Source organism: Mesorhizobium sp. M0244 (assembly GCF_040321795.1).
Lineage (GTDB): Bacteria > Pseudomonadota > Alphaproteobacteria > Rhizobiales > Rhizobiaceae > Mesorhizobium.
Genome location: NZ_JAMYSE010000006.1, coordinates 57672 through 113794, shown reverse-complemented (window position 1 = coordinate 113794; position 56123 = coordinate 57672). Strand labels below are relative to the sequence as shown.

The following is a 56123-nucleotide window of genomic DNA, read 5'->3' as shown; positions in this document are numbered from 1 at the left end:
TCGTCGGCGTCGCGGGAATGGATGACCAGCGGCAGACCGGTCTCGCGCGCGGCGGCGATGTGGGTGCGAAAGCCCTGCGCCTGTGCATTGCGCGGCGCGTGATCGTAGAAATAGTCGAGCCCGGCCTCGCCGATCGCCACCACTTTGCGATGAGCGGACAGCCGGACCAGATCCTCAACCGTGACATCAAGCTCTTCAGCCGCATTGTGCGGATGAGTGCCGACAGAGCAATAGACATCGTCGAAAGTCTCTGCAATATCAACTATTTGTTGAAAACGCTTCACCCGTGTCGAGATCGTCACCATACGTCCCACCCCGGCCGCGAGGGCGCGGGCGACGATAGCCGCCCGCTCCTCGGCGAAATCCGGAAAGTCGAGATGGCAATGGCTGTCGACCAGCATCAGGCGTTCGCGTCCGGCTGTTCGACATAACGTGGAAACACCGGTTCCGGCACCGGCAGCGCCGTGCCGGGTACCAGCGCATCGCCTTCCGCGACATGCTCAAAATTACGGCTGTCTGCCGGCACCGCCAAAAGATCGAGCAGCTTTGCCGCCGAGTCTGGAATGAAGGGCTGGCACAGCAACCCGACACGCCGGATCACCTCAGCCGTCGTCCACAGCACCGTTTCCATGCGTGCCGGATCGGTCTTCTTCAGCGCCCACGGCTCCTGCCCGGCGAAATAGCGGTTGGCTTCGGCCACCACGCCGAAGATCGCCGCCAGCGCCAGATGGATACCCTGGTCGGCCATCGTCCTGCGCGCCGTGACAAGGGCGACATCTGCCTGATCGAGGATCGCCTTGTCGGCGTCGCTCAATTGGCCACGCTTCGGCACCACGCCGCCGCAGTTCTTGGCGATCATCGACAGCGAGCGCTGTGCCAGATTGCCGAGATCGTTGGCAAGGTCGGCATTGGTGCGGTTGACGATCGCATCATGGCTGTAGCTGCCGTCCTGGCCGAACGGCACTTCGCGCAGGAAGAAATAGCGCACCTGGTCGAGCCCGTAATGCTCGATCATGGCGAACGGGTCGATGACGTTGCCGACCGACTTCGACATTTTCTCGCCGCGGTTGAACAAAAAACCATGCGCGAACACGCGCTTCGGCAATTCGATGCCAGCCGACATCAGGAAAGCCGGCCAGTAGACCGCGTGGAAGCGCACGATATCCTTGCCGATGACGTGGACGTTTGCCGGCCAGAAAGACCATCTCTCATTGGCCGGATCCGGATAACCGGCGGCGGTGATGTAGTTGGTCAAGGCGTCGACCCAGACATACATCACATGCTTGTCGTCTCCCGGCACCGGCACGCCCCATTTGAACGTGGTGCGCGAGATGGACAGATCCCTCAGGCCGGATTTGACGAAGCTGACGATCTCATTGCGCCGCTCCGCCGGTCCGACGAATTCGGGGCTGTTCTCGTACAGTGCGAGCAGCCTGTCCTGATAGGCGGAAAGCCGAAAGAAGTAGCTTTCTTCTTCGGTCCATTCGACGGGCGAGCCGAGCGGTTCACGGCGCACGCCGTCGTCGCCGACCTTGGTTTCGGCCTCGTCGAAATAGGCTTCCTGCCGCACCGAATACCAGCCGCTGTAGCGGTCGAGGTAAATGTCGCCATTCTCAGCCATGCGTGTCCAGATCGCCTGGCAGGCCTTGTAGTGCCGCTCCTCGGTAGTTCGGATAAAAACGTCGTTCGAGCAGCCGGTCGCTTCGAGCATCGAACGGAAGATCGCCGAATTGCGATCGGCAAGCACCTTCGGCGTCAGGCCTTCGGCGTCCGCCGTCTGCTGCATCTTCAAGCCGTGCTCGTCGGTCCCCGAGACGAAGAAGACGTCCTTGCCGTCGAGCCGCTGGAAGCGGGCAAGCGTGTCGCTGGCGATCACATTGTAGGCATGGCCGATATGCGGCTTGCCGTTCGGATAGAAAATCGGCGTCGTGACGTAGTATTTTTCGCGTGACATGGATGAGCCGTCATGAATGTCAGAATGAAAGATGTCGCGGTGAGATATCGCATCGAAACGGCAATTGCCATCCGACGCCAATGTGGTGGATTCGAAGTTCCTGCCATTGGTTGGGATCAACGCTCAGGGACATCAAAGCCACGCCAGCGGCCGTCACATTCGCATTGCAGAATTCAGGCGGTCGATCATGGTCAGGGCGTGCTGCTTCTTGTCGAGATTGTAGGTCTCGGTTTCAGATATAGCGTTCAAAGCCTCGTGCCAAGTATCCGACAGCGTTTTGGCCCGCGCGAGATCGCCGGCCAGCGCGGCCTGGCTGGCGCCGGCCGACAGCAGATCAAGCGCTCGGCGATTGAAGATGTCGAATGGGATCGCCTGGTCACGGGCGGCGACCGCCTCGGCAAGACGGTAGGCGCCGGCGACATCTATTTTTTGGACCATCACCAGGGCGTCGAGGGTGGAGGCGATTTCCAGCCCGCCATATTGCGTCAACAAAATCGCGTTGCGGGCGCTGCCCCCTGCCCGTTCCGCCAGCGCCGCGCGCGCTGCGGGATCCTCCGGCGGCGGCGGCTCGATGCCCTCCAGAACCGTCATCAGGCTATCGGCGTCGAGCGGCGTCAGCCGCACCATCTGGCAGCGTGACCGTATCGTCGGCAGCAGGCTGCCCGGCGCATGGACGATGAGGATGAACAATGTCCGCGCGGGCGGCTCTTCAAGATTCTTAAGCAAGGCATTGGCGGCATTGGTGTTCATGTCGTCGGCGGGATCGACGATGACCACCCGGTAGCTGCCGTCATGCGAGGTCAGCGACAGAAAGCGGCTGACTCTGCGGATCTCGTCGACGGTGACCACGGTCTTGAAGCTCTTGGTCTTGTCGTTCGCGGGGCGCGTCAGATGCAGCACCGAAGGATGCGCCCCGGTGGCGATCTGGCGAAACAGCGACGAAGCCGGATCGGGAACGGCAAGGCTTTCCGGTGCCTGCTCGAAGACCGGGTGCTTCAACAGGTGATGCGCCAGGTGAAAGGCCAGCGTCGCCTTGCCGATGCCGACCGGCCCGGCAAAGATCAGCGCGTGCGGCAGCTTTCCCGAGCGATAGGCGGCGGCAAGCATGTTGGCCGCCGGGAGATGTCCGACGAGGCGCGGCGTTTCGGATGGCTCCGGCACCCCGTCCAGCGTGTCGTGCTGTTCAGGAGCGATCCGTTCGAAAATCATGCCGGCGCCGCCTGTCTGTTTTGCGCCGGCATCATCCTCTCGAGGGCCGCGAAGACGGTGGCGGTAACGACATTCTCCACCATGTCTGGGTCGGCGGATGCATCGATGACGGTGCAGCGTTCGGGTTCAGCCGCGGCGATCGCCAGAAAAGCCTCGCGGCGGCGCTGGTGGATCGCCAATGTTTCCTTCTCGAAGCGGTCCGGGCCGTCACTGCTGCCTCGCCGGGCGGTAGCGCGCCTCAGGCCTTCGGCGGGATCGATGTCCAAGATCAGCGTCATGTCCGGCACCATGCCGTTGATGGCAACCTTCTCCAGGGCGTCCATGAATGCCAGGTCGAGGCCACCGGTGACGCCCTGGTAGACGCGCGAGGAATCCATGAAGCGGTCGCAAAGTACGATCGAGCCGCGCTCGACTGCCGGCCGGATGACCTGTTCGACGTGGTCCGAACGCGCGGCGGCGAAAAGCAGCGCTTCCATCTTGGGGCCGAACGGCTCGGCCGCGCCTGAAAGCAGGACATGTCTGACCGCCTCCGCACCCGGCGAGCCACCTGGTTCACGCGTCACCAGCACATCGTATTTCTTGGCGCGCATCTTCTTTGCCAGCCGCTCGATCTGCGTCGACTTGCCTGCTCCTTCGCCGCCTTCAAAAGTGATGAAAAATCCGCGCGCCAAAGCCTCTGTCCATGCTTCGGGGACCGTATAGTCCCAGCGGGAAAAAAGGTCCACCGCGACCGCACTAACGCAGCCAGCCGACGGCCAGTTCCTTGGCGGCATCGAGAGCGCGTTGCGGCAGCGAGCCGACACCGATCGACTCGGCGGCAAAAAGCGGCGTCTCCTGGCTCAGCGTGTCGCCGATCCACACGCGCAGCGCACCCACCGGCTGCCCCTCCTCCACGGGCGCTGCAATCGGTCCGTCATAGACGATCCTGGCCGTGAGCTTGTCGCGGTTGGTGATCGGCAGGAAGATCTCCACCGGTCCTTTTGCCTTTAACGCGACGCCGGATTTGGCGCCGCCAAAGACCTGGGCTTCGCCAACCACTTCGTCGTTGGCGAATACCTCAGTCTTCTCGAACGAGCGAACGCCCCAGTCGAGCAGCTTTCGCGCTTCCTCGGCGCGCTCGCGGTCGTTTGCCAGCCCGCTCATCGCCGCCATCACCCTTGTCCCATTGTGGCTGACCGAGCCGACGATGCCGAATCCGGATTGCTCGCTGGCGCCGACTGCAAGGCCGTCGGCGCCTATATCCATGGCCAGCAACGGGTTGCGGTTCCTCTGGGAGATCTTGTTCCAGGTAAAATCCTTCTGGCCATAATAGCGGTAGAGATCCGGGTAGTTCCGCCAGAGATGCAAGGCCAGAAGCGCAAGCTCGCGAACGCTAGTTTGCTGCCCATCGGCCGGCAGACCGGTCGAATTGACGAATGTCGATTTCTGCAAGCCGATCTGGCGGGCGCGCTCGGTCATCTGCGCCGCGAAATTCGCCTCGGACCCGGCCATTCCTTCAGCGATGACTATACAGCCGTCATTGGCCGCCTGCACGGTCACGCCCTGGATCAGGTCTTCGAGCCGGATCGTCGACTTGAGTTTCGCGAACATGGTCGATGTCCCCGAAGGAGCGCCGCCCTTGCGCCAGGCGTTCTCGCTCACCACGAAGGTGTCGTCGAGCGTCATGCGCCCCGACTTGATAGCGTCGAAGACCACTTCCATCGTCATCAGCTTGGCCAGCGAGGCCGGCGGGATCAACCTGTCGGCATCCTTGGAAAACAGCACGGTGCCGGTTTCGGCATCGATCATGAAGGCCTGCGCGGCCTTGGTCTCGAAAAGCTGTGCTGAGGCCGGCATAAGCGAGAGCAGCAGCAGGCCGAGCGCCATGAGCCCGGTGAAAGGGTGGAAAAATTTCATCAGTTCGACCAATCAGCCGGCGCTTTTGCAAGTTGGGCCGAAGCTATCAGGCTTTTGCCTGGCGGATCAATCGTGCACGGAAAAACCAGGCAGCCCGAGGTCAGTTGCGTACAACAAGCGCATCCGGCGCACCATGCGACCACGCGGCTTTCAGCATCTCGTCCAGGCTGCCACGGCCGTCGGCATAGAGGTTGACCGAGTACCAGTCCTTGCCGTCGAGATCGGAGCGCTGGATCTCGGTCTTGCCGAAGCTGGAAAGCTGCGCCGCCACCCGCTCGGCCTCGGCGGCGTTCTCGAACGAACCCGCCGCAACATAGTCCATAGGCGACCCGGCTGGAGGAGCTTGCTGTCTCCACGATTGAAGAATCTCGGCGGGCGACATGCCGGCGCCATCCAGTGCGACAAAGGCGTTGGAGGCGCGCTGCACACGCTCATCGGCATAAGACAGCGACGCCACGGTGAATGGCGATTGCGCCGGCAGGTTGATCTCCGGACGCTCCGGCACGATCGGCCCGTAATCAGGTAGCGTCACATCGCCGGAGGCTGGTGCCTGCGTCGCAATGACTGCTTCCGACGCCTGCACGGAATTCGTCAGCTGACCGGGGAACGGCACCGCCGCGGCGCTCACCGGCAGGCTCGGCGACGGCCCATTCATGGCGACCATGACACCGCTCGGCAGACCGTCCGACGCATCCGGTGCCCTGTTGCCGGGATGGTACGAAGCCATCAGATATTGGCCGTCATTGCCTTCGAGCGGCGCACGGCCGACATATTCGACCTTCACCTCGGCCGTACCGACATTGGCGTAATCGAGCATTTCAGCAGCGCGCTTCGACACATCGATGATGCGCCCATCATGATAGGGTCCGCGATCGTTGACGCGCACGATCACCGAGCTGCCCGTCTTGAGATTGGTTACCCGCGCATAGCTCGGCAGCGGCATGGTCGGATGCGCCGCCGTCAGATCGGCCATGTCGTAGACTTCGCCGTTGGCGGTCAACCGGCCGTGGAAGGCCTCACCATACCAGGATGCGAGGCCAACCTTGGCGTAACGCTTGTCTTCCTTCGGATAGTACCACTTGCCGCGTACCTGATAGGGTTTGCCGAGTTGGTCGCGTCCGCGAGACGTCTTGAACAGCACGCGCGGGCTGGCTTTCACACCGTATTCGGCTTCGGAAAAATATTCCTTGGAGCGAGGTTTCTTGTTGACCATCGCCTTTTGCTGCGGCCCGGCACATGCCGCAAGAAAGGCTGCCGACAAGGCAAACAGCGCGAAAGCGGAAGCGCGACGAAGACGCGGGCGCGCCGTGGTCTGCATTTTTCGATTGTCCCCTACAGTCTCGACAAAGGCACCGCAACGTGAACGTCAGCGGTGCCAAAGCACCCACTCCAGAAACGCCGGCGACGCCCTACCCCAATCCTTTTGTGCGCAGGAATTGTTTATCACCGTATTAACCGATTGTGGTCGGAACCGGGCGAGATTGTGGCACGGGACCGTCTCGCCGATCGGCATGAAAATCATCGCCTATCGATCAGCAGCGCCATTCGTGCCGCACGCGCCTTGCGGCTAAGCGTTGGCGTGTCTGCGAGCGCAAATTCAGGGACCGAATATCACAAGTTCGGTGAACGTTAGATCTCCAAGTGCGGGTGGTCTGGGACCCTTGAAGTATTTCAGCCCCTTGTTGGGGCGGTACCACCCCGACAAACCTGGAATCGGCTCCTTGGCGTCGACAAAGCAAACCAGGATTCCGCTTCGCAAGAGAAAGCGCCCCATGGCACCGGCGCACCGGCTCAAATCCGTGAGCGAGCGGCAATAGATGATCTGATGGCATCGGATAAGACCGTGCAACATTCGGCGCGGCATCAACACCAAGGGGAACGCTGCTCCGTCGCAAATGCAGATCAACGACAGGCAGCCCAGCGCCGAGTGTTCCGAGAGTATGTATCTCTCACTCTCGGACAACATCGCCAATTCCGGAAGATCAGGACGGAATTCGAGCACGCGACATGATCGCTGCGCCGAATTCAAAGCCGGCAGGAAGGTAAATTGTCCCTTGGAAAAGAGGCGAAAGCCGAGCGCCCGGTTGGCTTTTAATGTCGCTTGTGCCGGCGAAATGTTCGTGTAGGTCACATCCCTCCGCTTGAGAACCGCCGCGACCAACATGGCGCCATAGGGACGGAATTCTGCGTCGACTGACCAGCTTGAAAGGTTGCAGCGGATTTCGTCGCCCTCCGGCCCCTGGTAACGGGCATAAAGGGTGAGCACAACGCCGACGATCCGACCGGCGTGCTCCAAAGCAAAGCCATATTGTGGGAGCTCGGCAACCGCAGGCCGCTGCGACAAACGGGTCAGAGCCTGTATCCAGTAACTCCGGTTACGCTGCGGAAAGCCCCTGCACAGGCAGTCGACCACTCCCTCCCAGTCGGTTTCGCGAATTGGTCTACAGCGAAGACCGGGCGGGAGAGCGCCAAGTACGGCCAAAATCAACTCCAGAATACGATTTTACTTAGACGTGCTTAACGCTCCAACATATCGGCGCACAACGATTAATAGTCTGTGCGGCTTTTAAAAACGATTTTCCACACTCGGCATAAAACACAAGTCGGATTGGCCATGACGCATCGATGACCGCCCCCCGTTCTGGCCCGCACCGAAACTTGCCGCCGGCGTGGTTGACTTGGCATTGAATGCGGCTTTACAGGAATGAAGCGCGAACCGGTCGGGGAACGTCCTGGTGCCAATCCGGTACCGACTGCTCGAACCCGCCCCTCTCGCGATATCCTAAGTGGTTGAAAAATCACCTTGGAGGGATGGCCGAGCGGTTTAAGGCACCGGTCTTGAAAACCGGCGTGGGTGCAAGCCCACCGTGGGTTCGAATCCCACTCCCTCCGCCATTGTAGCACTTGCGTCGAGATGACCAGGAAGTGAGCCCACGATCGGGTTGATTTCTTCGCCCAAATATGGTGCTTCTCCCGCCCATGAATAAACTATTTTTTGCGGTCCTTGCATGGATGGCGCTGGCTTGGCCGGCCAGCGCGATGGACAGCGCATTGCGCACCGGCCTGCTCAAACTCGACCCGCAAACCCGGCTGGAGCAGCGATGCGACGCCGAAATTCTCGACCGGATTACCCGTGACGACCACAAATACAAAGCCGATCGCGTCGTCGCCTACGCCTTTGCGACGCCCGAAATGGGCGCCGATGCGATCAGGAGCCCGGGCGCTGCCTTTCGCAGCAAGGGACAATGGTACCGGCTGAAATTCAAATGCGAGACAGCGCCGGACCATATGCAAGTCCTGCAACTCCGCTACCGGATCGGCGAGGAAATTCCGGAAAGCGACTGGCCCAAATACAACCTCTACAACTAGACATCCGCGACCTCTGGCCCCATGTTTCGGGTCGATCGTCGCAAACTCCGTATGTTGCGGCCGCGACCGGCGGTTTACCGACCTTGTCTCAACCAGTCCCTTGACGCGCGGGAACCATACACGTTAGGGCGTCGAGGCACTCGACGCGAACGGTCGGCCAATCAGCAAGGGACTTCCAGTCGATGGAAATTTTCACCGCCGCAGGCCTCACGGCCCTGCTCCAGGTCATCGCCATCGACCTCGTGCTTGCGGGCGACAACGCCATAGTCATAGGCCTTGCCGCGGCCGGCCTGCCGATCGAGCAGCGCAAGAGAGCGATCCTTATCGGCGTGGTGGCGGCGACGGTGTTGCGCATCGGTTTTGCCGCGATCACTGTCACCCTGCTCCAGATTGTCGGCCTACTGCTGGCCGGCGGCATCCTGTTGCTGTGGGTGTGCTGGAAGATGTATCGCGAACTGCGCACCTCCCATGCCGACGAAGTGGAGGCGACGGAGGCGTTGTCCAATTCCGATATCAACAGCGATAATATGGTGGCCGGCAAGGCGCGTAAGAAGACCCTGGGCCAGGCGGCATTGCAGATCGTCATCGCCGACGTTTCGATGTCGCTCGACAACGTACTGGCGGTCGCCGGCGCGGCACGCGATCACTTCCAGGTGCTGGTGATCGGCCTCGTGCTGTCGATCGCGTTGATGGGCCTTGCCGCGACCTTCATCGCCAAGCTGCTGCACCGCCATCGCTGGATCGCCTATATCGGCCTTTTGATCATCTTCTATGTTGCACTCGACATGATCTATCGAGGCGCGGTCGAAGTGTTGCCGCATGTCAGCAATGCGGTGAGCTGACGCTTCGACAGGATTTTCGCATCGACGCCGGCCTTTGAATTCGAATCGACCAGCCTTTGGCGACGTCGGCGGTTGCGTTTCGCCGCAGCCGCTGCCCATACCAATGCCGCGACAAGTGTGGTAGTGCGCCGCCAATCCTGAAATCTGGAAAAGCTTTGATGTCCGCCCCTCGCGTCAGTTTCGTCAGTCTTGGATGCCCGAAGGCCCTCGTGGATTCCGAGCGCATCATCACGCGCCTGCGCGCCGAAGGCTACGAGATCGCGCGCAAGCATGACGGCGCCGACCTGGTCGTCGTCAACACCTGTGGCTTCCTCGATTCGGCCCGCGACGAATCGCTCAATGCCATCGGTTCCGCACTTTCGGAGAATGGCAAGGTCATCGTCACCGGCTGCCTCGGCGCCGAGCCGGACGTCATCCGCGAAAGACATCCCAACGTCCTCGCCATCACCGGCCCGCAAGCTTATGAAAGCGTGATGGCGGCAGTGCATGAGGCTGCTCCCCCGAGCCACGATCCCTACATCGACCTCTTGCCGCCGCAAGGCGTCAAGCTCACGCCGCGCCACTACGCCTACCTCAAGATTTCGGAAGGCTGCAACAACCGCTGTACCTTCTGCATCATCCCGGCGCTGCGCGGCGATCTCGTCTCGCGGCCGGTCGCCGACGTCCTGCGCGAAGCCGAGAAGCTGGCCAATGCCGGCGTCAAGGAGATCCTCGTCATCTCGCAGGATACCAGCGCCTACGGCATCGACATCAAATACCAGACCAGCATGTTCGGCGATCGCGAAGTGCGGGCGAAATTCCTCGATCTGTCGCAAGAGCTGGGCAAGCTCGGCGTCTGGGTGCGCATGCATTACGTCTATCCCTACCCGCATGTCGCGGACGTCATCCCGCTGATGGCCGAAGGAAAGATCCTTCCCTATCTCGACATTCCGTTCCAGCACGCCTCGCCGCAGGTGCTGAAGAACATGCGCCGGCCCGCCCATGGCGAAAAGACGCTCGAGCGCATTCGTGGCTGGCGCGAAGTTTGTCCGGACCTTGCCATCCGCTCCACCTTCATCGTCGGCTTCCCCGGCGAGACGGACGATGATTTCGAGATGCTGCTCGATTGGCTGGACGAGGCCAAGATCGACCGCGCCGGCTGTTTCAAATACGAGCCGGTCAGAGGTGCCCGCTCCAACGACCTCGGCCTCGAGCAGGTTTCGCAGGAGATCAAGGAGGCCCGCTGGCACCGCTTCATGCAGCGCCAGCAGAAGATTTCGGCAACGCAGCTCACCAAGAAAATCGGCAAGCGCCTGCCGGTCCTGATCGATGAGGCGCATGGCAATTCGGCCAAGGGTCGGACCAAATACGACGCGCCCGAAATCGACGGTTCGGTCCACATCCAGTCACGGCGGCCGCTGCGCGCCGGCGACATCGTCACGGTCAAGATCGATCGCGCCGACGCTTATGACCTCTACGGCTCGGCGGTCTGACGATCGACAGGTGCGAGGGCCTTTCTGCTAGGACGTGACTGTTTCGCTTACGCGGATAAGCATCCGCCGGAGCCAGGCGTGACCGGGATCGCTGTCGTTCTTCCGGTGCCAGAGCAGGGTTTCCTGATAGCCGGGGTAATCGAAGGGTAGCGGAAAGAGCGCACACGCGGCCAATCCGCAAGGCGAATCACGTTTGCCGACAACGTGCAGATCATGTCCGTATCGGCGATGATGGCCGGCACGGCGAGCGCATAAGGCAGGCTCATTGCAACGGTCCGCTTTAGGCCGCGGTCGTCCAGCAGGCGATCGATGTAGCCCTTCAGGTCGCCGACGTGAGTGACCAGCAAATGCGGATATTTCAGGAAGAGTTCGAGCGTCAGTCCGTCGCGGATTTCAGGATGTTCGGTCGAGACGATCGATATCCATTTCACGTGGAAGAGCGATGCACGTTTGATCGTCGTCGGCGCGTCTGGCAGGATAGTGATCGCAAGGTCGATCGAGCCCTTCTCGAGGCAATCGACGATCTCCTGGCGGTGCAAGCTGCGCAAGACAATCGAAATTGTCGGCGCCGCTGAACGGAGCATTGGAATCAGCCTAGGCATCAAGGTCGCCGCGATATGGTCAGTGGTCGCGATCCTGAAGACGCGCTCCGACCGCTCCGGCGAGAAATGGCCGAAACCTCCCAACGCATCCTGGATCTGACGCAGCGCGGCCCGGATCGGATCGGCGAGGTCGAGCGCCTTTTCGGTTGGCCGCACGCCCTCCGCGTGACGGATGAAGAGATCGTCGGCGAAAAACCGGCGTAGATTGGCGAGGCGCTTGCTCATCGCCGGCTGGCTGAGCCCGATGCGAGCCGCCGCGCCGCTCACGCTCCGTTCACTGAGCAGCGCGTCGAAGGCAACAAGCAGGTTCAGATCGACTGCAGCCAGATTCACACCGACCTCCGGTCGAAGCGTCATTACCAGCAGGAATATGGGGATACCAAATATCGATTGGACGACTGAAAGCAAACTTGGAAATTGGCGTATGACACAAATGGAGACAGTTCCGATGCGACGCCGGTTTCTCATAGCAATTGCTTTTTTTCTAATGCCGAGCTTTCCCGGCGCACAGCCGTCCGAAGATCGGGGCGGAACCGTGTTTGTACTCTCCGACATCGATATGGTGCCGACCGTGTACGAGACGGGGGAGCTCGGGCCTCCCGACCTGGACCATCGCGATACGCTCTCAGTCGTCACCTCGCCGGCGGAGAAATCCCGCTCTATCGCGATGATCGAAGTTTCGAATTCGACCTACGGGCCGCCGGGAGCACTCGACATCTCCTTGGGCGGCCAGTTCGCTTTCGTCGCCGAGACTTTCCGCCAACGGCCCGAAGGGGCCACCCGCCTCGATGAGCTGCAGCAAGGCGACACGATCCGATCGTTGCGGCTGGATGGCGGCCGCTCGGCGGTGGTCGACAGCGTTCGGATCGGAATACAACCGCAGGCGATACATCTCAATCCAGCAGGTGATCTCATCGTTGCAATCACCAGTGATGCCGACCGCGAACTCTCTTTTGTTCCGGTCAGGGAGGGCCGGTTCGGTCCTGTCTCCAGTTTCGGTCTGGACCTTGAGCCGTCAACGGGTTTCATTCCGTTGAAGGCGACCTGGGTGCAGTGGCATCCAAGCGGCCGGTATATTGCGGTCAATCTCGTCGACCGTGGCCAGGTTGCCTTCTACGAGGTCCTGCGCGCGCAGAACGGAGCGATTTCGGGCATTCGTCCCTGGGGCAATCGCGTCCAGACGAATAAGTTCCCCTTTGTTGGCCGCTTCTCGCCGGACGGCCGCCATTATATCACCTCCGATGTCCAATGGGGAATCGATACGGTCGGTTTCTATGGAGTTCAGGAGGGCGTTCTCACCACGGTCCGGCTCGCCGATGTCGGGGCGACGGGCGACGCTGCACGGCATACCGTGCCTCACATCGCACTTGGCGGCTGGGGCGCTGAGACGATCGCCTTCAGCCCTGATGGCCGCTTTCTCGTCACGTCCAATCTTCGCGGCACCGGCAAGCCGGACGGCTCGCGCGACCGGACCGAGCACGCGTCGCTCAGCCTCTATCAGCTGGACGCTGAAACAGGGCGGCTGATACCACACGGCGAATGGCCGCTCGCAGGCGTTCTGCCGCAAGGATTGGCTTTTGATCGGATGGGACAGAAGCTCTTCGTTGGCGTCAATCGTTACCGCAATGACGAAACGCCGTTGGGCGGTGCCGTCGAGATATGGGGGATCACTACGGAAGGGCGCCCTGCGCTCGCTCCCACGTCAGATCGCATCAGGCTGCCCGCGGGCGTCCACACCATAGTCGCCCGCTGATACCAGCAGGTAGTCCGCTTCCAGCTGACGCGTACGAAAAAAGGGCGCACAAAGGCGCCCTCTTGGTTCCGACGAAGCGGACCGGAACCAGGGTCGGCATAGCGCGGCTGCTTACTGCGGCAGCTTGTCGTCGACGCCCTTCACGTAGAAATTCATCCCGAGCAGCGTGCCGTCGTCGGCGACCTCGCCGTCCTTCAGCCACGGTGTGCCATCCTGCTTGGCGATCGGCCCGGTGAAGGGGTTCCAGCCGTCGGCGATCTTCTTAGTGGTGGCTTCGGCCATCGCCTTCACGTCGTCGGGCATGTTGGTGAACGGCGCCAGCTTGACGGCGCCGTCCTTGATGCCCAGCCAGACATTGTCGGGCTTCCAGGTGCCGTCGAGCGCCGCCTGGACCCGGCTGATATAGTACGGACCCCATTCGTCGGTGAGCGAGGTCAGTTGCGCGTGCGGTGCGAACTTGATCATGTCGGAGGACTGGCCGAAGCCGTGCAGCTTGCGCTCCTCCGCCACCTGCAAGGCAGCGGTCGAGTCGGTGTGCTGGACGATGATGTCGGCGCCCTGGTCGAACAATGCCTTGGCGGCGTCGGCTTCCTTGCCCGGATCGAACCAGGAGTTCACCCAGACGATCTTCGCCTTGAAGTTCGGGTTGATCGACTGCGCGCCGAGCATGAAGGAATTGATGCCCATCACCACTTCCGGGATCGGGAAGGAAACGATGTAGCCGGCGACGCCCGACTTCGATTGCTTGGCGGCGATCTGGCCAAGTACGTAGCGGCCTTCATAGAAACGCGCATTGTAGATGCCGAGATTTTCGGCCGTCTTGTAGCCGGTGGCGTGCTCGAACATCACCTTGGGGAATTTCTTGGCGATCTTCACTTCCGGGTCCATGAAGCCGAAGGACGTGCCGAAAATGATCTTGCATCCCTCGCGTGCCAGGCGTTCGAAGGCGCGGTCGGCATCGGGGCCTTCGGAGACATTCTCGAGATAGGCGGTCTCGACCTTGTCGCCGAGTGCCTTTTCCACCTCGAGCCGGCCCTGGTCGTGCTGGTAGGAGTAGCCGAAATCGCCGATCGGGCCGGTATAGACCCAGCAGGCCTTCAGCTTGTCCGCCGCCTCGGCTGAGGCCGCCAGCGACAATGCGGCCGTCGTCGCCATCAGGGCAATAAGTAGTCTTTTCATTGTGTTACCTCTCTGAGTTAAGCCTTGGAGCTTCCGTCTTTTTGTTTGTCAACGATCCGGAACGAATGGCTGCCCCAGGCAAGCCGGCGTGTTCATCATCGTCAAACGCTTGTTGCGCGAGATTAGAACGAGAACCACGATGGTTGCCAGATAGGGCAACGAAGAAAGCAGTTGCGAGGGGACCGGAATGCCAAAAGCCTGTGCATGAAGCTGGCCGATCCACACTGCACCGAAGATATAGGCGCCGGCCAGCACCCGCCATGGCCGCCAGGAGGCGAAGACGACCAGAGCCAGCGCGATCCAGCCACGACCGGCGGTCATATTCTCCACCCATTGCGGCGTGTACACCAGCGACAGGTGGCCGCCGGCAAGCCCTGCACAAGCGCCGCCAAAGATCACCGAAAGATAGCGGTAGCGGATGACGTGGATGCCGAGCGCATGGGCGGATGTGTGGCTGTCGCCGATCGAGCGCAGAGTGAGCCCGGTGCGGGTCTTGAACAGGAACCACATGACAACGGCAGTCAGCGCGATCGAGATGTAGAAGATCGGATCCTGGCCGAACAGCAGCCTGCCGACGATCGGGATTGCGGTGAGGCCGGGAATATCGAGGTTTGGCAGCCTCTGGCCGGGCTGGCCGACAAAATTCGTCCCCATCATGCCGGAGAGGCCGAGACCGAGCAGCGTCAGCGACAGGCCCGTCGCCACCTGGTTGGTGGCCAGCGACAGCGTCATGACGGCAAACAGCAGCGAGAACAGCGCGCCCATTGCGATCGCCGCCAACAGCCCGATCCACGGCGAGCCGGTGAGATAGCCGGCGCCGAAGCCGCCGACCGCGCCCATGATCATCATGCCTTCGACGCCGAGATTGAGCACGCCGGAGCGCTCGACCACCAGCTCGCCGATCGCCGCGATCAGCAGCGGCGTCGCCGCCGTCGCGATGGTCAAGAGGATGTTGACGGTAATGTCCATCAGCGGGCTTCCTCCATCTTCGGCGCTGCCTCGAGCTTCGGCGCGGAAAAGCCGGTCAGGCGAATGCGATAATGAATGAGCGTGTCGCAGCCGAGCACGAAGAACAAAAGCATGCCCTGGAACACCCGCGCCACCTTGTCGGAGATGCCGAGCGCGCTTTGCACCGCCTCGCCGCCGAGATAGGTCAGCGCCAGCACAAGGCCTGCGGCGACGATGCCGAGCGGATTGAGCCGGCCGAGGAATGCCACGATGATGGCGGTAAAGCCGTAGCCCGGCGAGATCACCGGCTGCAGCTGGCCGATGGCACCAGAGACCTCCGAAATGCCGGCAAGCCCAGCCAATGCCCCGGACAGCAGGAAGGCAAAGAAAACCATGCGTCTGAGGCCGAAACCGGCAAAGCGCCCTGCCCTTGGGCTCGAGCCGAGCACGCGGACCTCGAAGCCCTTCAGCATACGGCTCATCAGGATCCAGATCAGCACCGCCGCGACCAGCGCGAAGACAAATCCCCAGTTTGCCCTGCCGGAATCCGGGAGGATCTCCGGCAGTATGGCCGAGTCGTTGAACTGGATGGTCTGCGGGAAACCATGGCCCTGCGGATCGCGCCACGGCCCGCGCACCAGCCAGTCTAGGAAGAGCTGGGCGACATAGACCAGCATCAGGCTGGTCAGGATCTCGTTGGTATTGAAGCGCGTCTTGAGCAGTGCGGGGATTGCGGCATAGGCCGCCCCGCCGACCATGCCGAGCAGAAGCATCAGCGGCAACACCAATGGACCTTCGAACTGCGGAAACAGCACGGGGATGATCGAGCCGACAATACCGCCCAGTATGAACTGGCCTTCGGCGCCGATGTTCCAGATGTTGGCCTTGTAGCAGACCGACAGCCCGACCGCGATCAGGATCAGGGGGGCGGCCTTGATCGCCAGCTCATGCAGCTGCCAGACCTGGCTGATCGGTTCGATGAAGTAGATATGGAAGGCGGTCAACGGGTTGACGCCGAGCAGCGCGAACATGATGGCGCCGGCAATGATCGTCAAAACGAAAGCGATGAAAGGCGACAGTGCTGAAAACAGCATCGAGCGCTGCGGGCGTTTGACGAGTTCGAGGCGCATCAGGCCGTCTCCAGCGTGTGTTCGGCGTGGCCGGGCTCGGCGCCGCCCATCAGCAGCCCGATCTTCTCGAATGTCGCTTCGGCTATCGGCAGCGGCTTCGATAATTCGCCATTATGCATGACCGCGATTGCATCGGATATCTCGAACAGCTCGTCGAGATCCTGGCTGATCACCAGCACCGCCGAACCGCTGCGCGCCAGCTCGATCAGCGCCTGGCGGATGTGGGCCGCCGCACCCGCGTCGACCCCCCAGGTCGGCTGGTTGACGACCATGACGCTTGGTCGGCGGTCGAGTTCTCGGCCGACGATGAATTTCTGCAGATTGCCGCCCGAAAGAGCAGCAGCCTCCGGATCCGGCGCGCTCTTGCGCACGTCCATCGCCTTGATGATGCGCTGGGCAGCGGCATAGATCGCATCGCTCTTGACCATTCCACCGGCGCTGACAAACATTTTGCCGTCGGTGGCATGGCGCGACAGAAGCAGGTTTTCCGAAAGCTTCATGCGCGGCGCTGCGCCATGGCCGAGCCGCTCTTCCGGGACGAAGGCAGCGCCCATAAGGCGCCTACCGGTGATGGTGAGGCCGCCGGCATCCTTGCCGCGGATGCGGACCGAGCCGGCATCCTGCTGCAGCACCTCGCCGGAGACGGCTTCGAAGAATTCGCCCTGGCCGTTGCCGGCGACGCCGGCAATGCCGATCACCTCGCCGGCGCGGACCTTAAGGTTGATGTTCCTGAGCGGGATCGAGAACGGTGTCGCCGGCTTGCGGGTGAGTGCGCGGATTTCAAGCAAGGTCGAGGCGGTCTCGATATCTTCTGCCGGCGCGCGCACCACGGCCTGCACCTCGTTGCCGACCATCATCCGTGCCAACGAAGACGCGGTTTCCTGGCGCGGATTGCAATGGCCGACCACCTTGCCGTGACGCAGCACGGTGGCGCGGTCGCAAATGCGTTTGACCTCTTCCAGCCGGTGCGAAATGTAGAGAATGGATTTTCCTTCCGAGCGCAGCCGTTCGAGCGTCTCGAACAGCTTATCGGCTTCCTGCGGCGTCAGCACCGAAGTCGGCTCGTCGAGGATGATGAGCTGCGGCGTCTGCAACAGGCAGCGGATGATCTCGATACGCTGACGCTCGCCAACCGACAGATCGCCGACCAGCGATAGCGGGTCGAGCGGCAGTCCGTAACTGTAAGAGAGCGCCCTCGCCTTGGCCGCGATCGTGCTTATCGGCGAGCCGTCATCCAACGACAGCGCGATGTTCTCCGCCGCCGTCAGCGCCTCGAATAGTGAAAAATGCTGGAAAACCATGCCGATGCCGAGCTTTTTTGCGGCGCCGGGGCTGGTGATCCTGACCGCCTGGCCATTCCAGAAAATCTCGCCGGAATTCGGTTCCAGCGATCCAAACAGCATTTTCACCAGTGTCGACTTGCCAGCACCGTTCTCACCAAGCAACGCGTGGATCTCGCCCCTGGCGATGTTGAGGTCGACATGGTCGCACGCCGTCAGCGTGCCGAATATCTTGGTAAGGCCACGAACCTCCAGCAGGTTTGCGCCGTCCTGATCTGCACTCACAGTGCCTCCATCTGGTTTGCCAGACATGTTCTGTGTTCCCGCTAACATGGTATGCGCGGCCCGCTGTCGCCGGTAAGCGCCTCGCGACTTGAAAGAGCTTCAAGAATTTCAGCGGAAACTCAAGCGGTAAAGAGCAGTTCGCAAGAACCGCGGCGTCGGCGGGCCGAAAAACTGCGGGCGTTCAAGGGATAAGTATCGTTGTCCCGGTCGTCCTGCGTCCTTCGAGATCGGAATGCGCCTTGCCGGCATCACTGAGCGCGTAACGCTGATTGATCCTGATCTTGACGGCACCGCTGAGCACCACATCGAATAATGCGGCGGCGGAAGCCTCGAGGTCTTCGCGCTTGGCATTATAGACGAACAGCGTCGGCCGCGTTGCGAACAACGAGCCCTTCTGCGCCAGCAATGAGATGCTGAAGGGCGGGATCGGCCCAGACGATTGACCGAAGCTGACGAACGTGCCGAGCGGCCGCAGGCAATCGAGCGAGGCTGGAAATGTGTCGTTGCCGACCGAATCATAGACGACGTCGCATTTCTTGCCACCGGTGATGGCGGCAACGCCGGCGACGAAATCCTGCTCGCGATAGTTGATGACGTGGTCGAAGCCATGCGCCTTGGCGAGCTCGATCTTGTCGGTCGAACTTGCGGTGCCGATCACCGTCGCACCGAGATGCTTGGCCCATTGGCCGAGGATCAGCCCAACACCGCCGGCCGCCGCATGAAACAGGATCGTGTCGCCGGCTTTCACTTTGAAGGTACGGCGCAACAGATACTCGGCGGTCATGCCCTTCAGCATCATCGCCGCGGCCTGATCGTCGCCGATGCCGTCAGGCACTTTCACCACGCGATCGGCGGCGATCACGCGCCGCTCCGCATAGGCGCCGGTGGTCACGGCATAGGCGACGCGATCTCCGGGCTTCAGCCAGTCGATTTCTGCGCCGACCTCCAAAACCACGCCGGCCGCCTCGCCGCCGGGAATCAGCGGGAACCCACTGGGTAGCGGATAAAGGCCCGAGCGATAATAGACGTCGATGAAATTGAGACCGATGGCGGTGTGCTTGACCAGGATCTGTCCCGAGGCCGGCTGCCCGGGATCGGCATCCTCATAGGTCAGGACCTCCGGACCGCCATGGGCATGGATGCGGATCGCTTTGGACATTTTTTGGCTCTCTTGGGATCAGGCTTTTTTGTCATCCGGCTTGGCGCCGAGATTTGGAAAGAACTGCATGATAGCGCCGATGCAAGCGAGGTAAAGCCCGGTGACCGTAATCCCAATTTTGATGAAAACGCTCACCTGCTCGCCCAGCACGCCGATCTGGTCGTAGAAGGAGGCAAGGGCGGCCTGCGCCAGCGCCAGCGCGCCAAAAGCGCACCAAAGCAGTGTCATGCCGAGATTGATGCGCCGCAGCCGCTTTACCCGCACCGGATGGATGAAATGGATCGGCACGAAGGTGAGGATGCCCGCCACCACGACCACGGCGAAGGAAACCCATTGTCCCGGTTCGATGACGAACAGCGTGAACACCACCATGTTCCAGACGACAGGAAAGCCCTTGAAGAAATTCTCCTTCGTTTTCATGCCGGTATCGGCATAGTAGATGGCGCTGGACACCACGATGATCGCCGCCGACAGGAAAGAGAGGCGCTCGCCCATGAAGCCGCGCTGATAGAGCGCGAAGGCCGGGATCAGCACGTAGGTCACGTAGTCGATGATGTTGTCGAGGAGTTCGCCCGACCATGTCGGCAGGATTTCCTTGACATCGAGCTTCCTGGCGATCGGCCCGTCGATGCCGTCGACGAACAGCGCCAGGCCCAGCCACCAGAACATCGCCGTCCAGCGCTGCTCGCTCGCTGCCACCAGCGACAGGAACGCCAGGAACGAGCCCGACGCGGTCAAAAGATGGACCGAGAACGCCCGCGCCTGCGGCCATGTGACTTTCTTCTTCGGCCGCGGAATCCGGTCGGCGATTTTCCTGGCCGTCGTCTTCTTGCTCACGGGCCCCGCCAGTCCAGCTTGCAGATTTCGGCCGAACGGCCGGCAAAGTTCCAGTTGCGGCCAAAGGCCCGCATTTTGCTCTTTTCGGATTTGGCGACGATGATTTCCGGTGCGATCCAGTATTCCGAATTGCTGACGACCGTATCCTTGTCACGGTCCTTGCCGACGATCGGCGTCACCGCACCATCGATGATCCTCGGTATCTGGAAGATGCGCGTTTTCTCACGCATCTCGTAGGTGATCGGCACCTGCTCGACGCCGAGGAACTTTCCGACCAGGATGGAGAGCAGCGATGTGGTTCCGCTGGCCTTGCCGGTGAAGATCTTCGTCAGTGCCTTCACAGCGTAAACCGAAGCGCGCTTGTCGATGAACAAGCCGGCAGTCCAGTTGCCACGGCTCATATAGCCGGGGATTTCCATGACCAGCCCAAGATTGAGACCGGACAGGTCGACCTCGCCGAAATGGCCGGCATCGATGCGGAATCCGGCCCAGGTCTGGCAATAGCCTTCTGTTGGCGGATGACTGCCGAGCGACAGCACGCACGGGCAAAAAACCGTGCAATTGCAGGAGAGGACGAGCTCTCCCTTCATTGCCCAGCCTTCATCTGTCATCGAATTATCTCCCCCTCATGTCGAGACTACTAGCAGCGCGGCTGCCCAGACAAGCAGTATTGCACCGGCCAGCCGCGTGAGCAGATTGCCTGCCGTCTGTTTTTCGACCAGGGTGAACAGGCCGATCAGCGCCATCCAGAACACGTTCATCACACCGACGGCAAACATCACCAGCATCAGTGCCCAGCAGCATCCAAGGCACCATAGGCCCTGCTCCATGCCGAGCCGGAAAATGCGAATGGGCTTGGCGCTCCAGTTGGCGAACAGGACCGAGAACGGATTTCTGCACTTCTCCAGACAGGCTTCCTTCAACCAGCTGAACTGATAGAGACCGGCGATCGACAGCGCGGCTGCTCCGGCAATTCCAACCGCCGGATCGAGCATCTGCCCGGATGACGCGAATGCATGGACTGCCAGCGTCAGGGCTGCGAACGTTGCCGAGGCGGCAAGCCAGACGCTCAAATATCCAGCGACCAGGACCAGCGGATGGACGACCGGTTCCCTCTTGATCCGGGCGGTATCTGCGATCTCGCAATAGGTGCGGATCATCGGCGCCGCGGAGGGCAGCATGGTCGCGATGGCCATCAACAACCACATCGCGGTGAGTGCCCCGCCTTGCGCACCTATGCTTGCGCGAAGCGGCGCAGGCGCAAGGCAGAGGGCGGAGAAACGCGCAAGGAAATCCGGCAGCGGCAGTTGCGGCAGGTATTCCAGCATGGTGTCGCCGGGTGCATCGGCGCCCGGGAGCCGGCTTACGGCACCACGAATCGCCATCGCGCCGAGAAGGAGCCAGGCAAGGGCGATGCCCATGCCAGCAACAACGCTCACCATCAGTCGAGGGCTGCGCGCAACCCTCGCCATCGCGCGGCCGGTACGGTCGAGGTGGCTGAAATCGTCTTGTTGGCCGGTCATGGCAACCGAATGGGCCGAATCGCCGCGTTGATCAAGACGCATCACCTGACCTATATGGACCAACAGGTCGGATAGGCCTCACCTCGCAATCCGGAAGCCGAATTTGGACCATCGGGAAACAGCACGGATACTGGTTGCCGGCAGCGGCCCGGCGGGGCTGATCGCGGCGCTTGGCTTTGCCAACGCCGGCTTTCCCGTGACGCTGGTAGGGCCTGAGGCAGCCGGCCCCGATGGCCGGACGACAGCCTTGATGAACCCTGCCCTGAAGATGTTCGAGCGGCTTGGGGTCCTCGACGGCCTCAGGCCACACGCAGCGCCGCTCAAGGTGATGCGCATCGTCGATGCAACCAGCCGGCTGATCCGCAGCCCGACAGTGACCTTTCGCGCCAGCGAGATCGACGAAGAGCAATTCGGGCTGAACTCGCCCAACGGTGTCCTCAGCCGCATGCTAGCCGAGGCTGTCGGCGCGCATTCGGGCATCGAGTGGCGAAAGTCGATGGTGGAGGCATGGCGCCTCGATGCCGACCATGCCCATGCCTTTCTCGCCGACGGCAGCGAGGTTGAGGCGTCGTTGGCGGTTGCCGCCGATGGCCGCCAGTCGCCGGCCCGCGAGGCAGCCGGTATCCGGACATCGGTCCGATCCTATCCGCAAGCGGCGCTGGTGCTCAATTTCGGTCACCGCAGCGACCATGCCTTTACCTCGACCGAATTCCACACCGAGACCGGTCCGTTCACACAGGTTCCCCTGCCCGGCAACCGGTCCAGCCTTGTCTGGGTGCTCGAACCGGATATCGCCAAGGACCTTGCAGCACTCGACGACGCCGAGCTTTCGACGCGGGTCGAACAGCGGATGCAATCGATGCTGGGCCGTGTGTCGGTGGAACCCGGGCGGCAGGTCTATCCGCTTTCAGCGGTGAGCCCATGGCGATTTGCACAGCACCGCGTGGCCCTTGTCGGCGAAGCCGCCCATGTGTTTCCGCCGATCGGCGCGCAAGGCCTCAATCTCGGCATCAGGGATATCGAAGACCTGATTGGAATCGTTCGGGAAAATTCCTCCGATCCAGGCGCCGCGAAGGCACTTGCCGCCTATGATTTCAAGCGGCGGCCGGACATTCTGGCGCGCAGCAGCGCGGTCAAGCTGCTCAACATGTCGTTGCTTTCCGACATGCTGCCGGCCCAGCTGGCGCGTAGCGCCGGTCTTGGCGTGCTTGAGGGGTTTGCGCCGCTGCGCGCGTTTTTCATGCGCGAGGGTCTTCGACCTGGCAGCGGTTTTGCAGCATTTTTTGGTGGATTGCGAAACCCGGCTGGGCGATAGCGATCTTGGGCACCGCCCTTGATCCGCGTGCTGCAAGCTCAACCCGGCATCATGCGCTTCGGGATTGAATTGACGCGGCGTCTGCGCCAAATAACGAAGATGTCGACCGCAAGGTCTAGGCCAATCTTTGTCGGCCCGATGCGTAAGAGTCTAAAGTCTTGGAGCGTTCCTTGCGTGTTCCAGGATGCGTGGCGTTCAGGAAGTTAAAGTGGTGAGTGCGATGAAGACAGCCAAATTCTCGATCGGACAGGTGGTTCGCCACCGGCTGTTTCCGTTCCGCGGCGTCATTTTCGACGTCGATCCGCAATTCGCCAATACCGACGAATGGTACGAGGCGATCCCCGCTGACGTGCGGCCGCGCAAGGACCAGCCTTTCTATCATCTGCTCGCCGAGAATTCGGAAACGGAATACATCGCCTATGTGTCCGAGCAGAATTTGCTTGAGGACCGGTCGGGCGAACCGGTCCGGCATCCGCAGATCGGTGAGATGTTCGATAAGAAGTCGGACGGGCGCTACGAGCCGAAGCACCAATCGAGACATTGAGTTAGCTGGGACTGGGCTGGGACTTGGCCGGCTTGACACATGGCTGGACCCGACAATCGGCCGGTTCAAACGAAAAAAGCGGGGCATGAACCCCGCTTTTTGTTGGTTTGAAAACCCGTCGATCAGTTGGCGGCCTTCGCCTTGTCCTGCTCTTCCTTGAGCTTCTTGGCAAAATCCTGATTGTTCTTGGCGACGAACTCCTGGAGCTTCTTCTGCCGGTCCTCGATGTCCGACTGCTGCAGCGGCGGGCCGTCGAAGGCGCCGCTGAAGCCGGTCAGCGCAATCTTGATCGGGTTCGGCTGGTTCTGGAAATTGACCGAGGTGAGCGTCAGCGCCGATCCCTTCTTGAAGGATGCGACGAGTTGGTCGGTCAGCGGCACTTCCGCCACGCAGCGGTCCGGGAAGCAGATCACATAGTCGAGCTTCTGCGCCTTGCCGGCGTCGATCTGGAGGCCGATGCCGGGAGGAACCAGACGGCCGGTCGGAACCGTCACCTGGAACACTTTGCGGTTCACCTTGCCCTTCAATTCGATCAGGCTGACTCCGGTGATGAGCTGGCCGTTGCCGGCAGTAGTGATGTTCTGGACGTTGCAGATGTCGACGTCTTCCTGCTTGGTGCAGGCCTTGAACCAGCCTTGCGGAATCTGCTGTTGCTGCTGCGCGGAAGCAGCGGGGAGCCCGGCGCCGAGAAAGCCGACCACACCAGCGGCCATGACCGACAGGCGGTACGCGTTGCTGTTCAGGCTCGTCATGTCGTGCATTCCTCTCAAATGATCCCGGAACCGGCTTTTCGCGCCGTGTGGTCCAGCTACCTGTTGCCGAAATGAGGCAACAGAATGACTTCGGACGGCGTGTTACACTGCAAGCGATGCCGAATCCAGCCCGGGCCTTGCGAATCTTAGCCGAGGGATTGGGTCAAGGGGTTGGCCGGTGCACGACCGGCTCATGTATGCTGCGCGTCGAATCGGGAAGGAGACGGTCATGGGCCGCGTTGTCGTTTGGCTGATCGCCACAATGTTGTTTGTCGGCCTTTCCCTGCAGTCGGCCCTGTCGGAACCGAAGCACGCGCTTGCCATGCAGGACGGTCCGGCGCTGCCGGCCGACTATGATCATTTCAACTACGTCAATCCCGGCGCGCCGAAAGGCGGCAGCATTACCTATTGCGTCGTCGGGAGCTTCGACAATCTCAATCCGTTCATCCTGAGAAGTCTGCGCACCACCGCGCGCGGCATGATGGATCAAGCTTTTGGCAATCTTGTCTTCGAGCCGTTGATGCAGCGCAACTACGACGAGGCCTTCAGTCTCTACGGCCTGCTCGCCGATACCGCCGACATGGATCCCGAGCGCAAGAGCATCGAATTCCACCTCGATCCCAACGCCAAATGGTCGGACGGCGAGCCGGTGACGCCGGAAGACGTGTTGTTTACCTATGACGTCTTCACCGAGAAGGGCCGCCCACCTTACAGCCAGCGAATGAAAGCGATTGCCAAGCTCGAAAAGACCGGCGACCGCAGTGTGCGCTTCACCTTCAACGACAAGGCCGACCGCGAATTTCCTTTGATCATTGCGCTGACGCCGATCATCCCGAAACACGCCTTCAACAAGGACACCTTCGAAAGGACGACGCTAAAGCCGGTGATCGGCAGCGGGCCTTACACGGTGGCGCAAGTCGTGCCCGGTCAGCGCATCGTGTTCAAGCGCAATCCGGACTATTGGGGCAAGGACGTGCCGTCCAAGCGCGGCTTCGACAATTACGACCAGATCACCATCGAATATTTCCTCAACGCCAACGCCAAGCAGGAAGCGTTCAAGAAAGGCATCTGCGCCATCGACGACGACAGCGACCCGGTCAAACGCGAGCGCGATCTCGATTTTCCGGCCTTCCACAGGGGCGAGGTCATCGCCGAAACTTTCGATACCGGCATTCCGCCGGTGGTCAACGGTTTCCTGTTCAACACGCGGCTGCCGAAATTTTCCAATCCGGTCGTGCGGCGCGCGCTCGGCATGCTCTACGATTTCGAATGGGCCAACAAGAATCTGTTCGGCGGCAAATACACGCGCACGATGAGCTTTTGGCAGAATTCCGAGCTGTCCGCGCTCGGCCACCCGGCCAGCGAAAAGGAAAAGGCCCTGCTGGCCCCCTACCCCGGCCGCGTGCCCGCAGATGTCATGGACGGCACCTACAGGCCGCCCGTTACCGACGGCTCCGGCCAGGACCGCAAGGTGCTGAAGGCGGCATTCGAGCTGCTGAAGAGTGCGGGCTATACGGTGCAGGACGGCGCGATGCTCGATCCCGAGGGAAAGCCGTTCGGTTTCGAGATCCTGACCGCCTCGCAGGACGAAGAGCGACTTGCCGCTATCTATCAGCGCACCCTTGAGAAGCTCGGCATCGATGTCGGCATCCGCAGCCTCGATGGTGACCAGATCCAGTCGCGCAAGCAGCGTTTCGATTTCGAGGTGCTGGTCGGCTCGACCGGTTTCAACAACTCGCTGTCGCCCGGTATCGAGCAAACCGGGCGCTGGGGATCCGCTGCCGCCAAGGCCGAAGGATCGTTCAACCTCGCCGGCGTCGCCGATCCGGCGGTGGATGGGGCGATCGAGGCGATGCTGAGAGCTCGTTCGAAGGAGGACTATGTCGCCGCCGTCCGCGTTCTCGACCGGCTGCTGATCTCCGGCAACTACATGGTGCCGACGCAGCACAACAACCAGCAATGGCTCGCTTATTGGAACTATCTGGAACACCCGCAAAAGACGCCCATATACGGTTATCAGTTGCCGACCTGGTGGCGCAAACCGAAGTGACCTCTTCAGAACAGGAGATCAAGATGAACGACGAGAACTCGATTACCGTCGATGTGGTCTCCGACGTCGTGTGCCCCTGGTGCTTTATCGGCCAGAAACGGCTCGACAAGGCGATTGCCGCCGTCGATATCGACGTTCACATACGTTGGCGGCCCTTCCAGCTCGACCCGACGATTCCGCCCGAAGGCAAGAACCGCCGCGACTACATGGTGGCGAAATTCGGCAGCGAGCAACGCATCCGCGAAATCCATGCCCGGATCGAGCCGTTGGGCGAGGCTGAAGGGATTTCCTTTGCCTTTGACGCCATCAAGGTCGCGCCCAATACGCTGGATGCGCACCGGCTCATTCGCTGGGCCGGGACGGCCGGCGAGGCCATTCAGAACCGGGTGGTGCGCCGGCTGTTCCAGCTGAATTTCGAGGAAGGCGCCAATCTCGGCGATCATGCCGTGCTGATCGAAGCCGCCCGCGAGGCCGGCATGGATGCGTCCGTGGTCGAAACGCTTCTGCCGACCGACGCCGATGTCGAGGCGGTGCGCACCGAAATCGCCACCGCTTCGCGCATGGGCATATCGGGTGTGCCGTGCTTTCTGCTTGAAGGCAAATATGCGGTGATGGGAGCCCAGGACGCCGATACGCTTGCCGATGCGCTCCGCCAGGTCGCCGCGGCCAAGGCACGCGGCGAACTGGAAACGGCGAACTGAGCCGGACTATTTCACCGTCACCTTGGCCTTGCTGACGAAAAAGCCATGGCCATGCTTGCCGGTGCAGGTCAATCCCTTGGTGGATGACTGGCAGAAAAACGGCCCCTTGCTCCAGCTATTGCCATAAGCCAGTTTGGCGACGTCGCCGCAGCAGCCTTGCTCGCCAGGATTCTTGATCAGCGTCGCCGGACCTTTCGGGCCGAGGATGATGGTGACGTAGCTGGGCTCGACGCGCGAACAGCTCAGTTCCGGTCCGCCATCCTGCGGCTCGTAGGTGCTGGTGCCGCCCTTCGGCGTGTAGATGCAGCCGATATTGCCGGACGGCGTGTTGAACTCGACCTGCCCTTCAGCACTTGCCGGGATGGCCTGGCTGCCGGCATGTGTTTGCGGCAGCCAGGTAAATGTTGCGAGCGTCGCGGCTAGTAGTATTCGTGCAAGCATAAAGGACTCCCCCCAGTTCAAACCCGAACGCACCCGGCAGGTTCGATCCGCAGCACATCATTGTCAAACTCAGTTTGTGCGCGCTCTAAATAAGCACGATCTAATAGTTCTGGTTCGCGTCATGGACTGTGCCGGCAAGGCTTGGCCGCGGCAAGGTATCGACAAGACGGTTCAACCCACGAATCACAGTCACTTTCTGGCCGCCGACGAGGTTGGACATGGTCGTAAAATGCACGCTGAAGGCAGAACAGTTCGCGTACCCAGGCCGGTTCAAGGTGTGAAGATCGGCCGCTGGCCACGCCCTTGTGTTCACAAAGCTGTGCGAACGGCTTCCCTGAGGGAAGGTGTTTAATTCACCCGCGCAGGCTGGCAATCCTTTGAAATTGCGGACGTAATCCGCCTCTCGACATGTGATGGCATGGCGCCGTGATCATTCATTCTGTTGCTCGACGGCAACGGCCGGCGAGCCAATCCACCTGCGGCTGGAGAAAAGCTAATGGAAAATGATCAATTGGTGTTACTGTGCGTAACAAAAGAAAAATCGTTTGGGCGGGATAGTGATTCGGGTCGATAGACCAACGCGACATTCAATATCGGAAAAATGGCTCCGCGGTGCCGCAAGGCCGTCGCCCCTGACGCCCGTATCGTCGATGCGCAGCTTCTGGGGACTGATGCGAGCCTACTGGTTCTCGGACCGGTGGATGGAAGCGTGGACGCTGACCCTGGTGATCGCGCTGCTCACCGCGCTCTCCAGCAAGTCAGGCGTTTGGTTTGCCGTAGCGTCCGGAGAGCTGGTCAACTCGATCGCCTTTTTCCACGATGCCGCAAACACCACCCCGCTTCAGACACTGCTGACCAATGCCGGGATACTTGTCCTTCTGGTCGTGCTCAAGGATGCGGGTTTTACCGGTATCCGCAGCCTGGTATCCGCAACGTTGCATCGCAAATGGCGCGGCTGGCTGGACAGCCAGTTCAACGAAGCCCTGCTTGACGCCAATCACACGCATTTCCACGCTCAGCATGGCTCGTCAGGCGCCGCCGCTCCCGACAATATCGACCAGCGCATCCAAGAATCGATCAAGGATATGACGGGCGGAGCCATCGGCCTCGCCATGGGGGTTCTGGCCGTTGCCACTTCATTGTATTTCGTCGGCCAGCAACTGCTTGCACACTCCGCAGAGGTCAAAGGGCTGGAATTCCTTGGCAGCTATGGCAGCGCCGTCCTCGCCTTTCTGGCGGTCGCCACCTACGTGCCGTTGAACACCTGGATCGCGGTCAAGCTGGGCAGGCTGCTGGAACGGCTCAACGTTAGAATGCAGCAGGCCGAAGGCAGCTATCGCGGCGAGCTGATCACGTTCCTGCGCCGCAGTTTTCACGTCGCCGCATCGCAGGGCGAGGATGTGCAGAAGACAGTGCACAGCCAGCGCTATGTCGACATTGACCGCACATGGGCGCGGCTGAACATCGTCAACACCGGCTACAATTCGTTCGAGCTGATCTACAATTTCATCGGTGCCCGCATCGTGGCCTACGGGCCAGGCCTTGTTCCCTTCATCCACAACGGTTTCGATCTCAAGGGCTACATAACCGGCTCCGAGATGGTCAACTCGCTGATCAGCCAATGTTCATGGTTCATACATGTTATGCCTGCCATAGCCGCGGTGCGAGCCAACAGCCAGCGCGTCACAGAACTCGCAAACGCCATCGAAAACGTCCAGCACCCGCAGGAATTCTACAGCCTGACCGGCCGCTCCGAGTTTCGCTACGACCGCCAGAACCCGGTGTTCGGCCTGACCATCCAGAAGCTCGAGCTGGCGCATCAGGGCGAGGACGCATCACCGTTCCTGAGCGCCGCGAATTTGCGCTTCCGGCGCGGCGAGTGGACGTTCCTGAAGGGCGAATCAGGTTGCGGCAAGACCTCGCTGATCAAGGCGATCAACGGCCTGTGGCCCTATGGCCGCGGCACCATTGTCTTCCCGGAAGGGGTCAAGAGTTTCTACGCCGCCCAGGAAGTCAAGCTGCAGCAGGTCTCGCTGAAGCAACTGGTCTGCCTGCCCGGTTCCGAGCATGATTACGCCGACCTGCAGGTCGCATCCGCCCTGCACAAGGCCGGCCTCGGCGATTTCATCGAGCATTTGGCCGATGAGAGCCGTGAAGGAAAGATCTGGGATCAGGTTCTCTCGGGTGGGCAGAAACAGAAGCTGGTTGTCGCCCGCATCGTGCTGCAGCAGCCGGGATTGCTGTTCCTCGATGAAGCCACCGGCGCGCTCGACCCCGATGGAAAGATCGCCTTCCATCAGGCGATCAAGGACAATTGCCCCGACGCAACCGTGATCTCGATCATGCACGAGGCGGCGCCGCCGAGATCGCTCGCGGGCACCGAATTCTACCACAGCGTGGTTGCCATCGCCGACGGCGTCGCCACCAAGAAGCCGCTGGTTCCGAGCTTGCCGGTCGAGCTCACCACCATCCTCACGCAGCCAACGCGGCCGGCCGAGGACAAATGGCTGCGCTTTCCCCGCCGGCTGAAGCAGAGATAGCCGCGGCGCCACTGTCGTTGCCGGCATCCCCAGGCCAGCCTGCCACGTAGCCCGATCACAGTCTCGCGATCCAGCCGGTCTGCTGCTGTTTTCAGCTGCTCTTGCGATTGACTCGGCAAGGCGCGCTCCTATGTTCCGCCGGCTTGCAGAATCTCACCCGAACCCGCGAGCAGAAAGGTCACCGCGCCATGCTTGGCGACAGTCACAGTCGAACGCAACCGCCGTCCGCTTGACGTGACCTGACCGGCTCACGTCCTGCCGGACGGCAAGGAGTGAGCCATGAACGAATTTTCCCCTGTCGCGGGCGGCGATGCCATCGCCATCGCCCGCGTGCTTGCCAACGAACACGTCGCCGACATCGTCGAGGCCCTGAACCGGGAGCCCCGCGAGACGGCATCGGAGCTGCTCTGCGAAGTGCCGTTCGAGCGGCTGGTCGAGATCTTCGACCAGCCTGAACTCGACGGCGCATCCGAACTCGTCGAGGCGCTACCCCGCATCAAGGCAGGCAGACTGCTTGCCGCCATGTCGGTCGACCGCGCCGCCGACATACTGCGCGATCTGAACGAACCGGCTCGTTCCGAATTACTCGGCGGCCTCGCGCCGCCGTTGCGCGCGACGCTGCTTGCCATTCTCGGCTACCCCGAGGGCAGCGCCGCCTCGCTCATGACGACCGAATATGTCAGCGTGCCCTCGGACTGGAGCGTGGCCCGCACGCTGGATTACATCCGCAAGGTGGAGCGGACGCGCGAAACCGTCTACGCGATCTACATCGTCGATCCGCAAACGCATGTCCTGTTGCGCTCGACCAGCCTGCGCCGTCTGATCGCAGGTGAGCCCGACGAGTTGATCATGGCAATCGCGCCGGATCGCGCACCTGTCACCGTTTCGCCGCTGACCGACAGCGGGAAGGTCGCCCAACTGATCTCCAAATATGATTTGCTCGCCGTTCCGGTCGTGGACAACGGCAAACTCCTCGGCATCGTCACCATCGACGATATCATCGACACGATGATCGAAGAAACGACGGAGGACGTGCATCGTTTCGGCGGCATGGAAGCTCTGGACGAGCCCTACATGAAGATGAGCTTTCCGGCGATGATCCAGAAGCGCGCCGGTTGGCTATGCGCGCTGTTCGTCAGTGAGATGCTGACCGCCAATGCGATGCAGAGCTACGAGGGCGAGCTGGAAAAGGCGATCGTGCTGACCCTGTTCATTCCATTGATCATGAGCTCCGGCGGCAATTCCGGTTCGCAGGCGACCTCGCTCGTCATCCGGGCGCTGGCGCTGCGCGAGATCGGCCTTGGCGACTGGTGGCGGGTGGCCCTGCGCGAGCTGCCCACCGGCCTGGTGCTTGGCTCGATCCTTGGCGTAGTCGGCGTCTGCCGCATCGCGCTCTGGCAGTATCTCGGCTTCTACGACTACGGCCCGCACTGGCCGCTGATCGCCATGACGATCGGCGCCACGCTAGTCGGCATCGTCACCTTCGGCTCGCTGTCGGGATCGATGCTGCCGTTCGCCCTGAAGCGCATCGGCTTCGACCCGGCCAGCGCGTCGGCTCCGTTCGTCGCCACGCTGGTCGATGTCGCCGGGCTGGTGATTTATTTTTCGGTGGCGTTGGTGATCCTGCGCGGAACGCTGCTGTAAAAAAACTCACGCGCTTCCATCGCGGCAATCTCGTTGCCGCGATGGGTTCTTGTCGCGTCAGACGCGCTCACCATCTCTCACCCGGTAAGTCGGCTTGTACATGGTGACGAGTTCTTCCGCCGCGGTCGGATGCACCGCCATGGTACGATCGAAATCATCCTTGGTCAGCCCGGCCTTCAGCGGTATGCCGAGAAGCTGCGCCATTTCGCCGGCATCCGGCCCGAGGATATGGGCGCCGAGGACTCTTTTCGAGGCGCTGTCGACGACCAGCTTCATCAGCATCTTTTCGTCGCGGCCGGAAAGCGTATGCCGCATCGGCCGGAAGGTGGCGCGGTAGATTTCGAGATCCGAAAAGCGTTTTGCCGCCTCATCCTCCGACAGGCCGACCGTGCCGATCTCGGGCTGCGAAAAGACCGCGGTAGCGATCGTGTCGTGGTCGGGCGCCGTCGGATTGTCCTTGAAGGCGGTCTCGACGAAGCACATCGCCTCGTGGATTGCCACCGGCGTCAATTGCACGCGGTGGGTGACGTCACCGATCGCCCAGATGTTGTCGATATTGGTGCGGGAGTATTCGTTGACGTGGATTGCCCCGGTCTTGGTCATCTCGATGCCGACGCCCTCCAGGCCCATGTTCTCGGTGTTGGGAATGCGGCCGATGGCGAGCATGACCTGGTCGACCGTCAGCACGGTGCCGCCGGTGACAAGCGCGTCGAGCCGGCCGTCGGGCCGCTTCCTAACCCACTCAGACACCGCGTGGCAGAGGATTTTTATCCCCTTCTTTTCCATCGTTTCGTGCAGCATGCGTCTGAGGTCCATGTCGAAGCGGCTGAGGATCTCCTTGCCGCGGTAGACCAGCGTGGTGTCGACGCCAAGGCCATGAAAGATGTTGGCGAATTCGACCGCGATATAGCCGCCGCCCTCGATCATGATCGCCTTCGGCAGTTCCTTGAGGTCGAAGGCTTCGTTGGAGAAGATGCAGTGCTCATGGCCGGGCAATGCGGGATGCGGTGCCGGGCGCCCGCCGGTAGCGATCAGGATCTGGTCGGCGGTAACGGTGCGATCCTCACCGAGAAGATGCACCACATGCGGATCGACCAGCACGGCGCGCGAGTGAAAGACTTCGCCGCCGGCGCCCTGCACATTGTTCTGGTAGATGGCCTCCAGCCGGCTGATTTCGCGGTCCTTGTTGGCGACCAGCGTCGGCCAGTCGAAACGCGCCTCAGGCACCGTCCAGCCATAGCCGGCGGCGTCGGCGAAATGCTCGGGGAATTGCGAGGCGTAGACATAGAGCTTTTTCGGCACGCAGCCGCGGATCACGCAGGTGCCGCCATAGCGGTATTCCTCGGCGATGCCGACCCGCTTGCCGAGTGCTGCCGCGACGCGCGCCGCCCTCACCCCGCCGGAGCCGCCGCCGATGACGAAAAGATCGTAGTCGTAACCGGCCATGGCTGAGCTCCTGCCCCTCAAACAACGAGACAGGTAGGCTGCCAGCCACCAAAAGAAAAGCCCGGACTCACCGGGCTTTCTGGTCTAGTGGCGGTCAGGCCGCTCGGAAGTCCGCGATCAATTCGGTGTGGCGTCCGCGGGAGCTGCGCCATCGGCCGGAGCGGTACCGTCTGCAGGTGCAGCCGGCGCCTTGGCATTCGCCGCTGCACCCAGGGTCTCGCCGACCTGCTGGGCGAGATCGCGAGCCAGGCCGTTCTGCCAGATTTCGGCAGCCTTCACCAGCTCGCGCGTCACGATCGGGCCGTTGTCGAGCAGCTTCTTGCCGGCATCGGAATTGTAGAAGGCGGCGATTTCAGTGAGTTCCTTTTCCGAGAAGACTTTTGCATAGGCGAGCGCTGCTTCCTTTTCCAGGTCGGCGCGGCGCGATGCCAAGCCCATTGCCTTCTCGTTGATGGTCTTGGCGATCAGTTCCTGCATGTCCGGGTTCTTCTGGATCAGCTGCTGCTCGAGCGCCGCCGCCGCTTGCGGCAGGATGTTGTCGAACGTATCCGTCGCATGGATCGCCGCGACCGCGGCGCGCGCCGCCTTCAGATGGGCGTCGGTGACGTCCTGCGAGAATGCCGGCGACGAAAACGCGAAAACGGCCGAGGCCGCCAGAATGGCAAAAAAGCGGCCAACCCGGTTATGCAACATCATGATCGGTAAAACTCCCTGATTTTCGGGCGACATGGACGGTTTGGATGCCGTCGCCGCCGGCTATGATGGCCGTTGATGCCAGCCCGATGAAAAGACCATGCTCAACCACGCCCGGAATGGCGTGGAGAGCATTCGAAAGCGCTCTTGTATCCGGAATGCGGCCAAAAGATGCATCGAGGATAAAATGGCCGCCGTCTGTAACAAATGGCTGGCTCCCCGTCATCCTCAATGTAACAGGGCCGGAAAGGCCAAGGTTTGCAGCCGTCGCGCCAACCGCAATTTCGGTGGCGCGCAGGCCAAACCGGTTGACTTCGATGGGCAGCGGAAAACGGCCGATCATCTCGACCATCTTGGAGCTGTCGGCGATGACGATCATGCGGGCGGAGGCCGCCGCGACGATCTTTTCGCGCAGCAGCGCGCCGCCGCCGCCCTTGACCAACGTCAGAGCCGGATCGATCTCGTCGGCGCCGTCGATGGTGAGGTCGAGCTCCGGCGTTTCCTCGAGCGTCGACAGCGGCACACCAAGCTCGGTGCAAAGGACGGCGGTGCGCTCCGAGGTCGGCACGCCGATGACAGTCAGGCCGGTGGCGACCTTGTCGGCGAGCAGCCGCACGAACTCATCCGCTGTCGTGCCGGTGCCGATGCCGAGCCGCATGCCATCCGTGACATGGGCAAGCGCTGCCCGCGCGGCCTCAACCTTCAATTGCCTCGCATCCATGCCGGGTCCCGCGATTTGTTCCGGCGCTCGTAGCATTTTTGCCGGGCTGGTCAAAGGACCTTGCCCGCGGTGGATAAGCCGGCTTGCCTGAACGGGCCGCAGCAGTTATCGCCTGCCGGCAATCAAATCGTCACAGGACAGGCCATGACCCGACCGATCATCGTGTTCGACCTCGACGGGACGCTGATCGACACGGCGCCGGACCTGCTCGACAGTCTCAACCACAGCCTTGCCGCCAGTCAGCTCGCGGCCGTCGACGAAGCTGGCTTCAAGCGCTTCGTCGGCCATGGCGGCCGGGTGATGATCGAGCGCGCCCACGCAGCGCAGCACAGGTCGCTGGCAGTGGAGGAGCACGACCGCCTGCTAAAGCTGTTTCTGGACCATTACACCGTTAACATCCCCGGCAAATCGCGCCCCTACCCCGGCGTCCCCGAGGCGATCGCACGGTTCGAGGCGGCCGGTTACCTGCTGGCCATCTGCACCAATAAATACGAGGCCAATTCGGTGGCGCTGATCGAGGCACTCGGCATGACCAGGCATTTCGCGGCGATCTGCGGCCAGGACAGTTTTCCGTTCCGCAAGCCAGACCCGCGCCATCTCACTCTGACCATCGCGCGCGCCGGCGGCGACCCGCATCGCGCACTGATGGTCGGTGATTCGCAGACCGACATCGACACGGCAAAGGCCGCCGGGATTCCGGTGGTGGCAGTCGATTTCGGCTACACCGACCGTCATGTGCGAGAGTTCGAACCGTCGGCGGTGATCTCGCATTTCGATTCGCTGACGCTCGATCTGGTACAAAGGCTGATGGCCGCGGCAGAAGACTGAAGCCGGCCATGGTCCAGACCGCCAGATGCCGACCGACAAGTGGTTGACTTCGCAGGCCGGCCTCCCTTATATCGCGGCGCGCTTGGCCTTCGGGCAACGAGCGGGCGATTAGCTCAGCGGGAGAGCACACCCTTCACACGGGTGGGGTCGCAGGTTCAATCCCTGCATCGCCCACCATTCTCACTCCCCGCTATTTCTCTGTCTGACCGCAATACAGCGCATCGCCGCGATAGGGCGCCATTCCAGACCCTGGAACAAACCTGCCTGGAAACGAGTTTCTGCTCATCGAAATGTGAGGGAAAGCCATGTCCAGACTTGTTTTGGCGGCCGCCGTGCTGCTTGTCGGCGGATCGGCCTTTGCCGCGGACGAAAATCCGGTGCCGCCACAGAATGCCAAGAAGCTGTCGGAAATCATCGCCAAGGTCGAGCAGCGCGACGATTTCCGCTACATCAAGGAGGTCGATTGGGACAGCGGCGCCTACACCGTCATCTATTACACGAACGACAAGGCGAAGGTCGAAATCACCTACGATCCGGTGACAGCCCAGCCGGAATAGTGCTGTCCGCCAACGGTCCGCACCGAAGCACGGCGCCTTGAGCGCCGGCTTTCCACATCCTCTTGCGCCAAGGCATCTTTGATGGCTGACTGCGCTTCTGTCATGGGGGGATAGGCATGGCGACAGTAAAGCACGTATCGAAACGCGTTCTGATGATGCTCGCGGGTTATTTCATTGCGGTATTGGTCGGGCTGATCGCGGTGGCGGCGATCTATGGCGGGCTGATCTCGCTGCCGAATGCGCCGAATTATTTCGACGTCATGGGCGTCACACCCGTCGCGGTGCTGCTGTTGCCGCCGCTCGGCATGTTTATCTATTTTCTGACGATCGTGCTGACCGCCCTGCAGACGCTGATCTTCGCGCTAATTGCCGAGTTTTTCTCGCTGCGCAGTTTTTGGCTGCATATGATCTTCGGCGCCGCGGCTGCGGTGGCCGGTTTCGCCCTGATCTGGCCCAGTGTACCTGATGACACGAACCCGGAGCGCTGGGCCGATATCTGCATCATTGCCGCGGCAGGCGTTGTCGCCGGCCTAGTGTATTGGCTGATCGCCGGACGCGAAGCCGGCTTCCGTCGCCCGCTCTTTCAGCGCTAGAACCTTCTCTCAGCTAGCCGGCGAACGCACTGCTTCCGTGCTGTCGAGCGCCTGCTGCAGCCGTGTGTCACGGCCGTAGACGTCGTTGAAATATTCGACGTTGCCGGACAGGTCCGGCCATGCGGTGAAATAGGCGACATAGACCGGGATCTTGCGTGTCACGTCCTCGGTCGAATGTCCGTGCTTCAGTCGGTCCTCGATGTAGTCGACCGAGGTGCCGAGCACGGCAGCCGCCATGCCGCGCGGATCCTGCAAGCGCACGCACCCATGGCTGAGCGCGCGCATGTCGCGCTGGAAAAACGACTTCTGCGGCGTGTCGTGCATATAGATTGCGTGCTTGTTGGGGAACAATATCTTCAGCTCCCCCAGCGCATTGGCCTCGCTCGGCAGCTGGCGCACGCCGTAGGGTATCTTTGCGCCGTAGGCACCCCAATTGACCGAGGAGGAGGGAATGCGCTTGCCGCGCGCATTCACCACCTCATAGCCGGCGCGGTCGAGATAGCCCGGATCCCGGCGCAGCCGCGGCAGCATCTCGTTGACCAGGATCGACTGCGGCACGCCCCAATAGGGATGGAAGTCGACCTGCTCGATCTGATCATAGAAGAAAGCAGTCTGGTTGGTGGGCCTGCCTACGACGGCACGGGTCTTCAGCTTCTCCTCGCCATCGTCGATATAACTCGCGGTGAAAGCCGGCTGGTTGATGAAGACGCGCGGGCTGCCGAGGTCGGAAGGCAGCCAGCGCAACTCTTCGAGCGCAACCCGAACCTTCTGAATCTTGTCGGCTTTGGACGTTCCAGCCAACGATGCAACCGTACGCGGCCCGATGACACCGTCGCCTTTCATGCCGGCCCGTTTCTGCACCGCCTTGATCACCGGCACCAGCTCCGGATCGTAGACCTCGCTGGTGGCGAGCCTTGCCAGCACCTCGCCATAGGCGCCGCCCATCTCGTCATCGAGATTGCGCGCGATCTTTGTCAAAAGCTTCGGCAGCTCGGGGCTGGTCTGCCCCGGCTTCAACAGCAGATTGGGATCGACGACAACTTCATTTTCGGCGCTGGCCTGGAGCGCTTCCAGTTCGACCCGCAGCGCCTGATACTCGGCATTCTGTGGATGCCGCGATTCGAGGTAGGTGCGCACTTGCTGGGTATGGGCCAGCGTCTTCAACACCCCTTCCATGTCGAGCGGCTTCGGCGGAAAATCATAGTAGCCGGTCATGCGGTTGGGATCGACGCGGCCGCTTTGTGCGTCACGGGCGTAGCGCAGAACGCGCGCCGACAGCGCCATCTCGAAGCGGACCAGCTCTTTCAGGCGTTCATCGGCAGTGCCCGATGTGCCTGCTGCCGGAACTTCGACGGTGTAGTCGGCAGGCGTCAGGCCGTAGCTCGCGGCCTCGCCCAGCACCCGCACGGCATCCTGGGCGCGGCTGTTGGGACTGGTTCCCGTCACCCATATGAAATCCGGATTGGCTGAGTAATAGGCGATCAGCGCCTTGGCGATGTCCTTCTCGGCGTAGAGGTCATAGCCGTCGAGCCCGGCAATGGCTTCGCAGAATGCAGCCCCGGTGGCCGCCGGCTCAAACGCGGCATCCTGCGGCGTTGCCGGTTCAGGCGCTGCCGCCAGTGCCGAAAAATCGACGCGCACCAGCGGATCGCTCTTGTAGGTGTAATAGGACGGGCTGCTGATTTGCGCCGCACCACCACCGCTACCGGCCGGCACCTTTGGCTTCGGTTTGTACTTTGACGGTGGCGGCGGAAAATCACCTTTCGGCCGCCCGTGCTTGACGCTGCCGCCGAAAAGCATGTCGAAGAACCCTTGCGCTTCAGCCTGCGGCGCACCGAAGGCCAGCATTGCCGCGGCCATCGCAAATGGCAGCACGGTTGCTTTGTTTCCAAGGAGTTTCATGGATCACCCGCTCCGGTTGAACCGGATCCCGTTCCGCACCACTTCGACGGTCTCGCCCACCGCATGGCGGATGTAAGGCGTGACTATACTGATTCATACCGATTTCGTTAAGCTTCCATGAATTTCGGAACGTCTGTTGCAGAACAGTTTCACAACGTCGTAGGGCCGAAGCGGTTGCATTTCCGCTTCGGCCCCATGAAACGACGAAGAACGCGCGGCGCAGGCGTCAGGCGTTGGCGCCACCATCGATGGTGAGTGCCGCGCCGGTCACGAAGCGCCCTTCGGGGCCGGCAAGCCACGCGACCATGCCGGCGATCTCATCGGCCGTGCCGAAGCGAGGCATCGCCATCTTCTGGCGCTGATGCTCGGCGTGCGGGCCGACTGCCGGATTCATGTCGGTATCGGTCGACCCCGGATGGACGACATTGGCGGTGATGCCGCGCGGACCGAGATCGCGTGCAAAGGCCTTGGTCAGGCCAACCAAGGCAGCCTTGCTGGCCGAATAGGCGCTCAGGCCGGCATCGGTGGCACGCTCGGCCAGATTGCTGCCGATCGAGATGATCCGGCCACCCTCGCCCATATGCGCTGCTGCCGCCTTGGTGGCGACGAACGGGGCTCTGAGGTTGACCTCCATCGTCTCATCGAAGTCGGCTAGCGACAGGGCATCGACCGGAGCAGCGCGCCAGATGCCGGCGCTGTTGACGAGGATGTCGAGCCGTCCGAAGGCTTTTACTGCCTCATTGACTGCTGCCTCGATCGCGGCAGCATCGCGATTGTCGGCCTTGATGGCAAAGGCCCGACCGCCGGCCGCCTCGATTTCCCCGACCACCGCGAGCGCCCTTTTCTCGCCATTCACATAGGTGATCGCCACGCCTGCGCCGTCGGCCGCGAGCCTTCGTGCGATCGCCGCGCCGATACCGCGGCTGCCGCCGGTGACCAGGGCGGCCTTGCCGTTCAAACTCCTGGATGACATTTGCTTCTCCATTTTGTAGTGATTGATACATAAATATCTGCCAGCCTTGCTGAACCACGTCAACTGAATTATGTATCGATCAACACAGAAAGAATGCCATGCCGGAACGAGGCCGTCCCCGCACCTTCGATCGAACCGCCGCCTTGCGGCGTGCAATGGAAGTGTTTTGGGCCAAGGGTTATGAGGGCGCGTCGATAAGCGACCTGACCGCTGCAATGGGCATCAACTCACCCAGCCTCTATGCCGCCTTCGGCAGCAAGGAAGCGCTGTTCCTCGAGGCAACCGAGTTTTACACGCGGGTCGAGGGAACCGAGATCTGGTCCGCGCTGGACAAGGCGCCGACGGCGCGCCAGGCGGTCGAGCGATTCCTGCGCCAGACGGCCAAGGCCTATTCGCAGACCGGTCGTCCGCAAGGCTGCCTGATCGCGCTCGGCGCTTTGCACCAGGATTCAAGCCGCGGCGCCATCTGCGATGATCTGCGCCGTCGCCGCGCCGAAAACCGCGAAGCCTTGCTGAGACGGCTCGAGCGTGGCGTGCTCGAGGGAGAATTGCCGGTCGATTTCGACTTCCGCACGGCCGCGACCTTCTACGCGACTGTGCAGCACGGCATGTCGATCCAGGCGCGCGACGGTGCGTCGCGTGCAGCTCTTCTGGCGACCGTGGCCGGGGCAATGGCGGCTTGGAAGGCGATGGCCGGAACCGGGGCGGCGTGACGGTCGAACCCGGCAGACAAGAACAGATATTCAGGTCACTGCAGAGACGGCTCCCGCCGCCCTGCAACGAAGCCAACGGCGCGCTCCACCACACCCTTGTCGGCGAGAATGCGGCGGTGGCCGAGCCCGTCGGCCCAGTGAAGCCGCACATGCTCACCGGCGTGCGCGTAGAGCATTGCATGATCGGCGGACACTTCGCGGTCGTCCGGCGCGTGGATCACCAGCGTCGGCAGCGGCGTGCTTGCGAGCTGGCGGTCACCGGTGAATTCGTGCAGCGGCCGGCCGGCGATGCGCTCGACCCGGTCGGCCATGGCGACCTGCGAGCGCGAGCCGACATTCAGCATGCGGCTGAAATCAGCAAAGATCGCAGGCAGGGAGCTCGGCGCGGCGATAAGCACCAGCCGCCCGGCCGCCAGTGGCGGGATGTTTCTGATCGAACCGGCGACGGCATTGGCGGCGACGGCACCACCAAAGGAATGGCCGACGATGGCGGTAAACGGGCCGAACCATTCGCCGGCAACCCGTGCCGCATCGACCGCACTGACCAGGGTAAGCCGGCGGCCCTGCGACTGGCCGTGGCCCGGCAGATCGAGCGAGACCACCTTGTAGCCGGCATCGCGATAGGCTTCGATCAGCGTGCGCATGTATTCGGTGCGCGAACGCCAGCCGTGGATGACGAGCACGGTGCCGGCAGCCGCCCTGCCCGGCTCGGGCCGGAATTCATGCACCATGACGCAGCCGGTTCTGGTCTTCAGCCGATGATGGCGCGCTTCGGTCATGAAATCGGCGGCGCGATCGATTGCGCGGCGCTCGCCTTCGCTCAGGCTCTTCTCGTGCGGCGTGCGGCAGAACAGCTCGAATGCGGCGCGCCCGGTGAGTCGCGGCGCCACATGCTCGGCCACGCCGAACGTGCCGCGGATGACCTTCAGTCCAAATGATGCCATAGTGGCGATCCATCCATTGGTTCAAGCATGAACATAATAGTTCAAACATGAACATTAAGCAAGACCTGCCCTGGGATAACCCGCGTTTTCGCAACTGGGTCGCGGTGGCGCGCGCCTGCCACGTGCTGGAACGCACCCTGGCGGTGAAGCTCGCGCCGCTCGACTTGAAGCCGGCGCAGCTCGATGTGCTGATGAACCTTTACCGCCATCCCGGCATGTCGCAGCACGATCTCGCCCGCCGCCTGCTGGTCGGCCGCTCCAATGTCACCATGCTTTTGCCGCAACTGGAGACCCGCGGCCTGCTGCGCCGCGAAGGCGACGAGAAGGACAAGCGCGTGCTGCGACTGACGCTGACCGGGGCCGGCGAGGCATTGCTGATGCAAGCGCTGAAGGTCCATATGGCGCTGATCGAGAAGGCGATGAGCCAGTCGACGCTGGAACAATGCGACATGATCGGCGAACAGATGCGTAGAGTTGCCGAGGTGTTGAAGACGGCCTGACGGCCCAGTGCTTCACCACCAAATTCCCTTACCACCAAATTCCTTCACCACATCGATTTTTTCGCGCGCTCCGGCCATTCCTTGTCGTAGACCTCGCCGTCGATGTTCTTGCGGCTGGTGATCTCGAGGATCTGTCCGGGGGTCGGCAGCGATCTCGGGTCGACATGCCTTGCCGGATTCCACAGTTCCGACCGGTGGATGGCGCGGGCGCATTGGAAATAAACCGCATCGATCTCGACGACCGCCACCGAGCGCGCCGGCTTGCCCTCGACTGCGAACGAGGCGCAGAGTTCGGGATCTATGGTGATGCGGGCGCGGCCATTGACGCGCAGCGTCGTGCCGGAACCCGGTACCAGGAACAGAAGCGCGACGCGCGGATCGCGAAGGATGTTCCTCAGCGAATCGGCACGGTTGTTGCCGCGCCGGTCCGGCATCATCAGCGTTTTCGGATCGTGGATGCGGACGAAGCCGGCGAGATCGCCGCGCGGCGAGCAGTCCAGCCCTTCCGGCCCGCAGGTTGCGAGCGCAGCAAACGGCGAAGCTTCGATGAAGGCGGCGTATTCGGGAATCAGCTGGTCGAGTTCCTTGACCACCGACGCCTCGCCGGGCAGGCCATAGAGCGCTTCGAGCTGTTCGACGCTGGTGATCATAGACATGTTTTCGTCTCCAAACCTTTGCCGGCGCTACTCCAGATGCATGACGTTTTCACGACACGATGCCCGTTTGTCGTCATCAGGAAACGGGTGTCGAGGGAACGCGAACAAGAGCAAACCGCTTACCTGCACGATCGTGCTGACGGATACGGAGAACCGAAAATGGATAAACCGCTCGACCGGCGACGCACCGCCATGGGACTTATTGAAAACATGTTCAATGTTGAAATGCGTTTCCTGCAATCAGGGTCGGAGAGCCTCGATATGCTTGCCAGCGCATTCCATGCCGAGATTGTCGTGCATGAGCCGCAGTCCCTGCCCTATGCCGGTGACTGGAACGGCCTCGACGGCATTGGCGCCCTTTTCCGCAAGATGCGGGAAATCTGGAGCGACGTGGCGGTGGAGGACCTTCAGACCGCCCAAAACGATGACATGGTGTTCATGAGTTGCACGCTTTCGCTGACATCGCGGGCCAATGGTGCAACCATCAAACAGCCGTTTGCCGAAGTCTTGCGCTTCAAGGATGACCGGCTGATCGAAGGCACGCCGTTTTATCACGACACCGGCGAGATACTGGCGATCCTGCGTTGACCGGAAGCGTCCGCGGGAACCATTCAACGATCGCGGCTCAGCCCCTTCTCTTCCAGCTCGGCGAGATAGGCGGCCCAGCGTGCGTCCTTCTCATGACCCAGCGTATGCAGGTAATTCCAGGTGAAGATGCCGGTGTCGTGGAAATCGTCGAAGGTGATGCGCACGGCATAATTGCCGACCGGCTCGATCTTCAGGATCGTGACGTTGCGCTTGCCGGGAACGGTGACGCGCTGTTCGGGCGAATGGCCCTGCACCTCGGCCGATGGCGAAGCGACGCGCAGAAGCTCGGCCGGCAATTCGAACGGCTGATGGCCCGGAAAGGTCACAGAAAGCAGCTTGCGGTCCTTCGAGACCCTGAGTTCCTTTGGCGCTGTCATGGTGGTGGATCCTGCGGAGAACCGTCCTTCCCTACGCCGCTTCGCGTCGAGGGAAAAGGCCGCATGGAAACTTCCGACATGATCTGTCGGCTGGGGAATGTTGCCGAAGATTGCGAGCTTCTATCTTGAATGGCAAGTTGGCTCGTATCACATAGCCATATATAACGAAGCCGTTCACGGCCACGGGAAGCGCATAAGCATGGATATGATCGATCCTTTCGGTCGCACGATCACCTACCTGCGCGTGTCGGTCACCGACCGCTGCGATTTTCGCTGCACCTATTGCATGGCAGAGGACATGACCTTCCTGCCAAAGAAGGACCTGCTGTCGCTGGAAGAGCTCGACCGGCTTTGCACGGTCTTCATCGAAAAGGGCGTGCGCAAGCTCCGCCTCACCGGTGGTGAGCCGCTGGTGCGCAAGAACATCATGCATCTGTTGCGCCAGCTTTCCCGGCATCTCGAGAGCGGTGCGCTGGAAGAGCTGACGCTGACCACCAACGGATCGCAGCTTTCGCGCTTTGCCGCCGAGCTCGCCGACTGCGGCGTCAAGCGCATTAACGTTTCGCTCGATATCCTCGATGCCGACAAATTCCGCCAGATCACCCGATGGGGCAATCTGGACAAGGTCATGGACGGCATCGACGCCGCGCAGGCGGCGGGGCTGAAGGTAAAACTCAACGCGGTGGCCTTGAAGGACTTCAATGACGCCGAATTGCCGGAAATGCTGCGCTGGGCGCATGGCCGTGGCATGGATCTGACGGTCATCGAAACCATGCCGATGGGCGAGATTGATGCCGATCGCACCGACCAGTATTTGCCGCTGTCGCTACTGCGTGCAGCACTCGAGCGCCAGTTCACGCTGAGCGATATTCCCTACAAGACCGGTGGCCCGGCCCGCTACGTCCATGTCGCCGAAACCGGCGGGCGGCTGGGCTTCATCACACCGATGACACATAATTTCTGCGAAAGCTGCAATCGGGTCCGGCTGACCTGTACCGGCACGCTTTATATGTGCCTCGGCCAGGAAGATGCCGCAGACCTGCGCGCACCGCTGCGTGCGTCCGAAGGCAACGAGCTGGTCGCCGACGCCATCGACGAGGCAATCGGCCGCAAGCCGAAAGGCCATGATTTCATCATCGATCGCCGCACCAACCGCCCGTCGGTGTCGCGGCACATGAGCGTCACCGGCGGCTGATTTTTCGCCGATTTCGTGCAAGATCGCCCTCGGTCATCGACTAACGTGGCATCGCATGAAGCTTTTTTCTTCTCTATCCTTGGCGTCTTTGATGGCTGTTGCGGTGACGGAAGTAGTTGCCGCGCCATTCACCTATACGAACGAGCGCTTCGGTACTGTCTGCACCTTTCCGGATGAAATCTTCACTCTTCGCCAGCCTGAGCCGGACAATGGCGATGGACAACAGTGGCTCACCGCCGATGGCGCCAGCCTGATCTGTTCGGGCATGTTCAATATCGATGATGACACCCCGAAAGCTTTCGTCTCCGCCGAGCAAGCCAGCAGGGAACCTGGCTACAAGATCACCTACAGCAAGACCAGCAAGGACTGGGCGGTGCTGTCGGGCATCAAAGGCGAGAACATCTTCTACGAACGCCGCCTGTTCGGAAAAGATGGTGTCATCCGCACGGTCTGGATCGAATACCCGCCAGCCCTGAAATCGAAATACGACCCGCTCGTCGGTGCTATCGCCGGCAGCCTCAGGGGACCGTGAGCATCCGGCCCCGTCTCGACGTGTTCGCAGCCTATTGTTTTTGCTGATGAATTACGGCTGACGTGTGTAATTGTACTGCACGGCGAGCCATTTCTTGCCGCTACCATTGGCCTGGAGGAAGTGCTGCTCGGCCACCTCGTGGTTGTCGCCATCCCTGGAAATGATGAAATCGGAGGCCGTGAACCGCCCTTCGACCTCGGGCCCGAACCCGACGAAACCAAGCGGCTCGAACAGCAGTGAAATCTTGCCGTCCTGCTCACCACCAAAACTCCAGGCGGGCATGATCCCCGCCGGGAAACGCGTGTCCATGGAAACATATTTCCAGCGGCCCTCCACCCGGTCATAGCTCAAATAAGCTATCCGCTGGAAGTCTGGGATTTTCGAGCCAGGCCCCGGACGCATCACCTCTTGCATGAAGGGGCCGATCATCGTGCGCTCGGCCACCAGCCCGGTCATCACGATCGGCTGGGCGCCGGGCGTTGGCCAGATCGTGTTGACGACGTTCCATTTGCCGACGCGGCGAGAGAGCTCATCCGCTTCGGGACCCGGCGTGGACATCCGTTCGACTGCCGACGCCGAAGCGCCGTTCTCGGCGAACGCAGGTGCAGTCGCCATGAGGATAACCGCCAGCGCAGAAGAGCATCGGAATAGCGACGAAACATGCCGCCTGCTGCCCGCGCCAAGCCTGCCTGCATTGCCTCGTGCATTCATCATGGACCACCTCCCAGATAAGATCAGAAGCCTACAATGACTAATTTGGTGAATCTTGCCGAGCAAATTTGATCTCGTCGAAAAATTTCCTGGAGCCGCAGCGTGATCGATTTGCCCTCCAAAGCCGCCCTTTTAAAACGGCACCTTTCGGCGGCACACCCAGAAAAAGTCTTGTCCGCAAACGGTTGCCGGATTAACCGCGCGCCTGTTCAGGCCTAGCCTCTGTTCTGGAGCGGTTCTTCGCTCAAGTGGGGGAATACGACATGCGCAAACTCATTCTTTCTCTCGCATTGCTCAGCCTCGCGGCTCTGCCCGCGGCGGCCCAGTCGATCGGCGGCACCTATGCCGTTGCCGGCACCAACTTCGATGGATCGTCCTATGGCGGCGACGCAACCATCACGCTGACCAGCGAGACGACCTGCACAATCCATTGGGAGACAGGCGGCTCTTCCTCGGACGGCATCTGCATGCGCAACGACGATGCGTTCTCCGCCGGCTATGTCATGGGCAAGGCGGTTGGCCTTGTCGTCTACAAGGTGCAGGAAGACGGCTCGCTGCAGGGCCTGTGGACGATTGCCGGCAAGGAAGGCAACGGCACCGAGGTACTGACGCCCAAATAAGCCCTGCCGCTCTTGCGAGGGGGATGTCACGGGCCACAGAAAGGCTGTGGCCCAGCCCTTTGACGTTGCTGTTTTGCGGGTGCCTGCTAGACGCTTGCTGCAGGACTCACCCGGTAATCGCCTTGCCTCTTTCGCCAAACCTGCGCGGCGCGTTGTTCATGATGGTGGCCATGATTGGTTTCACCCTCAACGACGCGATCACCAAATTCTCGTCGGAATCGATGAACATGGCGCAGGTCATGCTGATCCGCGGCGCCTTCGCTTCGCTTTTCGTTGGCCTGCTTGCGTGGCAACGAGGCGCGCTTGCCCGGCCAAGCTCGAGGCTGCAGCCGACAGTTGCGCTGCGCGTCGTCAGCGAGGCCGGCGCCACGGTGTCGTTCCTGGTTGCTCTGGCACATCTTCCGATCGCCAATGTCTCCGCCGTGCTGCAGGCCCTGCCGCTGGCGGTGACGATGGGTGCCGCACTTGTGTTCAACGAGGGCGTCGGCTGGCGGCGCTGGCTGGCCATTGCCGTCGGTTTTGCCGGCGTGCTGATCATCGTGCGGCCGGGCTTCGAAGGGTTCAGCGTGTTTTCTCTGCTGGCGCTGGCCAGCGTCGCATGCTGCGCGGTGCGCGACCTCGCCACCAAGCGGATCCCGCAGGCAATTCCGACGTTGCTGGTGTCGACCGCCACCGCTCTTGCCATGACGGTTCTGGGCGCGGCACTGCTTTCGCCGATGGGCGGTTGGACGCCCATGACGGGGAAAAGCACGGCGTTCCTGGCGCTGGCGGCGGTGCTCGTGCTCATCGGCTACCAGTTCATCATCATGGCCATGCGGGTGGGCGATATCTCCTTCATCGCGCCGTTCCGCTACACTGCCCTGCTCTGGTCAATCCTGCTTGGCTTCACAATCTTCGGCGATATCCCCGATCTGCCGATGATCCTCGGTGCCACGATCATCATCGCCTCAGGCCTCTATGCACTCTACCGCGAACGGATCGTCGGCCGGCGAAAGACAGCCGCCGAAAGCGCTGGACCGGACATGGCGCCGGACGGCATATAGGCGACCGTGGACGACCGTCTGATTTGAAAACTTGATTTTGGTCATTGGATCTAGGCAGCAAACGATGGGCCGACCTATCGCAGGGATCATTCTGGCCGGCGGCCGGTCGAGCCGGATGGGCGGCGGCGACAAGACGCTGCTTGCGCTTGGCGACGGCACCCTGCTCGATCGTGTCGTTTCGCGCCTTGGCCCGCAGGTCGGACCGCTGGCGCTCAGCGCCAATGGCGATCCGGCACGGTTTGCCGCCACGGGGCTTCCCGTGCTTGCTGACACCGTCACGGGTTTTGCCGGGCCGCTTGCCGGGATCCTGACCGGCCTCGAATGGGCTTCCGACACGACTTGTCAGGCGCTGGTCACGGCTGCCGGCGACACGCCTTTCCTGCCCACGGATATGGTCGAGCGGCTGCTCGCGGCAGCCGATGAACGCCCCGATTCGATCGCGGTCGCCTGTTCCGGCGGCAAACGGCATCCGACGTTTGCGCTCTGGCCGCTGGGGCTCGACCAGGCCTTGCGACAATTTCTCGTAGAGGAAGACAACCGGCGCGTTTCGGCGTTCATCGACCGGCACGGTTTTGTCGAGGTGGAATTTCCCATCCTGAAATCCGGCGGGTCCGAAATCGATCCGTTCTTCAACATCAACACTCTCGACGACCTTGCCCAGGCCGCCCATCTGTTGCAGAGCATCGAGCCATGAACAGACGTATCTTCGGCATCACCGGCTGGAAGAACTCCGGCAAGACGACATTGACCGAAAAGCTGGTAGCCGAACTCGTTCGGCGCGGCTGGAAAGTGTCGACGGTAAAACACGCCCATCATGATTTCGACATCGACAAACCTGGAGCGGACAGCTTTCGCCACCGGCAGGCGGGAGCGATGGAGGTCGCGATCGTGTCGGGCAGGCGCTGGGCACTGATGCACGAATTGCGCGGCGAGGACGAGCCGACGCTGGACGCGATTCTGTCACGGCTGGCACCCTCCGACATCGTGCTGGTAGAGGGTTACAAGCGCGAGGCGCACAAGAAAATCGAGACGCGACGGCTTGAGGCCAAGGACCGGACACCGCTCTCGGCAACCGATCCACACATCGTCGCCATCGCCTCCGACTTCGCCGTTGTGGGCGAAGACCTGCCGGTCTTCGATCTCGACGACACGAATTCGATAGCCGACTTCATCGAACGCGCCACCGACCTGACGCGCTGAGAATACGGCCGAAGACAGCTTCCGGTCACTTTTTTCCCCATTCAGGCGTCTGACCCTGCGTCACTGTTTTCTGAACGCGACCTTCCCTCAAGCGACGGTTTTTGCAGTTGCTTTTTCTTGGGAAAGAATGGGAGTATCGCATCAGCGGGCGGTCAAAAGCACCGCCCACAGAGCTGTTCGGGAACGACGGCCGGGACCAACAGAGAGGACCATCATGCGTATTACACTGCGTATCGCGCTCGCCGCATCGGCTGCGCTACTGACGCTTGGCGTTGCCCAGGCCCAGGAAAAGACCTTGCGGATCGGAACGGAGGGAGCCTATCCGCCATTCAACAATCTCACCGCCGACGGCCAGCTCGTGGGCTTCGACATCGACATCGCCAAGGCGCTTTGCGACGAGATGAAGGTGAAGTGCACCTTCGTCGCGCAGGACTGGGACGGCATCATCCCGGCGCTCCAGGCTGGCAAGTTCGACGCCATCGTCGCGTCGATGTCGATCACGCCCGAGCGTGCCGAGAAGGTCGATTTCACCCACAAATATTACAATACGCCGCCGGCGATCGCCGCGCCCAAGGACACTGACATCAAGGGTGTCAGCAAGGAAGATTTGGCCGGCAAGACGATCGGTGTGCAGGCGTCCACCACGCATTTCAACTATTCGACCAAGACTTATACAGACAGCACCGTCAAGCCGTACCCGACCGCGCAGGAATACCAGCTCGATCTGGCCAATGGCCGACTCGATGCCGCCAATGACGACATTGTCGTGCTGCAGCAATGGCTGGATTCGCCGGACGGAGCCTGCTGCAAGCTGGTCGGCACAATCAAGCCGGTCATCGAAATCCACGGTCCGGGCGCCGGCATTGCCGTGCGCAAGGGCGAGACCGACCTGGTCAACCAGTTCAATGCGGCGATCGACGCCATTCGCGCAAACGGAAAGTACAAGGAAATCAACGACAAATACTTTAAATATGACGTCTATGGCGGCGAGTCCTGATTTGAAATGACAATATGAACGGCGGGAATTTCCCGCCGTTCCCATAAAGAACGCCGTATGAGGGGTGCGGCGCGGCTCTCAAAAGAGCCCCTGAAGGAGAACAGGCAGCCGGATGCAGAGCGCATTGACGCTTCTCAGTTGGGGGCCTGAAGGATGGCTCGACGATATCGCCTCCGGTGTGCTTGTCACCGTATGTCTTGCTCTGGCCACGCTGCCCTTCGGGCTGACGCTCGGCTTTTTCGTGGCGTTGGCCAAACAGTCGGAAGAGCCGTCGCTGAGACTGGCCGGGAACATCTACACCACAATTTTTCGCGGAATACCCGAGCTGCTCACCCTGTTTCTGATCTTCTTTGGCATCCCATTGATCCTGCAGTACATTGTCCGGCTGGTGAGCCCCGGCACGTCCGCCGACGTCAACAGCTTCGTCGCCGGCATGATCGCGCTGTGCTTCATTTTTTCCTCTTATTCCAGCGAGGTGTTTTTATCCGCCTTCCGCGCGATTCCAAATGGGCAATATGAGGGAGGCTATTCGGTTGGCCTGTCCAGCGGCCAGACGATGCGGCTGATCGTGCTGCCGCAGTTGATCCGCATCGCGTTGCCCGGACTTGCCAATCTCTGGCTTATCCTGCTCAAGGACACCGCCCTCGTCTCGGCGGTAGGCCTCAACGAGATCCTCCGGCAGAGCGGGGTTGCCGCTCGCGTCACCAAGCATGCCTTCCTGTTTTATGGTTTTGCCGGCCTGATTTATCTCCTGCTGGCGATCGTCTCCTCCTTCGGCATCAATGCGATCGAACGCGCCGTTGGCCGCAGCGAGGTCAAGAGATGAGCCTGGCAAGCGAAACCCTGAAGGTTGACCGGCCACCGCCGCCAGCACGCGGCTGGCCACGTCAACGCATCCTCGGCCATGTCCTGGTCGGCCTGTGGGTCGCTCTCGGCATTGGCATGATCGTCTACCTAGTCAGTGCGTGGAACCCGGAGTTCTTCCAGAAATATGCACCCGGCTACATATCCGGTCTTGGCATAACTCTGTTGCTGGTTGCCATTTCGATTGTGCTTGGTGCGATCCTGTCGGTGCCCATCGCCTATGCACGCATGTCGAAGAACCGGATTCTGTCTGGGCTCGCCTATGCCTATGTCTATTTTTTTCGCGGCACGCCGCTGTTGGCGCAGACCTTCCTGGTCTACTACGGGGTCGGCTCCTTCAGGCCGGAGCTCGAGTTGGTCGGCCTGTGGGGCTTCTTCCGCGAAGCGTTTAATTGCGCGATCTTCGCCTTTTCGCTGAATACGGCCGCCTACCAGGCCGAGATTTTGCGTGGCGCGATCCAGAGCGTACCCAGGGGCCAATGGGAAGGTGCCGCCTCGCTCGGCCTGCACAAATTGCAAATCTTGTGGAAAATTATCCTGCCGCAGGCCCTGATCGTGGCGCTTCGGCCATATGGCAACGAGATCATCCTGATGATCAAGGGCTCTGCAATCGTCGCCATCATCACGGTCTACGATTTGATGGGCATCACCCGGCTCACTTATGCGCGCACCTTCGATTTTCAGTCGTATATCTGGGCGGCGATCATCTATCTGATCATCGTCGAAACACTGCGCCACGGGGTCGAGTGGATCGAACGGCGCATCACAATCCATCTGCATCGCTGACTCCCATCGCCTTGCCTGATCCGGTAAGAAGGCCGCAAAGCAGGCTTCCAAGGGATTCGAAAACATGGCTTCGGTGGCATTTCTCGGTCTTGGCGTCATGGGTTATCCGATGGCCGGGCATCTCAAGAACAAGGGCGGTCATGATGTCACCGTCTACAATCGCACCAGGGCGAAGGCCGAGCAGTGGGTTGCCCAACATGGCGGCAGCCTTGCTGCGACGCCAGCAGAGGCGGCCGAGGGCAAGGATTTTATCTTTTCCTGCGTCGGCAATGATGACGACCTTCGCTCGGTGACGACCGGCGCCGGAGGCGCCTTCAATTCCATGAAGAAAGGCGCCATCTTCATCGACAACACCACCGCATCGGCCGAAGTCGCGCGTGAACTGGCGCAGCAGGCGCAAGCGCTCGGGTTTTCGTTCCTCGACGCCCCGGTCTCCGGCGGTCAGGCAGGCGCCGAGAATGGCGTGCTGACCGTGATGGTCGGCAGCGAGCCAGACGCCTTCGACAGGGCGAAGCCGGTCATAGATGCTTATGCCCGCATGGTCGGGTTGATGGGACCAGCAGGGGCTGGCCAGCTCACCAAGATAATCAACCAGATCTGCATCGCCGGCCTCGTTCAGGGACTGGCCGAAGGCATCCATTTCGGCAAGCAGGCCGGGCTCGACATCGAAAAGGTCATCGAGGTGATTTCCAAGGGCGCGGCCGGTTCCTGGCAGATGGAGAACCGACACAAGACGATGAATGCCGGCAAATATGATTTCGGCTTCGCCGTCGACTGGATGCGCAAGGATCTTGGCATCTGCCTCGCCGAGGCCGACCGCAACGGCGCCAAACTCCCGGTGACGGCACTTGTCGACCAGTTCTACAAGGACGTGCAGGCCATGGGCGGCAAGCGCTGGGACACATCCTCGCTGCTGGCAAGGCTGGAGAAATAGGGTTTCGCCGTGGTCGAGCTCTCGCCGCAATCCAGCGCCGACGAAATTGTCGCTCATCTGCGCTCGATCGCCTCGGAGGAGAATCGCCTTGGCATGCTGCGCTACGGCATCAAGATCGAACGTGCGCTCGGTATCTCGCATGGCGTGCAGCGGCAGATTGCCAAGAAAAATCAAGCGCAACCATGAGCGTGCCTTCGAGCTTTGGCAGACGGGCATCATGGAGGCGCAGTTCATCGCTTCCGTCACGGCCGATCCGGAGCGGTTCTCCGCCGCGAATGCAAGACGATGGGCGGCGACTTTCGACTCATGGGATATCGTCGACGGGGTCTCCGATCTCTTTGTCGATACGGATTGCTGGAGGGAACTGATCGCCGAATTCGCGGTCGACGAACGGGAATTCGTTCGACGCACGGCTTTTGCGATGATGGCTTGGTCGGTAGTCCACCGGAAGAAGGAACCCGAGGCGACCTTCCTCGAATTCCTGTCGATCATCGAAGCGCATGCGACCGACGGCCGCAATTTTGTGAAGAAGGCCGTGAACTGGGCGCTTCGTTCGATCGGCAAGCGATCGATGAATTTGCACGGCCCTGCCCTTGCCCTGGCGCAAAAACTGGCGGCCTCGACGGACAAGACTGCGCGCTGGATCGGCAAGGACGCCGTGAAGGAACTTTCCGATGCCAAGACGCTCGGACGGCTCGCTGCCAGAAAAGCTTGAGTTCACTGAAATCCGCTTTGCCGAGGTGACGCAATCGACGCGCGCCGATTTCGAAAACCTGTTCGAGGAACCCGGTGCGCCGAAATATTGCTGGTGTATGGCTTGGCGCCATCTCGACCGCCGCGAGCATGTCGAGAACGACGAGAAGAAACGCGCGGTGATGGCGCTGATCGACGCCGGCACGCCGGTCGGCATTGTCGCCCAGATCGATGGCAGAACCGTCGGCTGGTGCTCGGTCGCGCCGCGCGAGACCTACCGCAAGCTGTCGCGGCAGCAGGACGACCACGAGACGGGGATCTGGTCGATCGTCTGCTTCTTTGTGCCGGGAGCGCTGCGCGGTGGCGGTCTGGCAAGCGCATTGCTCGACGCGGCCATCGATCACGCTTTCACCAAAGGCGCCAGGACGATCGAAGCCTATCCGGTCGACCAGGCTTCGCCGAGCTACAGCTTCATGGGTTTTCGCGACATGTTCGTCGCCCGCGGCTTTCGCGAGATCGGCATGACCGGCTCGCGCCGGCATGTGATGCGGCTTGAGCGTTGACCTGTGGGCAGCGGCAGCTTTACTTGATGTCACAAGCCGCAAGGTCAAGGCTCAAACAGTGGAGCAGCGATGAACAACCGTTTTAAATCAGGCGCGATCGTGGCAGCCGCCTTGTTGGCGTCCGCCATCGCGGCAAGCGCTTCCGGCGGGACCACGCACATTTTCTGGAAGGATCTGCGTCCGGCGACCCAGGCAGCCGCCGAAAGCGTCGGACTGCCGATGATCGCGGCCAAAATGCCCGACCATGGCGAGACGCTGTCTCTCAACTTGCAGGACAAGACCGTGCAGCTCGCAGGCTACGCACTGCCGGTCGATCGCGACGGCGATCTCATCTATCAATTCCTGCTGGTGCCGTGGACGGGGGCCTGCAGCCACATGCCGACGCCGCCGCCCAACCAGATCGTCCTCGTTACGCCGGCCCGCCCTTACAGGATGTCTGAGGCCTACCAGTCGGTTTCGGTGACCGGCGCATTGCAACCGGGCATGGAGAAGAGCCAGCTTTTCATCCTCGACGGGGTCAGTGTCATCCAGTCGGGCTACGCCGTGCGCAAGGCCGAGGTGGTCAACGTCGACACCGTGCCGGACACGATCACGCTGCCGGTCAACTCGCCCTGGACTTTCCTGAACAAAAAGAAGAACTAAGCAGAAGAACCTCAGGCGGCGTTGGCGCCGGACTCCTTGTCGAGCATCATGTAATCCAGCGGCATCTCGGTCGTGTATTTGATCTGCTCCATGGCGAAGGAAGACGACACGTCGCGGATCTCGATCTTGGCGATCAGCCGCTTGTAGAAGGCATCGTAGGCGGCGATATCGGGCACCACGACGCGCAACAGATAGTCCACATCGCCGCTCATGCGGTAGAATTCGACCACTTCGGGAAATTCCTGGATGACCTCCGAAAAGCGCCGCAGCCATTCATGGCTGTGCGAATTGGTGCGGATTGACACGAATACGGTGACCCGCACATTGACCTTTTCATGGTCGAGGATGGCAACACGCCGCTTGATGACGCCCTCTTCCTCGAGCTTCTGGATACGCCGCCAGCACGGCGTCGTCGACAGGCCGACCTTCTTGGCGACGTCGGCGACCGCAAGCGTTGCATCCTCCTGCAGGAGGCGGAGAATTTTTCTATCGAGGCGGTCCATTGGGTGCTCCCCTGATGCAAGTCGCCCAAAGTGCGCAGCGGCTTTGGCACAACGACATGCATAAAAACAAGAATTTAACGCGCGTCCCCTCATGCGCGACGCGCTTCAAGGAATAGATTACCATATTCCCTCTTGTTCAAGTCTATTACAAGAAAGAAATTCTGTCGGATAGCGCGAAAGCGAGTGATTTCTTGCTGAAAGCCTAGCCCAGGCGATAGCGGATTTCCGATCTCAGAAATGGCAGCAAATCCATTTCAAACCATGGATTGCGCTTCAGCCAGCCGGTGTTGCGCCACGACGGGTGCGGCAATGGCAGCACTTTCGGGCTGGCCGGCGCTGCCCAGATGGCACGCCAGTCCATAACTGTTTCCGTCAGTGAGGGACGGCGCGCCGTGCCCATATGCCAGCTTTGCGCGTAGATGCCGATCGTCAGCACCAGATCGATTTGCGGCATCAGCGCCATCAGCGATGCTCGCCAGGCCGGCGCACATTCGCGGCGCGGCGGCAGGTCGGCGCCCTTGGCGTCCTGGCCGGGAAAGCAAAAGCCCATCGGCACGATGGCGAATTTGTCCGTGTCGTAAAATTCTTCGCTGCCGACACCCAGCCAGCTTCGCAGCCGGTCGCCGGAGGTGTCGGTGAACGGCATGCCTGACACGTGGACCTTGGTGCCCGGCGCCTGGCTGGCGATCAGGATGCGGGCGCTCGACGATGGCCTGAGTACCGGACGCGGCTGGTGCGGCAGCGGCCTGCCTGCCGGCTTGTCGACGCAGATGCGGCAGGCGCGTACCCTCGCCGTCACGGCTTCCAATTCTTCGCTCATTCAGGGCTCATTGTCAGGCGGCGGCGCTCGGCCGGCCGGAGATTGCCCGATGCCAGCGCAGCACGTTGGTGCACTCTTCCGGCACCTTGATGCGTGCAGGCTTCATGAAATCGATGGCGACCAGCCCGGTGATGTCGGCGATCGAATAGACATCGCCGGCGACGAATTCCCTGCCGGCGAGTTCTGTGTCGAGGAACTTCAGGAACTCGACGGCTTTCGGTTTGTTGGCCTCTCCCCATTCGGGGATTTGCGGGATCTCCCATTCCCTCATCGCGGGGTGGATATGCCGGAACGCCGCGGCGACACAGCCGAACAGATTGAACTCCACACGCCTTTGCCACATCTCGACAATTGCCTTGCCGAGCGCGCCACGCCCGAACAAAGCCGGCTCGGGATGCAATTCCTCGAAGTAACGGCAGATGGCAACGGACTCGGTAATGATGGTGCCATCGTCGAGCTCGAGCACCGGCAGACGCTTCAGCGGATTGCGCGAGCTGACCGGCTGTTCTCTGTGCTCCAATGCTCCCATGTCTATGGGCACCAGCGGAACCCGGAGTCCCTTCTCGGCCAGGAAAACCCGAACCCGCCGTGGATTGGGCGCGCGCCCGCCATCGAACAGCTTCATCTCTATCCTTCCTCGTCCATCCCGACCAATTATAGGCACAGCTCACCAGAAGCGAAAAATTTCCCGCAAGGCGTCGCCGATCGACGCCAAGGTGCTGTGCTTTCTTTCGACCAGCTCGTGGCCGTGGCTCTCGCGCCAGTTCTTCGGCTCGTCGAAAGTTCCGGCCCAGATGCCGGCTCTGCCCGCACGCGCGGCGGCTTCCTCGGTCTCGAAATCGCCAAAGGCGACCGCCCAGCCGGCCTCGACCTGGGCGCGGTTGAGATCCTTGCCGTCGGCCTTGCAGTCGCCGAGCAGCCTGCCGTAGCGGTCGCGCTGCCAGCCGCTGCAGGAGACGGCTTTGCCGGCGATCAACCGCACCAGCGACTGGCGCGCGAGCTTGCCGCAGGGATAGTCGGCACCGTACTTGCGGCAGATCTGCGAATATTCCGGCGCATCGATGCCGCGCATGCGAATACGCTCGCTGCCGAGCGTGATCGTAT

At 61.5% G+C, this 56123-nt stretch carries 57 protein-coding genes, 2 tRNA genes and 3 pseudogenes (2 of these 62 cut by a window edge); 31 read left to right on the top strand and 31 right to left on the bottom strand.

The genetic code is table 11. The features are described 5' to 3' along the window. The 7 genes from NKJ08_RS07435 to NKJ08_RS07405 all read right to left on the bottom strand — a co-directional run. On the bottom strand, positions 1-401 hold the 5' portion of the coding sequence (locus NKJ08_RS07435; RefSeq protein WP_352523768.1) for a TatD family hydrolase. It extends 394 nt beyond the left edge of the window; 401 of the gene's 795 nt are visible here — the first part of the coding sequence; its start codon is at positions 399-401; its stop codon lies off the left edge, out of view. Then, the gene (metG, locus tag NKJ08_RS07430) at positions 401-1987 is read right to left on the bottom strand and encodes a methionine--tRNA ligase (RefSeq protein ID WP_352523867.1); all 1587 of its coding nucleotides are present in this window, start codon (positions 1985-1987) and stop codon (positions 401-403) included. The genes NKJ08_RS07435 and metG overlap by 1 nt, the downstream gene beginning before the upstream one ends. Positions 1988-2107: 120 nt before the next feature. Then, positions 2108-3163: a DNA polymerase III subunit delta' gene (locus tag NKJ08_RS07425; protein ID WP_352523766.1), complete on the bottom strand. Its 1056-nt coding sequence runs from the start codon at positions 3161-3163 to the stop codon at positions 2108-2110. After that, entirely contained in the window at positions 3160-3834 is a 675-nt protein-coding gene (gene tmk, locus NKJ08_RS07420) for a dTMP kinase (protein ID WP_352523865.1), read from the bottom strand. The genes NKJ08_RS07425 and tmk overlap by 4 nt, the downstream gene beginning before the upstream one ends. Positions 3835-3898: 64 nt before the next feature. Continuing rightward, a complete protein-coding gene (locus tag NKJ08_RS07415; RefSeq protein WP_352523863.1) occupies positions 3899-5029 on the bottom strand; it encodes a D-alanyl-D-alanine carboxypeptidase family protein in 1131 nt (376 codons plus the stop codon). 130 nt (positions 5030-5159) lie between these two features. Then, positions 5160-6377: a septal ring lytic transglycosylase RlpA family protein gene (locus tag NKJ08_RS07410; RefSeq protein WP_352778016.1), complete on the bottom strand. Its 1218-nt coding sequence runs from the start codon at positions 6375-6377 to the stop codon at positions 5160-5162. A 279-nt stretch (positions 6378-6656) separates the two neighbouring features. After that, positions 6657-7541, bottom strand: coding sequence for a GNAT family N-acetyltransferase (locus tag NKJ08_RS07405; RefSeq protein WP_352523763.1), 885 nt, complete (start codon positions 7539-7541; stop codon positions 6657-6659). Positions 7542-7864: 323 nt separating this feature from the next. Here NKJ08_RS07405 and NKJ08_RS07400 point away from each other — a divergent pair. The 4 genes from NKJ08_RS07400 to rimO all read left to right on the top strand — a co-directional run bounded on the left by NKJ08_RS07400 (position 7865) and on the right by rimO (position 10742). Continuing rightward, positions 7865-7954 (top strand) — tRNA-Ser (locus NKJ08_RS07400). A 66-nt stretch (positions 7955-8020) separates the two neighbouring features. Continuing rightward, positions 8021-8428, top strand: coding sequence for a DUF930 domain-containing protein (locus NKJ08_RS07395; protein WP_352523762.1), 408 nt, complete (start codon positions 8021-8023; stop codon positions 8426-8428). A gap of 182 nt (positions 8429-8610) precedes the next feature. Further along, on the top strand, positions 8611-9270 hold the full coding sequence (locus tag NKJ08_RS07390; RefSeq protein ID WP_352523761.1) for a TerC family protein: 660 nt from the start codon (positions 8611-8613) through the stop codon (positions 9268-9270). Positions 9271-9428: 158 nt separating this feature from the next. Next, positions 9429-10742 carry a 30S ribosomal protein S12 methylthiotransferase RimO gene (gene rimO / locus NKJ08_RS07385; protein WP_352778019.1) on the top strand — a complete coding sequence of 438 codons (1314 nt, stop codon included), beginning with the start codon at positions 9429-9431 and terminating at the stop codon, positions 10740-10742. 47 nt (positions 10743-10789) lie between these two features. Here the strand turns inward: rimO and NKJ08_RS07380 are convergent, their stop codons facing one another. Next, positions 10790-11677 carry a LysR family transcriptional regulator gene (locus NKJ08_RS07380; protein ID WP_352781579.1) on the bottom strand — a complete coding sequence of 296 codons (888 nt, stop codon included), beginning with the start codon at positions 11675-11677 and terminating at the stop codon, positions 10790-10792. Positions 11678-11879: 202 nt separating this feature from the next. Between NKJ08_RS07380 and NKJ08_RS07375 the strand changes: the two genes are divergently transcribed. Beyond that, positions 11880-13097 (top strand): beta-propeller fold lactonase family protein, encoded by a 1218-nt coding sequence (locus NKJ08_RS07375; RefSeq protein ID WP_352778023.1) that lies wholly within the window; start codon positions 11880-11882, stop codon positions 13095-13097. A 111-nt stretch (positions 13098-13208) separates the two neighbouring features. Here NKJ08_RS07375 and NKJ08_RS07370 read toward each other — a convergent pair whose 3' ends face one another. The 8 genes from NKJ08_RS07370 to NKJ08_RS07335 all read right to left on the bottom strand — a co-directional run bounded on the left by NKJ08_RS07370 (position 13209) and on the right by NKJ08_RS07335 (position 21480). Further along, the gene (locus NKJ08_RS07370; RefSeq protein WP_352778025.1) at positions 13209-14276 is read right to left on the bottom strand and encodes a BMP family ABC transporter substrate-binding protein; all 1068 of its coding nucleotides are present in this window, start codon (positions 14274-14276) and stop codon (positions 13209-13211) included. A 48-nt stretch (positions 14277-14324) separates the two neighbouring features. Next, positions 14325-15245 carry an ABC transporter permease gene (locus NKJ08_RS07365; protein ID WP_352778027.1) on the bottom strand — a complete coding sequence of 307 codons (921 nt, stop codon included), beginning with the start codon at positions 15243-15245 and terminating at the stop codon, positions 14325-14327. After that, on the bottom strand, positions 15245-16357 hold the full coding sequence (locus NKJ08_RS07360; protein ID WP_352778104.1) for an ABC transporter permease: 1113 nt from the start codon (positions 16355-16357) through the stop codon (positions 15245-15247). The genes NKJ08_RS07365 and NKJ08_RS07360 overlap by 1 nt, the downstream gene beginning before the upstream one ends. Next, on the bottom strand, positions 16354-17946 hold the full coding sequence (locus NKJ08_RS07355) for an ABC transporter ATP-binding protein (protein ID WP_352778029.1): 1593 nt from the start codon (positions 17944-17946) through the stop codon (positions 16354-16356). The genes NKJ08_RS07360 and NKJ08_RS07355 overlap by 4 nt, the downstream gene beginning before the upstream one ends. 154 nt (positions 17947-18100) lie before the next feature. After that, positions 18101-19078: a quinone oxidoreductase family protein gene (locus NKJ08_RS07350; protein ID WP_352778031.1), complete on the bottom strand. Its 978-nt coding sequence runs from the start codon at positions 19076-19078 to the stop codon at positions 18101-18103. A gap of 18 nt (positions 19079-19096) precedes the next feature. After that, entirely contained in the window at positions 19097-19915 is an 819-nt protein-coding gene (pcsA, locus tag NKJ08_RS07345) for a phosphatidylcholine synthase (RefSeq protein WP_352523748.1), read from the bottom strand. Further along, a complete protein-coding gene (locus NKJ08_RS07340) occupies positions 19912-20526 on the bottom strand; it encodes a DUF1326 domain-containing protein (protein WP_352778033.1) in 615 nt (204 codons plus the stop codon). Before NKJ08_RS07340 ends, pcsA begins: the two co-directional genes overlap by 4 nt. 15 nt (positions 20527-20541) lie before the next feature. Beyond that, positions 20542-21480: a DUF2182 domain-containing protein gene (locus NKJ08_RS07335; protein WP_352523744.1), complete on the bottom strand. Its 939-nt coding sequence runs from the start codon at positions 21478-21480 to the stop codon at positions 20542-20544. Positions 21481-21541: 61 nt separating this feature from the next. Between NKJ08_RS07335 and NKJ08_RS07330 the strand changes: the two genes are divergently transcribed. Both NKJ08_RS07330 and hspQ read left to right on the top strand, forming a co-directional pair. After that, positions 21542-22753 carry a UbiH/UbiF family hydroxylase gene (locus tag NKJ08_RS07330; protein ID WP_352781578.1) on the top strand — a complete coding sequence of 404 codons (1212 nt, stop codon included), beginning with the start codon at positions 21542-21544 and terminating at the stop codon, positions 22751-22753. A gap of 220 nt (positions 22754-22973) precedes the next feature. Next, positions 22974-23297, top strand: a complete 324-nt coding sequence (gene hspQ / locus NKJ08_RS07325; protein WP_352523741.1) for a heat shock protein HspQ — start codon at positions 22974-22976, stop codon at positions 23295-23297. Positions 23298-23419: 122 nt separating this feature from the next. Here the strand turns inward: hspQ and NKJ08_RS07320 are convergent, their stop codons facing one another. Then, positions 23420-24049 carry an invasion associated locus B family protein gene (locus NKJ08_RS07320; protein ID WP_352523739.1) on the bottom strand — a complete coding sequence of 210 codons (630 nt, stop codon included), beginning with the start codon at positions 24047-24049 and terminating at the stop codon, positions 23420-23422. A gap of 229 nt (positions 24050-24278) precedes the next feature. Here NKJ08_RS07320 and NKJ08_RS07315 point away from each other — a divergent pair, with 229 nt between their 5' ends. Beyond that, entirely contained in the window at positions 24279-26099 is a 1821-nt protein-coding gene (locus tag NKJ08_RS07315) for an extracellular solute-binding protein (protein ID WP_352781577.1), read from the top strand. A 23-nt stretch (positions 26100-26122) separates the two neighbouring features. After that, positions 26123-26800: a DsbA family oxidoreductase gene (locus tag NKJ08_RS07310; RefSeq protein WP_352523735.1), complete on the top strand. Its 678-nt coding sequence runs from the start codon at positions 26123-26125 to the stop codon at positions 26798-26800. 6 nt (positions 26801-26806) lie between these two features. Here NKJ08_RS07310 and NKJ08_RS07305 read toward each other — a convergent pair whose 3' ends face one another. After that, positions 26807-27241 (bottom strand): hypothetical protein, encoded by a 435-nt coding sequence (locus NKJ08_RS07305; RefSeq protein ID WP_352523733.1) that lies wholly within the window; start codon positions 27239-27241, stop codon positions 26807-26809. 650 nt (positions 27242-27891) lie between these two features. On the opposite strand from NKJ08_RS07305, the gene NKJ08_RS07300 reads away from it, so the two are divergent. Both NKJ08_RS07300 and mgtE read left to right on the top strand, forming a co-directional pair. Continuing rightward, a complete protein-coding gene (locus tag NKJ08_RS07300; protein ID WP_352523731.1) occupies positions 27892-29781 on the top strand; it encodes an ABC transporter ATP-binding protein/permease in 1890 nt (629 codons plus the stop codon). 279 nt (positions 29782-30060) lie between these two features. Then, on the top strand, positions 30061-31425 hold the full coding sequence (mgtE, locus tag NKJ08_RS07295; protein ID WP_352523729.1) for a magnesium transporter: 1365 nt from the start codon (positions 30061-30063) through the stop codon (positions 31423-31425). 57 nt (positions 31426-31482) lie between these two features. Here mgtE and gor read toward each other — a convergent pair whose 3' ends face one another. The 3 genes from gor to rpiA all read right to left on the bottom strand — a co-directional run bounded on the left by gor (position 31483) and on the right by rpiA (position 34285). Next, the gene (gene gor, locus NKJ08_RS07290; protein WP_352523728.1) at positions 31483-32871 is read right to left on the bottom strand and encodes a glutathione-disulfide reductase; all 1389 of its coding nucleotides are present in this window, start codon (positions 32869-32871) and stop codon (positions 31483-31485) included. Positions 32872-32988: 117 nt separating this feature from the next. Further along, positions 32989-33567, bottom strand: coding sequence for a DUF2059 domain-containing protein (locus NKJ08_RS07285; protein WP_352523726.1), 579 nt, complete (start codon positions 33565-33567; stop codon positions 32989-32991). Next, positions 33554-34285, bottom strand: coding sequence for a ribose-5-phosphate isomerase RpiA (rpiA, locus tag NKJ08_RS07280; RefSeq protein ID WP_352523724.1), 732 nt, complete (start codon positions 34283-34285; stop codon positions 33554-33556). Before rpiA ends, NKJ08_RS07285 begins: the two co-directional genes overlap by 14 nt. Before the next feature lie 144 nt (positions 34286-34429). On the opposite strand from rpiA, the gene NKJ08_RS07275 reads away from it, so the two are divergent. The 4 genes from NKJ08_RS07275 to NKJ08_RS07260 all read left to right on the top strand — a co-directional run bounded on the left by NKJ08_RS07275 (position 34430) and on the right by NKJ08_RS07260 (position 36263). Beyond that, complete coding sequence (locus tag NKJ08_RS07275; protein WP_352523722.1) at positions 34430-35113, top strand: phosphoglycolate phosphatase; 684 nt, start codon at positions 34430-34432, stop codon at positions 35111-35113. A 102-nt stretch (positions 35114-35215) separates the two neighbouring features. Beyond that, positions 35216-35290, top strand: a tRNA-Val gene (locus NKJ08_RS07270). Between the two features lie 128 nt (positions 35291-35418). Continuing rightward, positions 35419-35670, top strand: a complete 252-nt coding sequence (locus NKJ08_RS07265; RefSeq protein WP_352523721.1) for a PepSY domain-containing protein — start codon at positions 35419-35421, stop codon at positions 35668-35670. Positions 35671-35786: 116 nt separating this feature from the next. Beyond that, positions 35787-36263, top strand: a complete 477-nt coding sequence (locus NKJ08_RS07260; RefSeq protein ID WP_352523719.1) for a hypothetical protein — start codon at positions 35787-35789, stop codon at positions 36261-36263. A 9-nt stretch (positions 36264-36272) separates the two neighbouring features. On the opposite strand, the gene NKJ08_RS07255 is transcribed toward NKJ08_RS07260, so the two are convergent. Further along, the gene (locus tag NKJ08_RS07255) at positions 36273-38165 is read right to left on the bottom strand and encodes a L,D-transpeptidase family protein (RefSeq protein ID WP_352523718.1); all 1893 of its coding nucleotides are present in this window, start codon (positions 38163-38165) and stop codon (positions 36273-36275) included. Positions 38166-38391: 226 nt separating this feature from the next. Then, on the bottom strand, positions 38392-39138 hold the full coding sequence (locus NKJ08_RS07250; protein WP_352523716.1) for a 3-oxoacyl-ACP reductase family protein: 747 nt from the start codon (positions 39136-39138) through the stop codon (positions 38392-38394). A 98-nt stretch (positions 39139-39236) separates the two neighbouring features. Between NKJ08_RS07250 and NKJ08_RS07245 the strand changes: the two genes are divergently transcribed. Further along, positions 39237-39851, top strand: a complete 615-nt coding sequence (locus NKJ08_RS07245) for a TetR/AcrR family transcriptional regulator (protein ID WP_352781576.1) — start codon at positions 39237-39239, stop codon at positions 39849-39851. A 35-nt stretch (positions 39852-39886) separates the two neighbouring features. On the opposite strand, the gene NKJ08_RS07240 is transcribed toward NKJ08_RS07245, so the two are convergent. Further along, a complete protein-coding gene (locus NKJ08_RS07240) occupies positions 39887-40795 on the bottom strand; it encodes an alpha/beta hydrolase (RefSeq protein WP_352523712.1) in 909 nt (302 codons plus the stop codon). Positions 40796-40842: 47 nt separating this feature from the next. On the opposite strand from NKJ08_RS07240, the gene NKJ08_RS07235 reads away from it, so the two are divergent. Continuing rightward, positions 40843-41295 (top strand): MarR family winged helix-turn-helix transcriptional regulator, encoded by a 453-nt coding sequence (locus NKJ08_RS07235; RefSeq protein WP_352523710.1) that lies wholly within the window; start codon positions 40843-40845, stop codon positions 41293-41295. Between the two features lie 44 nt (positions 41296-41339). On the opposite strand, the gene NKJ08_RS07230 is transcribed toward NKJ08_RS07235, so the two are convergent. Then, positions 41340-41951 carry a pyridoxamine 5'-phosphate oxidase family protein gene (locus NKJ08_RS07230; RefSeq protein ID WP_352523708.1) on the bottom strand — a complete coding sequence of 204 codons (612 nt, stop codon included), beginning with the start codon at positions 41949-41951 and terminating at the stop codon, positions 41340-41342. 87 nt (positions 41952-42038) lie between these two features. Here NKJ08_RS07230 and NKJ08_RS07225 point away from each other — a divergent pair, with 87 nt between their 5' ends. Continuing rightward, positions 42039-42539, top strand: a complete 501-nt coding sequence (locus NKJ08_RS07225; RefSeq protein ID WP_352523706.1) for a nuclear transport factor 2 family protein — start codon at positions 42039-42041, stop codon at positions 42537-42539. 23 nt (positions 42540-42562) lie between these two features. On the opposite strand, the gene NKJ08_RS07220 is transcribed toward NKJ08_RS07225, so the two are convergent. Then, a complete protein-coding gene (locus NKJ08_RS07220; protein ID WP_352523705.1) occupies positions 42563-42916 on the bottom strand; it encodes a gamma-butyrobetaine hydroxylase family protein in 354 nt (117 codons plus the stop codon). 199 nt (positions 42917-43115) lie between these two features. Between NKJ08_RS07220 and moaA the strand changes: the two genes are divergently transcribed. Next, on the top strand, positions 43116-44111 hold the full coding sequence (gene moaA, locus NKJ08_RS07215) for a GTP 3',8-cyclase MoaA (protein ID WP_352523704.1): 996 nt from the start codon (positions 43116-43118) through the stop codon (positions 44109-44111). A gap of 55 nt (positions 44112-44166) precedes the next feature. Next, complete coding sequence (locus tag NKJ08_RS07210) at positions 44167-44643, top strand: hypothetical protein (RefSeq protein ID WP_352523702.1); 477 nt, start codon at positions 44167-44169, stop codon at positions 44641-44643. Positions 44644-44694: 51 nt separating this feature from the next. Here the strand turns inward: NKJ08_RS07210 and NKJ08_RS07205 are convergent, their stop codons facing one another. Beyond that, a complete protein-coding gene (locus tag NKJ08_RS07205) occupies positions 44695-45258 on the bottom strand; it encodes a DUF1579 family protein (protein ID WP_352781575.1) in 564 nt (187 codons plus the stop codon). Positions 45259-45617: 359 nt separating this feature from the next. On the opposite strand from NKJ08_RS07205, the gene NKJ08_RS07200 reads away from it, so the two are divergent. From NKJ08_RS07200 to NKJ08_RS07150, 11 genes and pseudogenes are all read left to right on the top strand, one after another. Continuing rightward, a complete protein-coding gene (locus tag NKJ08_RS07200) occupies positions 45618-45974 on the top strand; it encodes a hypothetical protein (protein WP_352523698.1) in 357 nt (118 codons plus the stop codon). 122 nt (positions 45975-46096) lie between these two features. Next, complete coding sequence (locus NKJ08_RS07195; RefSeq protein WP_352781574.1) at positions 46097-47017, top strand: DMT family transporter; 921 nt, start codon at positions 46097-46099, stop codon at positions 47015-47017. Positions 47018-47081: 64 nt separating this feature from the next. Next, positions 47082-47711, top strand: a complete 630-nt coding sequence (mobA, locus tag NKJ08_RS07190; protein WP_352523695.1) for a molybdenum cofactor guanylyltransferase MobA — start codon at positions 47082-47084, stop codon at positions 47709-47711. Further along, entirely contained in the window at positions 47708-48217 is a 510-nt protein-coding gene (mobB, locus tag NKJ08_RS07185; protein ID WP_352523693.1) for a molybdopterin-guanine dinucleotide biosynthesis protein B, read from the top strand. The genes mobA and mobB overlap by 4 nt, the downstream gene beginning before the upstream one ends. Before the next feature lie 214 nt (positions 48218-48431). Then, positions 48432-49214 (top strand): ABC transporter substrate-binding protein, encoded by a 783-nt coding sequence (locus NKJ08_RS07180; protein WP_352523691.1) that lies wholly within the window; start codon positions 48432-48434, stop codon positions 49212-49214. A gap of 112 nt (positions 49215-49326) precedes the next feature. Then, the gene (locus tag NKJ08_RS07175; protein WP_352523689.1) at positions 49327-50040 is read left to right on the top strand and encodes an ABC transporter permease; all 714 of its coding nucleotides are present in this window, start codon (positions 49327-49329) and stop codon (positions 50038-50040) included. Beyond that, complete coding sequence (locus tag NKJ08_RS07170) at positions 50037-50864, top strand: ABC transporter permease (protein ID WP_352523687.1); 828 nt, start codon at positions 50037-50039, stop codon at positions 50862-50864. The genes NKJ08_RS07175 and NKJ08_RS07170 overlap by 4 nt, the downstream gene beginning before the upstream one ends. Positions 50865-50922: 58 nt before the next feature. After that, positions 50923-51798: pseudogene (locus NKJ08_RS07165) on the top strand (NAD(P)-dependent oxidoreductase); the annotation flags it as partial. Between the two features lie 9 nt (positions 51799-51807). Beyond that, a pseudogene (locus NKJ08_RS07160) lies at positions 51808-52513 on the top strand (DNA alkylation repair protein). Further along, positions 52473-53054 carry a GNAT family N-acetyltransferase gene (locus NKJ08_RS07155; protein WP_352781573.1) on the top strand — a complete coding sequence of 194 codons (582 nt, stop codon included), beginning with the start codon at positions 52473-52475 and terminating at the stop codon, positions 53052-53054. The pseudogene NKJ08_RS07160 and the gene NKJ08_RS07155 overlap by 41 nt, the downstream one beginning before the upstream one ends. A 69-nt stretch (positions 53055-53123) precedes the next feature. Beyond that, the gene (locus tag NKJ08_RS07150) at positions 53124-53696 is read left to right on the top strand and encodes a DUF3299 domain-containing protein (protein WP_352523683.1); all 573 of its coding nucleotides are present in this window, start codon (positions 53124-53126) and stop codon (positions 53694-53696) included. Positions 53697-53707: 11 nt separating this feature from the next. On the opposite strand, the gene NKJ08_RS07145 is transcribed toward NKJ08_RS07150, so the two are convergent. From NKJ08_RS07145 to NKJ08_RS07130, 4 genes and pseudogenes are all read right to left on the bottom strand, one after another. After that, positions 53708-54199: an Lrp/AsnC family transcriptional regulator gene (locus NKJ08_RS07145; protein WP_023675006.1), complete on the bottom strand. Its 492-nt coding sequence runs from the start codon at positions 54197-54199 to the stop codon at positions 53708-53710. A 202-nt stretch (positions 54200-54401) separates the two neighbouring features. Next, positions 54402-55019: pseudogene (locus NKJ08_RS07140) on the bottom strand (uracil-DNA glycosylase family protein); the annotation flags it as partial. A 13-nt stretch (positions 55020-55032) separates the two neighbouring features. Next, positions 55033-55644, bottom strand: a complete 612-nt coding sequence (locus tag NKJ08_RS07135; RefSeq protein WP_352523681.1) for a glutathione S-transferase — start codon at positions 55642-55644, stop codon at positions 55033-55035. 42 nt (positions 55645-55686) lie between these two features. Next, a protein-coding gene (locus tag NKJ08_RS07130; protein WP_352523679.1) for a thermonuclease family protein crosses the window boundary here: on the bottom strand, positions 55687-56123 show its 3' portion. It continues 187 nt past the right edge of the window; only the last 437 of its 624 coding nucleotides appear in the window; its start codon lies off the right edge, out of view; its stop codon occupies positions 55687-55689.

Coding starts and splice junctions, on each gene's coding strand:
- NKJ08_RS07425 (WP_352523766.1), bottom strand. CDS start 3,163: ATGATTTTCGAACGGATCGCTCCTGAACAGCACGACACGCTGGACGGG.
- NKJ08_RS07415 (WP_352523863.1), bottom strand. CDS start 5,029: ATGGCGCTCGGCCTGCTGCTGCTCTCGCTTATGCCGGCCTCAGCACAG.
- NKJ08_RS07410 (WP_352778016.1), bottom strand. CDS start 6,377: ATGCAGACCACGGCGCGCCCGCGTCTTCGTCGCGCTTCCGCTTTCGCG.
- NKJ08_RS07395 (WP_352523762.1), top strand. CDS start 8,021: ATGGTGCTTCTCCCGCCCATGAATAAACTATTTTTTGCGGTCCTTGCA.
- NKJ08_RS07390 (WP_352523761.1), top strand. CDS start 8,611: ATGGAAATTTTCACCGCCGCAGGCCTCACGGCCCTGCTCCAGGTCATC.
- rimO (WP_352778019.1), top strand. CDS start 9,429: ATGTCCGCCCCTCGCGTCAGTTTCGTCAGTCTTGGATGCCCGAAGGCC.
- NKJ08_RS07370 (WP_352778025.1), bottom strand. CDS start 14,276: ATGAAAAGACTACTTATTGCCCTGATGGCGACGACGGCCGCATTGTCG.
- NKJ08_RS07365 (WP_352778027.1), bottom strand. CDS start 15,245: ATGGACATTACCGTCAACATCCTCTTGACCATCGCGACGGCGGCGACG.
- NKJ08_RS07355 (WP_352778029.1), bottom strand. CDS start 17,946: ATGTCTGGCAAACCAGATGGAGGCACTGTGAGTGCAGATCAGGACGGC.
- NKJ08_RS07350 (WP_352778031.1), bottom strand. CDS start 19,078: ATGTCCAAAGCGATCCGCATCCATGCCCATGGCGGTCCGGAGGTCCTG.
- NKJ08_RS07340 (WP_352778033.1), bottom strand. CDS start 20,526: ATGACAGATGAAGGCTGGGCAATGAAGGGAGAGCTCGTCCTCTCCTGC.
- NKJ08_RS07335 (WP_352523744.1), bottom strand. CDS start 21,480: ATGCGTCTTGATCAACGCGGCGATTCGGCCCATTCGGTTGCCATGACC.
- hspQ (WP_352523741.1), top strand. CDS start 22,974: ATGAAGACAGCCAAATTCTCGATCGGACAGGTGGTTCGCCACCGGCTG.
- NKJ08_RS07320 (WP_352523739.1), bottom strand. CDS start 24,049: ATGACGAGCCTGAACAGCAACGCGTACCGCCTGTCGGTCATGGCCGCT.
- NKJ08_RS07315 (WP_352781577.1), top strand. CDS start 24,279: ATGGGCCGCGTTGTCGTTTGGCTGATCGCCACAATGTTGTTTGTCGGC.
- NKJ08_RS07310 (WP_352523735.1), top strand. CDS start 26,123: ATGAACGACGAGAACTCGATTACCGTCGATGTGGTCTCCGACGTCGTG.
- NKJ08_RS07305 (WP_352523733.1), bottom strand. CDS start 27,241: ATGCTTGCACGAATACTACTAGCCGCGACGCTCGCAACATTTACCTGG.
- NKJ08_RS07300 (WP_352523731.1), top strand. CDS start 27,892: ATGCGCAGCTTCTGGGGACTGATGCGAGCCTACTGGTTCTCGGACCGG.
- mgtE (WP_352523729.1), top strand. CDS start 30,061: ATGAACGAATTTTCCCCTGTCGCGGGCGGCGATGCCATCGCCATCGCC.
- gor (WP_352523728.1), bottom strand. CDS start 32,871: ATGGCCGGTTACGACTACGATCTTTTCGTCATCGGCGGCGGCTCCGGC.
- NKJ08_RS07285 (WP_352523726.1), bottom strand. CDS start 33,567: ATGATGTTGCATAACCGGGTTGGCCGCTTTTTTGCCATTCTGGCGGCC.
- rpiA (WP_352523724.1), bottom strand. CDS start 34,285: ATGGATGCGAGGCAATTGAAGGTTGAGGCCGCGCGGGCAGCGCTTGCC.
- NKJ08_RS07275 (WP_352523722.1), top strand. CDS start 34,430: ATGACCCGACCGATCATCGTGTTCGACCTCGACGGGACGCTGATCGAC.
- NKJ08_RS07265 (WP_352523721.1), top strand. CDS start 35,419: ATGTCCAGACTTGTTTTGGCGGCCGCCGTGCTGCTTGTCGGCGGATCG.
- NKJ08_RS07260 (WP_352523719.1), top strand. CDS start 35,787: ATGGCGACAGTAAAGCACGTATCGAAACGCGTTCTGATGATGCTCGCG.
- NKJ08_RS07255 (WP_352523718.1), bottom strand. CDS start 38,165: ATGAAACTCCTTGGAAACAAAGCAACCGTGCTGCCATTTGCGATGGCC.
- NKJ08_RS07250 (WP_352523716.1), bottom strand. CDS start 39,138: ATGTCATCCAGGAGTTTGAACGGCAAGGCCGCCCTGGTCACCGGCGGC.
- NKJ08_RS07245 (WP_352781576.1), top strand. CDS start 39,237: ATGCCGGAACGAGGCCGTCCCCGCACCTTCGATCGAACCGCCGCCTTG.
- NKJ08_RS07240 (WP_352523712.1), bottom strand. CDS start 40,795: ATGGCATCATTTGGACTGAAGGTCATCCGCGGCACGTTCGGCGTGGCC.
- NKJ08_RS07235 (WP_352523710.1), top strand. CDS start 40,843: ATGAACATTAAGCAAGACCTGCCCTGGGATAACCCGCGTTTTCGCAAC.
- NKJ08_RS07230 (WP_352523708.1), bottom strand. CDS start 41,951: ATGTCTATGATCACCAGCGTCGAACAGCTCGAAGCGCTCTATGGCCTG.
- NKJ08_RS07220 (WP_352523705.1), bottom strand. CDS start 42,916: ATGACAGCGCCAAAGGAACTCAGGGTCTCGAAGGACCGCAAGCTGCTT.
- moaA (WP_352523704.1), top strand. CDS start 43,116: ATGGATATGATCGATCCTTTCGGTCGCACGATCACCTACCTGCGCGTG.
- NKJ08_RS07210 (WP_352523702.1), top strand. CDS start 44,167: ATGAAGCTTTTTTCTTCTCTATCCTTGGCGTCTTTGATGGCTGTTGCG.
- NKJ08_RS07205 (WP_352781575.1), bottom strand. CDS start 45,258: ATGGCGACTGCACCTGCGTTCGCCGAGAACGGCGCTTCGGCGTCGGCA.
- NKJ08_RS07200 (WP_352523698.1), top strand. CDS start 45,618: ATGCGCAAACTCATTCTTTCTCTCGCATTGCTCAGCCTCGCGGCTCTG.
- mobA (WP_352523695.1), top strand. CDS start 47,082: ATGGGCCGACCTATCGCAGGGATCATTCTGGCCGGCGGCCGGTCGAGC.
- mobB (WP_352523693.1), top strand. CDS start 47,708: ATGAACAGACGTATCTTCGGCATCACCGGCTGGAAGAACTCCGGCAAG.
- NKJ08_RS07180 (WP_352523691.1), top strand. CDS start 48,432: ATGCGTATTACACTGCGTATCGCGCTCGCCGCATCGGCTGCGCTACTG.
- NKJ08_RS07175 (WP_352523689.1), top strand. CDS start 49,327: ATGCAGAGCGCATTGACGCTTCTCAGTTGGGGGCCTGAAGGATGGCTC.
- NKJ08_RS07170 (WP_352523687.1), top strand. CDS start 50,037: ATGAGCCTGGCAAGCGAAACCCTGAAGGTTGACCGGCCACCGCCGCCA.
- NKJ08_RS07155 (WP_352781573.1), top strand. CDS start 52,473: ATGCCAAGACGCTCGGACGGCTCGCTGCCAGAAAAGCTTGAGTTCACT.
- NKJ08_RS07150 (WP_352523683.1), top strand. CDS start 53,124: ATGAACAACCGTTTTAAATCAGGCGCGATCGTGGCAGCCGCCTTGTTG.
- NKJ08_RS07145 (WP_023675006.1), bottom strand. CDS start 54,199: ATGGACCGCCTCGATAGAAAAATTCTCCGCCTCCTGCAGGAGGATGCA.
- NKJ08_RS07135 (WP_352523681.1), bottom strand. CDS start 55,644: ATGAAGCTGTTCGATGGCGGGCGCGCGCCCAATCCACGGCGGGTTCGG.